The organism is Thioclava sp. F34-6 (genome assembly GCF_002213235.1).
In the GTDB taxonomy this organism is placed as follows: domain Bacteria; phylum Pseudomonadota; class Alphaproteobacteria; order Rhodobacterales; family Rhodobacteraceae; genus Thioclava; species Thioclava nitratireducens.
On the sequence record NZ_NBOA01000004.1, the window covers coordinates 332,575 to 388,145 of the forward strand.

55 protein-coding genes and 1 tRNA gene (2 of these 56 only partly in view) are annotated in these 55,571 nt (G+C 63.6%); 30 read left to right on the forward strand and 26 right to left on the reverse strand.

The window, feature by feature from the left end; all coding sequences use genetic code 11:
- Positions 1-769, reverse strand: the 5' portion of a protein-coding gene (gene tsaD / locus B6V72_RS10600) for a tRNA (adenosine(37)-N6)-threonylcarbamoyltransferase complex transferase subunit TsaD (RefSeq protein WP_088735513.1). The gene continues 326 nt to the left of window position 1, outside the view; 769 of the gene's 1,095 nt are visible here — the first part of the coding sequence; the start codon lies at positions 767-769; its stop codon lies off the left edge, out of view.
- A 73-nt stretch (positions 770-842) separates the two neighbouring features.
- Here tsaD and B6V72_RS10605 point away from each other — a divergent pair, with 73 nt between their 5' ends.
- Entirely contained in the window at positions 843-1,568 is a 726-nt protein-coding gene (locus B6V72_RS10605; RefSeq protein WP_088735514.1) for a uroporphyrinogen-III synthase, read from the forward strand.
- Positions 1,569-1,734: 166 nt separating this feature from the next.
- Here the strand turns inward: B6V72_RS10605 and B6V72_RS10610 are convergent, their stop codons facing one another.
- Positions 1,735-2,157, reverse strand: coding sequence for a hypothetical protein (locus B6V72_RS10610; protein WP_088735515.1), 423 nt, complete (start codon positions 2,155-2,157; stop codon positions 1,735-1,737).
- 94 nt (positions 2,158-2,251) lie between these two features.
- Between B6V72_RS10610 and B6V72_RS10615 the strand changes: the two genes are divergently transcribed.
- From B6V72_RS10615 to B6V72_RS10625, 3 genes are all read left to right on the forward strand, one after another.
- A complete protein-coding gene (locus B6V72_RS10615; protein ID WP_146696197.1) occupies positions 2,252-3,151 on the forward strand; it encodes a hypothetical protein in 900 nt (299 codons plus the stop codon).
- Between the two features lie 10 nt (positions 3,152-3,161).
- Complete coding sequence (locus tag B6V72_RS10620) at positions 3,162-4,679, forward strand: heme biosynthesis HemY N-terminal domain-containing protein (RefSeq protein ID WP_075776705.1); 1,518 nt, start codon at positions 3,162-3,164, stop codon at positions 4,677-4,679.
- Between the two features lie 52 nt (positions 4,680-4,731).
- Positions 4,732-4,807 (forward strand) — tRNA-Thr (locus tag B6V72_RS10625).
- A gap of 82 nt (positions 4,808-4,889) precedes the next feature.
- Here the strand turns inward: B6V72_RS10625 and B6V72_RS10630 are convergent.
- The 5 genes from B6V72_RS10630 to B6V72_RS10650 all read right to left on the reverse strand — a co-directional run bounded on the left by B6V72_RS10630 (position 4,890) and on the right by B6V72_RS10650 (position 10,776).
- Entirely contained in the window at positions 4,890-5,987 is a 1,098-nt protein-coding gene (locus B6V72_RS10630) for a flagellar basal body P-ring protein FlgI (RefSeq protein WP_088735517.1), read from the reverse strand.
- A complete protein-coding gene (locus B6V72_RS10635) occupies positions 5,987-6,988 on the reverse strand; it encodes a flagellin (RefSeq protein WP_088735518.1) in 1,002 nt (333 codons plus the stop codon). The genes B6V72_RS10630 and B6V72_RS10635 overlap by 1 nt, the downstream gene beginning before the upstream one ends.
- Position 6,989: 1 nt before the next feature.
- Positions 6,990-8,444, reverse strand: a complete 1,455-nt coding sequence (gene flgK, locus B6V72_RS10640) for a flagellar hook-associated protein FlgK (RefSeq protein ID WP_088735519.1) — start codon at positions 8,442-8,444, stop codon at positions 6,990-6,992.
- A gap of 30 nt (positions 8,445-8,474) precedes the next feature.
- Complete coding sequence (locus tag B6V72_RS10645) at positions 8,475-9,809, reverse strand: flagellar hook-basal body complex protein (protein ID WP_075776701.1); 1,335 nt, start codon at positions 9,807-9,809, stop codon at positions 8,475-8,477.
- 118 nt (positions 9,810-9,927) lie between these two features.
- Positions 9,928-10,776 (reverse strand): flagellar motor protein MotB, encoded by an 849-nt coding sequence (locus B6V72_RS10650; RefSeq protein ID WP_088735520.1) that lies wholly within the window; start codon positions 10,774-10,776, stop codon positions 9,928-9,930.
- Between the two features lie 144 nt (positions 10,777-10,920).
- Between B6V72_RS10650 and B6V72_RS10655 the strand changes: the two genes are divergently transcribed.
- The 4 genes from B6V72_RS10655 to B6V72_RS10670 are packed head-to-tail and all read left to right on the forward strand — an operon-like array spanning position 10,921 to position 14,743.
- Positions 10,921-11,535: a paraquat-inducible protein A gene (locus B6V72_RS10655; RefSeq protein WP_240496962.1), complete on the forward strand. Its 615-nt coding sequence runs from the start codon at positions 10,921-10,923 to the stop codon at positions 11,533-11,535.
- Positions 11,532-12,146 carry a paraquat-inducible protein A gene (locus B6V72_RS10660; protein ID WP_240497716.1) on the forward strand — a complete coding sequence of 205 codons (615 nt, stop codon included), beginning with the start codon at positions 11,532-11,534 and terminating at the stop codon, positions 12,144-12,146. Before B6V72_RS10655 ends, B6V72_RS10660 begins: the two co-directional genes overlap by 4 nt.
- A complete protein-coding gene (locus B6V72_RS10665) occupies positions 12,143-14,167 on the forward strand; it encodes an MlaD family protein (protein ID WP_088719970.1) in 2,025 nt (674 codons plus the stop codon). Before B6V72_RS10660 ends, B6V72_RS10665 begins: the two co-directional genes overlap by 4 nt.
- Before the next feature lie 12 nt (positions 14,168-14,179).
- On the forward strand, positions 14,180-14,743 hold the full coding sequence (locus B6V72_RS10670) for a PqiC family protein (RefSeq protein ID WP_075776698.1): 564 nt from the start codon (positions 14,180-14,182) through the stop codon (positions 14,741-14,743).
- On the opposite strand, the gene B6V72_RS10675 is transcribed toward B6V72_RS10670, so the two are convergent.
- The 5 genes from B6V72_RS10675 to B6V72_RS10695 form a co-directional block, all read right to left on the reverse strand.
- Entirely contained in the window at positions 14,731-15,264 is a 534-nt protein-coding gene (locus tag B6V72_RS10675) for a flavin reductase family protein (RefSeq protein WP_240496970.1), read from the reverse strand. The two genes, B6V72_RS10670 and B6V72_RS10675, sit on opposite strands and share 13 nt — an antisense overlap.
- An 80-nt stretch (positions 15,265-15,344) precedes the next feature.
- Positions 15,345-15,812: a DoxX family protein gene (locus tag B6V72_RS10680; RefSeq protein WP_206185785.1), complete on the reverse strand. Its 468-nt coding sequence runs from the start codon at positions 15,810-15,812 to the stop codon at positions 15,345-15,347.
- Positions 15,809-16,582, reverse strand: a complete 774-nt coding sequence (locus tag B6V72_RS10685) for a DNA-binding domain-containing protein (protein ID WP_088735522.1) — start codon at positions 16,580-16,582, stop codon at positions 15,809-15,811. Before B6V72_RS10685 ends, B6V72_RS10680 begins: the two co-directional genes overlap by 4 nt.
- Positions 16,566-17,408, reverse strand: a complete 843-nt coding sequence (locus B6V72_RS10690; RefSeq protein ID WP_088735523.1) for a DUF692 domain-containing protein — start codon at positions 17,406-17,408, stop codon at positions 16,566-16,568. Before B6V72_RS10690 ends, B6V72_RS10685 begins: the two co-directional genes overlap by 17 nt.
- A 57-nt stretch (positions 17,409-17,465) precedes the next feature.
- Positions 17,466-17,738, reverse strand: coding sequence for a DUF2282 domain-containing protein (locus tag B6V72_RS10695; RefSeq protein ID WP_075776694.1), 273 nt, complete (start codon positions 17,736-17,738; stop codon positions 17,466-17,468).
- A gap of 127 nt (positions 17,739-17,865) precedes the next feature.
- Between B6V72_RS10695 and B6V72_RS10700 the strand changes: the two genes are divergently transcribed.
- Both B6V72_RS10700 and B6V72_RS10705 read left to right on the forward strand, forming a co-directional pair.
- The gene (locus tag B6V72_RS10700) at positions 17,866-18,441 is read left to right on the forward strand and encodes a sigma-70 family RNA polymerase sigma factor (protein WP_233243067.1); all 576 of its coding nucleotides are present in this window, start codon (positions 17,866-17,868) and stop codon (positions 18,439-18,441) included.
- Positions 18,438-19,067: a DUF1109 domain-containing protein gene (locus B6V72_RS10705; protein ID WP_088735524.1), complete on the forward strand. Its 630-nt coding sequence runs from the start codon at positions 18,438-18,440 to the stop codon at positions 19,065-19,067. The genes B6V72_RS10700 and B6V72_RS10705 overlap by 4 nt, the downstream gene beginning before the upstream one ends.
- A gap of 3 nt (positions 19,068-19,070) precedes the next feature.
- On the opposite strand, the gene B6V72_RS10710 is transcribed toward B6V72_RS10705, so the two are convergent.
- The 3 genes from B6V72_RS10710 to B6V72_RS10720 form a co-directional block, all read right to left on the reverse strand.
- Positions 19,071-19,856, reverse strand: coding sequence for a 3'(2'),5'-bisphosphate nucleotidase CysQ (locus B6V72_RS10710; protein ID WP_088735525.1), 786 nt, complete (start codon positions 19,854-19,856; stop codon positions 19,071-19,073).
- Positions 19,843-21,192, reverse strand: coding sequence for a metallopeptidase TldD-related protein (locus B6V72_RS10715; RefSeq protein ID WP_088735526.1), 1,350 nt, complete (start codon positions 21,190-21,192; stop codon positions 19,843-19,845). The genes B6V72_RS10710 and B6V72_RS10715 overlap by 14 nt, the downstream gene beginning before the upstream one ends.
- Positions 21,193-21,261: 69 nt before the next feature.
- Complete coding sequence (locus B6V72_RS10720; protein ID WP_168173034.1) at positions 21,262-22,752, reverse strand: DUF2125 domain-containing protein; 1,491 nt, start codon at positions 22,750-22,752, stop codon at positions 21,262-21,264.
- A 118-nt stretch (positions 22,753-22,870) separates the two neighbouring features.
- Between B6V72_RS10720 and B6V72_RS10725 the strand changes: the two genes are divergently transcribed.
- On the forward strand, positions 22,871-23,488 hold the full coding sequence (locus B6V72_RS10725; protein WP_088735528.1) for an enoyl-CoA hydratase/isomerase family protein: 618 nt from the start codon (positions 22,871-22,873) through the stop codon (positions 23,486-23,488).
- A gap of 60 nt (positions 23,489-23,548) precedes the next feature.
- Here the strand turns inward: B6V72_RS10725 and B6V72_RS10730 are convergent, their stop codons facing one another.
- The 4 genes from B6V72_RS10730 to B6V72_RS10745 all read right to left on the reverse strand — a co-directional run bounded on the left by B6V72_RS10730 (position 23,549) and on the right by B6V72_RS10745 (position 26,409).
- Complete coding sequence (locus B6V72_RS10730; protein ID WP_075776688.1) at positions 23,549-23,890, reverse strand: DUF2853 family protein; 342 nt, start codon at positions 23,888-23,890, stop codon at positions 23,549-23,551.
- A gap of 100 nt (positions 23,891-23,990) precedes the next feature.
- Positions 23,991-24,335, reverse strand: coding sequence for a TraR/DksA family transcriptional regulator (locus tag B6V72_RS10735; protein ID WP_088735529.1), 345 nt, complete (start codon positions 24,333-24,335; stop codon positions 23,991-23,993).
- A gap of 99 nt (positions 24,336-24,434) precedes the next feature.
- On the reverse strand, positions 24,435-25,826 hold the full coding sequence (gene ahcY, locus B6V72_RS10740; protein ID WP_088735530.1) for an adenosylhomocysteinase: 1,392 nt from the start codon (positions 25,824-25,826) through the stop codon (positions 24,435-24,437).
- 73 nt (positions 25,827-25,899) lie between these two features.
- Complete coding sequence (locus B6V72_RS10745) at positions 25,900-26,409, reverse strand: hypothetical protein (RefSeq protein ID WP_075776685.1); 510 nt, start codon at positions 26,407-26,409, stop codon at positions 25,900-25,902.
- A 130-nt stretch (positions 26,410-26,539) separates the two neighbouring features.
- Here B6V72_RS10745 and B6V72_RS10750 point away from each other — a divergent pair, with 130 nt between their 5' ends.
- Together B6V72_RS10750 and B6V72_RS10755 are read left to right on the forward strand one after the other, a co-directional pair.
- Entirely contained in the window at positions 26,540-26,920 is a 381-nt protein-coding gene (locus B6V72_RS10750) for a hypothetical protein (protein WP_088735531.1), read from the forward strand.
- Between the two features lie 88 nt (positions 26,921-27,008).
- Positions 27,009-27,593 (forward strand): hypothetical protein, encoded by a 585-nt coding sequence (locus B6V72_RS10755; protein WP_088725322.1) that lies wholly within the window; start codon positions 27,009-27,011, stop codon positions 27,591-27,593.
- A 54-nt stretch (positions 27,594-27,647) separates the two neighbouring features.
- On the opposite strand, the gene B6V72_RS10760 is transcribed toward B6V72_RS10755, so the two are convergent.
- From B6V72_RS10760 to B6V72_RS10770, 3 genes are all read right to left on the reverse strand, one after another.
- On the reverse strand, positions 27,648-27,962 hold the full coding sequence (locus tag B6V72_RS10760; protein ID WP_075776682.1) for an H-NS histone family protein: 315 nt from the start codon (positions 27,960-27,962) through the stop codon (positions 27,648-27,650).
- A gap of 66 nt (positions 27,963-28,028) precedes the next feature.
- A complete protein-coding gene (locus B6V72_RS10765) occupies positions 28,029-28,583 on the reverse strand; it encodes an ActR/PrrA/RegA family redox response regulator transcription factor (RefSeq protein ID WP_075776681.1) in 555 nt (184 codons plus the stop codon).
- Positions 28,584-28,646: 63 nt separating this feature from the next.
- Positions 28,647-29,309: an SCO family protein gene (locus B6V72_RS10770; protein ID WP_088735532.1), complete on the reverse strand. Its 663-nt coding sequence runs from the start codon at positions 29,307-29,309 to the stop codon at positions 28,647-28,649.
- A 105-nt stretch (positions 29,310-29,414) separates the two neighbouring features.
- On the opposite strand from B6V72_RS10770, the gene B6V72_RS10775 reads away from it, so the two are divergent.
- The 8 genes from B6V72_RS10775 (at position 29,415) to trxA (ending at position 41,386) form a co-directional block, all read left to right on the forward strand.
- Positions 29,415-30,797 carry an ActS/PrrB/RegB family redox-sensitive histidine kinase gene (locus B6V72_RS10775; RefSeq protein WP_088719983.1) on the forward strand — a complete coding sequence of 461 codons (1,383 nt, stop codon included), beginning with the start codon at positions 29,415-29,417 and terminating at the stop codon, positions 30,795-30,797.
- A 96-nt stretch (positions 30,798-30,893) separates the two neighbouring features.
- Positions 30,894-32,498 (forward strand): PAS-domain containing protein, encoded by a 1,605-nt coding sequence (locus B6V72_RS10780; protein WP_088735533.1) that lies wholly within the window; start codon positions 30,894-30,896, stop codon positions 32,496-32,498.
- Positions 32,499-32,538: 40 nt separating this feature from the next.
- The gene (tsaE, locus tag B6V72_RS10785; RefSeq protein WP_077701059.1) at positions 32,539-33,033 is read left to right on the forward strand and encodes a tRNA (adenosine(37)-N6)-threonylcarbamoyltransferase complex ATPase subunit type 1 TsaE; all 495 of its coding nucleotides are present in this window, start codon (positions 32,539-32,541) and stop codon (positions 33,031-33,033) included.
- Positions 33,026-34,021, forward strand: a complete 996-nt coding sequence (locus B6V72_RS10790) for a phosphotransferase (protein WP_088735534.1) — start codon at positions 33,026-33,028, stop codon at positions 34,019-34,021. Before tsaE ends, B6V72_RS10790 begins: the two co-directional genes overlap by 8 nt.
- Positions 33,997-34,680 carry a nucleotidyltransferase family protein gene (locus tag B6V72_RS10795; RefSeq protein WP_088735535.1) on the forward strand — a complete coding sequence of 228 codons (684 nt, stop codon included), beginning with the start codon at positions 33,997-33,999 and terminating at the stop codon, positions 34,678-34,680. The genes B6V72_RS10790 and B6V72_RS10795 overlap by 25 nt, the downstream gene beginning before the upstream one ends.
- The gene (addB, locus tag B6V72_RS10800; RefSeq protein WP_088735536.1) at positions 34,673-37,624 is read left to right on the forward strand and encodes a double-strand break repair protein AddB; all 2,952 of its coding nucleotides are present in this window, start codon (positions 34,673-34,675) and stop codon (positions 37,622-37,624) included. Before B6V72_RS10795 ends, addB begins: the two co-directional genes overlap by 8 nt.
- Positions 37,621-41,010 carry a double-strand break repair helicase AddA gene (addA, locus tag B6V72_RS10805; protein WP_088735537.1) on the forward strand — a complete coding sequence of 1,130 codons (3,390 nt, stop codon included), beginning with the start codon at positions 37,621-37,623 and terminating at the stop codon, positions 41,008-41,010. The genes addB and addA overlap by 4 nt, the downstream gene beginning before the upstream one ends.
- Before the next feature lie 55 nt (positions 41,011-41,065).
- Positions 41,066-41,386, forward strand: coding sequence for a thioredoxin (gene trxA / locus B6V72_RS10810; protein WP_075776673.1), 321 nt, complete (start codon positions 41,066-41,068; stop codon positions 41,384-41,386).
- Between the two features lie 47 nt (positions 41,387-41,433).
- Here trxA and B6V72_RS10815 read toward each other — a convergent pair whose 3' ends face one another.
- Positions 41,434-42,339 carry a hypothetical protein gene (locus B6V72_RS10815; protein WP_088735538.1) on the reverse strand — a complete coding sequence of 302 codons (906 nt, stop codon included), beginning with the start codon at positions 42,337-42,339 and terminating at the stop codon, positions 41,434-41,436.
- A 93-nt stretch (positions 42,340-42,432) separates the two neighbouring features.
- Here B6V72_RS10815 and hslV point away from each other — a divergent pair, with 93 nt between their 5' ends.
- The 4 genes from hslV to B6V72_RS10835 are packed head-to-tail and all read left to right on the forward strand — an operon-like array spanning position 42,433 to position 46,507.
- Positions 42,433-42,990 carry an ATP-dependent protease subunit HslV gene (gene hslV, locus B6V72_RS10820; protein ID WP_075776671.1) on the forward strand — a complete coding sequence of 186 codons (558 nt, stop codon included), beginning with the start codon at positions 42,433-42,435 and terminating at the stop codon, positions 42,988-42,990.
- A complete protein-coding gene (locus tag B6V72_RS10825) occupies positions 42,983-44,044 on the forward strand; it encodes a hypothetical protein (RefSeq protein WP_088719989.1) in 1,062 nt (353 codons plus the stop codon). The genes hslV and B6V72_RS10825 overlap by 8 nt, the downstream gene beginning before the upstream one ends.
- Before the next feature lie 3 nt (positions 44,045-44,047).
- Positions 44,048-45,355: an ATP-dependent protease ATPase subunit HslU gene (gene hslU / locus B6V72_RS10830; RefSeq protein ID WP_075776669.1), complete on the forward strand. Its 1,308-nt coding sequence runs from the start codon at positions 44,048-44,050 to the stop codon at positions 45,353-45,355.
- Positions 45,356-45,415: 60 nt separating this feature from the next.
- A complete protein-coding gene (locus B6V72_RS10835) occupies positions 45,416-46,507 on the forward strand; it encodes an alpha/beta fold hydrolase (protein WP_088735539.1) in 1,092 nt (363 codons plus the stop codon).
- On the opposite strand, the gene B6V72_RS10840 is transcribed toward B6V72_RS10835, so the two are convergent.
- The 3 genes from B6V72_RS10840 to B6V72_RS10850 are packed head-to-tail and all read right to left on the reverse strand — an operon-like array spanning position 46,504 to position 48,643.
- Positions 46,504-47,097 carry a Smr/MutS family protein gene (locus B6V72_RS10840; RefSeq protein WP_088735540.1) on the reverse strand — a complete coding sequence of 198 codons (594 nt, stop codon included), beginning with the start codon at positions 47,095-47,097 and terminating at the stop codon, positions 46,504-46,506. The genes B6V72_RS10835 and B6V72_RS10840 overlap by 4 nt on opposite strands.
- On the reverse strand, positions 47,094-47,978 hold the full coding sequence (locus B6V72_RS10845; RefSeq protein WP_240497717.1) for an MltA domain-containing protein: 885 nt from the start codon (positions 47,976-47,978) through the stop codon (positions 47,094-47,096). The genes B6V72_RS10840 and B6V72_RS10845 overlap by 4 nt, the downstream gene beginning before the upstream one ends.
- 5 nt (positions 47,979-47,983) lie before the next feature.
- Entirely contained in the window at positions 47,984-48,643 is a 660-nt protein-coding gene (locus B6V72_RS10850) for a Tim44/TimA family putative adaptor protein (RefSeq protein WP_088719992.1), read from the reverse strand.
- A 118-nt stretch (positions 48,644-48,761) separates the two neighbouring features.
- Here B6V72_RS10850 and B6V72_RS10855 point away from each other — a divergent pair, with 118 nt between their 5' ends.
- The 5 genes from B6V72_RS10855 to B6V72_RS10875 form a co-directional block, all read left to right on the forward strand.
- Entirely contained in the window at positions 48,762-49,286 is a 525-nt protein-coding gene (locus B6V72_RS10855) for an FxsA family protein (protein ID WP_088735541.1), read from the forward strand.
- Positions 49,287-49,345: 59 nt separating this feature from the next.
- Complete coding sequence (secB, locus tag B6V72_RS10860; protein WP_075776663.1) at positions 49,346-49,858, forward strand: protein-export chaperone SecB; 513 nt, start codon at positions 49,346-49,348, stop codon at positions 49,856-49,858.
- A 138-nt stretch (positions 49,859-49,996) separates the two neighbouring features.
- Positions 49,997-50,521: an NUDIX domain-containing protein gene (locus tag B6V72_RS10865; RefSeq protein ID WP_075776662.1), complete on the forward strand. Its 525-nt coding sequence runs from the start codon at positions 49,997-49,999 to the stop codon at positions 50,519-50,521.
- Between the two features lie 113 nt (positions 50,522-50,634).
- Positions 50,635-52,428 carry an autotransporter assembly complex family protein gene (locus B6V72_RS10870; protein ID WP_088735542.1) on the forward strand — a complete coding sequence of 598 codons (1,794 nt, stop codon included), beginning with the start codon at positions 50,635-50,637 and terminating at the stop codon, positions 52,426-52,428.
- Positions 52,428-55,571 carry the 5' portion of a translocation/assembly module TamB domain-containing protein gene (locus B6V72_RS10875; protein WP_088735543.1) on the forward strand. It continues 471 nt past the right edge of the window, so the window shows 3,144 of its 3,615 coding nt (coding positions 1-3,144); the start codon lies at positions 52,428-52,430; the stop codon falls past the right edge of the window. The genes B6V72_RS10870 and B6V72_RS10875 overlap by 1 nt, the downstream gene beginning before the upstream one ends.

The window sequence follows — 55,571 nt, forward strand, 5'->3', positions numbered from 1 at the left end:
CATCCGCGATTGCCTGCTGAAAACCGGCGCAAAGATCGGCGCGGATCTGGCGCGGCAGCCCGCCATGCTCCGCGACCACCTGATCGCGGGCGCGCAGCAGTGCCGTCTTCAGCCCGGAGAAGGACATATCGCAGCCGGGCCGATCCAGAAGGGGCCGCGGGAAGGCGAAAGCCTTGGGATCGCCCTTGCGCGCCTCGGCCTCGACGGAGGGGCCGCCGGGTTGGGGCAGTGCCATCAGTTTCGCTGCCTTGTCGAAGGCCTCGCCTGGCGCGTCGTCGATCGTGCCGCCGAGCCGCGAAAAATCTTCCGGCCCCTTCGCGATCAGGAACTGGCAGTGCCCGCCGGAGACGAGCAGCATCAGATAGGGAAACTCCAACCCGTCGGTCAGGCGCGGGGTTAGCGCATGGCCCGCCAAATGGTTGACGCCAACCAACGGCAGACCTGCCCCAACTGCGAGCCCCTTGGCGCACATTACACCCGACATCACCCCGCCGATCAGCCCCGGACCCGCCGTCACGGCGATGCCATCCAATGCGCCGAGCCCAAGCCCGGCTTGCTCCAGCGCCTCTTCGACGCAGAGATCGAGCTTCTCCGCATGGGCGCGCGCGGCGATTTCGGGGACCACGCCACCGAAGGCCGCATGCAGATCGGTCTGCCCGGCGACGACGCTCGAGAGGATTTCCGGCTTGCCATTCGTGAGGCGCACGATCGCCGCCGCCGTATCGTCGCAGCTCGATTCAAGCCCGAGAAAGGTCAGCGTGTCGGTCATCCGGGTGCCTGTTGCGTGGGTTATCCAACGCAGGTAACACCGGGGAAGCGTTCGCACAATCCCGGGGCGGTGCATGGACAGCCAGTCTGAGAGACCGATTCTCCTCGTTACGCGACCCGCTGTTGCGGCAGAGGGATTCGTTCGGGCCTTTCGCGACAGGTTTGGCACCGATTGGCCGGCTGTAATCTCGCCACTGACCGAGATCGAGTTGCTGGACACGCCGATCCCCGAGTTCCAGACAGCGATCTTCACATCGCAACATGCGGTGGCCGCGTTTCATCGGATGGCGCAGGGAAGAGGCCGTCAAGCCTATTGCGTGGGGCTGCGCACGGCACAAGCAGCGCGCGAGGCCGGGTTCGACGCGATCGCCGGGCCGGGCGATGCCGAGGCTCTGAGCGAATTGATCGCCCGGCAGCAACTCGGCGGAAAACTGCTCTTTCTGAGAGGGGAGCAGATTGCCTACGACCTTGAGGAACGGCTGAATTCCGCCGGAATAGAGACTGAATCGATGATCCTCTACCGCCAGCTTCCGCGTCCGTTGAGCGACGAGGCGAAGGCGGTTCTGCGCGCATCGCGCCCTGTTTTGGCACCGATTTTCTCGCCGAATGCGGCGGACCGCTTCCTTGATGCGCTGCCGCAGGCGCCGCACCCGCCGCTCTTTGTCGCAGCCATGAGCGAGGCAGTGGCGTCTCGCCTCAAAAGCGCTAGCTTGTGCCATCTGGAAGTCGCTCGGCATCCTGACGCGCAAGGGATGCTCGATGCGCTTGCCGTCTTGCTGCAAAGGCAAAAGGCGGGTTGAGCAGGCGCGGGCGGACTTCTAAGTTGATATGAACGCGCAATTTGGTGCGGCAGCGGAGGGCTTAGACGATGGCGAAACGGACAACCGGAAAATCTTCCGAGACGAGTAAGCCGGAAGACGCGAAATCGACCGCCGAGTCCGAGGCCAAAACCGACGCCGCCACTTCTCAAACCTCGTCGAAGGACACCAAGGCGGCGGCGTCGCCCGAGGCGAAAGATAAGCCGAGTACGGCTGTCGCCAGTAAAACGGACACTGCTGCGAAATCGAGCTCGTCGGCGAAGCCGTCCTCCACCTCTACGTCTTCGTCCAAAACGGATACCTCCAAGACCGCGAATGAGGCCGCCAAGTCGACCTCCACTCCGACCTCAGCGCCAGCGACCAAATCCGACACCCCCGCAAAATCGGATGCGGCGTCGAAGTCCAGCTCTACACCTGCGAAGGCTGAGACGACTTCGACTCCGGCTACGAGCAGCGCCAAGGCGGAGATCGAGCCGAAGAAAAGCGAGACAGCGAGCGGCTCGGAGAATAAGTCGCAGACCACGAAGCCGGCGACTGCGACGAGCTCGACGAGCAGCTCGAACGCCGACAAGACCTCGCCGAAAAGCGATACGGCAACGTCCGGTGCGTCGTCTCAGCCTGTGATCGAAAAGCGGGGCGGGTTCGGCTCTGCTTTCCTCGGAGGCGTGATTGCTGCCGTGATTGGGGCCGGCGTCGCGATCTGGGCGATCCCGAACCTGCCGCCGCAGCTTTCGGGATGGCTTCCGAACGCGCCGGCCCCGGTCGATGGGGCCGCCATTCAAAGTCAGCTAGACGATCAATCGAAACAGATCAGCCAGCTCTCGGAAGAGCTCGCGACCCTGAAATCGTCGCAACCGCCGGCGCCGGATCTGTCCGGTGTGCAGAGCGCGCTCGATCAGGTCAACGCGGATATCCGGACGAATAAATCGGCGCTCGAGGACTTGAAATCGCAGATCGCGTCCCTGCAAAGCGACAATGGCGGCAGCGCGGCTCAGGCCGAAATCGAGGCGGCAGCGAAAGCCGCCGAGGCCCGGATCAAAGAGGCCGAAGCGCAGGCCCAGAGCCTGAAATCGCAAAGCGAGGCGGCGGCCAAGGCCGCGATGACGCAGGCCGCGGCGGCGCGCGTGAAAGCGGCGCTCGATGCGGGAACGTCGCTCGACGCGCCGCTGGCCGATCTGCGCGACGCGGGTGTCGACATTCCGGCGGCGCTCAACGGCGACATTCCGAGCCTTCAGTCGTTGCAATCGAGTTTCCCGGATGCCGCGCGAGCCGCGCTTCAGGCGGCGCGCCGGACCGAAACGGGTGGCTCGATCAGCGATCGAGTTGGCGCCTTCCTTCTGGCGCAGACCGGGGCCCGGTCGGTCGCGCCTAAAGAGGGCGACGGGGCGGATGCGGTGCTGTCGCGGGCGCAGGCCGATGTCGATCGCGGCGCGCTCTCCGATGCGCTCGACGAGATCGCGAAGCTGCCCGACCCGGCGCAGGAGGCGATGTCCGAATGGGTGAACCGGGCGAAAACGCGGATGGCGGCGATCGACGCGGCCAACCAGCTTGGCGCGACGCAATAAGGAGACAGACATGATCTGGTCATTCATCAAAATCGCGCTGTTTCTGATTGTCGTCGCCGCCGCGACGCTGGGCCTCGCGCATCTCGCCGAGATGACGGGCGGTCTGCGGATCACCACGCTCGGCATGGAATTCACCCTCGGCCCGCTTCAGGCGGTGATCGCGGCGATTGTCCTGTTCATCGCGATCTGGATCGTGATCCGTATCGTCGGTCTGGTGGTGGCGTTCTTGCGCTTCCTGGCGGGCGACGAAACCGCGATCACCCGCTACTTCGACCGCCATCGCGAACGCAAAGGCTATCAGGCGCTGTCCGAAGGGTTGCTCGCGGCGGCGTCCGGCGAGGGCAAGCTCGCGATGTCGAAAGCGGCGAAGGCCGAACGCTATCTGCAACGCCCGGAGCTGACCAACCTTCTCACCGCGCAGGCTGCCGAAGCCTCGGGCGACTCGAAGAAAGCGACCGAAGTCTACAAGCGGCTTCTGGCGGATGATCGCACGCGGTTCGTCGGGATTAGGGGGCTGCTGCGGCAGAAGCTCGAAGCGGGTGACACCGAAACCGCGCTGAAGCTCGCGCAGAAAGCCTATGCGATCAAACCGCGCCATCGCGAGGTTCAGGATACGCTTCTGAGCCTGCAGACCGAAACGGGCGACTGGAAAGGTGCGCGCGAGATCCTTCAGGCGAAGATGCGTCAGGGCGAATTGCCACGTGATGTGCATAAACGCCGCGACGCGGTGCTCGCGCTGCAAGAGGCGAAGGGTGTTTGGGAAGAAGGAGCGAGCGTCGAGGCGCGTGAGGCCGCGATTTCGGCCGCCAAGGCGTCGCCCGATCTGGTGCCGGCCGTGGTGATGGCGGCGCGCGCCTATATCGACAAGGGCAAGAAGGGCGCGGCGGAGCGGATCCTGCGCAAGGCCTGGGAAGTTCAGCCGCATCCAGATCTTGCCACCGCCTTCGCCGAGATCGCCCCGGACGAGTCGCCCGATGCACGGTTGAAGCGATTCTCGAAGTTGCTTTCGAGTCGTCCCGACCATGAGGAAACGCGGCTTCTGAAAGCCGAACTGAACATCGCGGCCGAGGACTTCCCGGCGGCGCGCCGGGCGCTGGGCGATCTCGTCGAGACGCATCCGACGGCGCGGTCGCTGACGATCATGGCCGCGGTCGAGCGTGGCGAAGGGGCGGAAGATGTCGTCGTGCGCGGCTGGTTGGCCCGCGCCCTGACCGCGCCGCGCGGTCCGCAATGGTGTTGCGACAAGTGTCAGAACATCCAATCCGAATGGACACCGATCTGTGATAACTGCAACGGTTTCGACACGCTCAGCTGGCGCGAGCCCCAACAGGCGCAATCGCCGCTGCCGCATGGGGCGGAGATGCTGCCCTTGATCGTCGGCAAACCGGCTGCGGAGCCCGCGTCGAAGGAGGAGGATCAGTCGGAGGACGCTGCCATTCAGGACGCTGAAATCGTCGACCCGCCGAAGGATGAGGGCGACGCTGCAGGCGCATCGAAGGAGGCACAAAGCCGAACTGCGACAGCTTGATCATTTTAGGGCTACACATCCCCGAAAGAGCATGGTAATCGCCCGCCAGAGTGCCGGTGTAGCTCAGCTGGTAGAGCACGTCATTCGTAATGATGGGGTCGTAGGTTCGAGTCCTATCACCGGCACCACTTCTTGAAAGTTCAGGCGCAAAGGCGGAACCGCAAGGTTCCGCCTCGCTTGTTTCCGCCTCGTTTTTCGAGTGTCTTTCGATCAATTTACCACAAACTCAGCATGCAATGCCCCCGCGGCATTGATGCTTTTGAGGATGTCGATCATATCGCGCGGACTGACGCCGAGCGCGTTCAGTCCCGCCACCACTTCCGATAGCGAGCTGCCCTGCGCGACCTCAGCCATACGAATGCCGGGCTCTTGCGTCAGCGTTGCCTGCGATCTGGGCACCACGACCGTATCACCTTGTGAAAATGGATTGGGCTGCACCACGAGGGGACTTTCTTCCACTTTGAGGGTCAGGTTCCCCTGGCTGACGGCGACCCGCGATATCCGCACGTCGCGGCCCATGACGATCGTGCCCGAACGCTGGTCGACTACCACCCGAGCGCGCTGCTCCGGTTCGACGCTGAGATTCTCCACTCGCCCGATTGCATGTGCGACCGAGCGCGCGCGCGTCTCGCGGATGTGCAATGCGACCGTGCCGCCATCGAGCATTTCCGCGACGCGCCGGCCGTATTCGCGGTTGATCGCGTTTTCTATCCGGGCTGCGGTGGTGAAGTCTGGCGTGCGTAGCGCGAGGCGCACCGTCTCCAGATCATTTATCTCAAACGCGATTTCACGTTCGACGCGCGCGCCGGAAGGAATATTTCCCGCGGTCGGCACCCCTTGAGTCACCGAAGCGCCGTTTCCTTGTGCTACCGCTCCGCCGGCAATGATGGCGCCCTGCGCCACCGCGTAAATCTCTCCATCCGCCGCCTTCAGGGGGGTCATGACGAGGGTGCCGCCGAGGAGACTCTTCGCATCGCCAATTGCTGAGACCGTGATGTCGATTTTATTTCCTGCGCGGGCGAAGGGCGGCAGGCTCGCCGTGATCATGACGGCAGCGACGTTTTTCGGCCGAAGCTGCTCCCCGGTAACGTTAACGCCCAGTCGTTCGAGCATGTTTGACATGATTTCTTCGGTAAAGGGAGCGTTGCGCAACCCATCGCCCGTTCCGTTCAGCCCAACGACGAGCCCATAGCCGACGAGGTCATTTCCGCGCACGCCATCGAACTCGACGAGATCCTTGATCCGGATCGGTGCGCTTAGGACGAGCTGCGGAATGATCAAAAGCGCAATAAGAAAATAGCGCCACATCACATGTAGTCCGTCATCGAGAGGTTAGAGAGCCGGCTGGTCAGTAGGTAGAGCGTCTCGATCTGAGACCGTACCGCTTCGAGCGCGGTCGCGGACTCGTAGGGGTCGGCCCCGATGAGTGTCGTTCGTGCGATTTCGAGACTGGCGCGTTCGGCATCGTTTCGCGTAGCGGCCGAGGCGATCTTGCCTTCGACAGAGCCGACTTTCGCTGCCAGTTCGACAGTTGAGAGAGATCCCGAATGAATTCTCTCGCCTGCCCCCTTTGCGAGCGCACTTCGCTGGACTAGATCTCCGTCAAACAACCCGCGGTCCAGAAGCGCGCCTATGGCGTAGCCTTTGATCGTATCTTTGATGCGTGGATCGTCCGCGGTGACGTCGATTGCCGCGGTCTCGCTTTCTGCGATGTGAAATTTACCTCGCGCTTCGCCGCCTTGATAGAAGGTTGCGCTAAATCCGGCGGGATCGTCGAACCAAACATCGAGCGTCATGAGCACGTCCGTCGCACTGGTCGCTCCCGCGATCTCCGTGGAAAGAGAGGCGAGAATCGTTTCTGAACCGGGTAGCGGAGGCGTGTCGCCGCTTTCGCCCGCGAATATGTATCGCCCGACTGAATTCGTGTTGAGAGTTGCGATCAAGGCGTCAAACTTTTCGGCAGCAGACGCTACGGTTGTGTCGATCATTGTCTTGCTGGAGGTTGTCGCCGCGGACATGAGTGCCATGCTGACGCCATCGTCGAGGTTGGCAACACGCTCGAGGCTGCTTTGCATCGCTTCGGTGTATTGGCGCGCCTCGCTGGTAGCGAGAGCGAATGCATCGAACAGTCTGAGGCTTCGATTGATCGCAGTGAGCGCGCTGAAATCGCCCGCAACGGCGGTGCCGAGGTCGGATTTTACGCCTGACGTCACTTCTCGGGTAAGGCTTGCCAGTCTCGTATCGAGCGCGGCGCTGTGGCGTCGCATCTGGAAATTCAGCGCCATGTCTCCGAACGAGAGATAATTCATCTCAAATCTCCAGAAGCTGTTTGATCAGCGCGTCCGCGGTTTGGATGACCCGCGCGTTGGCGCTATAAAGTTCTTCAATTTGCAGAAGTTTCTGCATTTCGTGATCTGTATCGACACCATCCGCGAGCGCCTGTTCTTTCAATGTATCGTAGCGGGTTTTTGCGTAGGTTTGTGTCGCTTCACTGCGTTGTCGGTCGCTCGTCACTTGGGAGAGAAAGCTCGCGAAAAGTTCCGCGCTCGAATGACGCGAGGAACCGAAATTGCCAGAGCTGGGCGCGGATGGGGTCGTGAAGGCGGAGGCGAGGGCAAAAAGATTTTCCGCGTTGCTCACAGGGCCGGGGGAGGCGGCACCGAGCCCGTCGCGCAGCAGGGAGAGCGCGCCGCCTTGTTCAGGGTCCGCAAGCGGGTTGATAGCGATCCGGCCGGCGAGGCCGGTTTCATCGAGCGGATCGAGCGGGCCTCCATCATCGGTGAAAAGCCCTGCTGTGCCGCCGCTGAGTGTCGGGTCGATCGCCGGATCGCTGACCCTCTCAATGAGGTCGCGAGAGAGTGCATCTATCTGGATTTGCTGGTCTGGGGCGAGCGTATCACGGATCGTGAAGAGAGCACCCAGTGATCCGCCGCCGAGGAAGCCGTCCTCGTCGATTGAGACGGCGTTTCCGTTGAGGGTCAAGCCGGAGAGGGTGCCTCCGACGTAGGTCATATCCGGTGTGATAATGCCGGTTGATATGAAACCGATTTCTACGGGGTTCCCTTCGAGAAGAACGGCGCCGCCCGTGGTAAAGAGTGCGATTTGGTCGTTTTCGCGGGTGGCTTGCCGGATGGGGACGATGCTGGAGATCTGGTCGACCAATGTTTGGCGTTGATCCTTGATCGCATTCGTGTCGTGGCCCGCTGCCTTTCCAGCCAGTATCGTAGCGTTGAGTTCGTCTACCTGCGAGAGGGCGGTATTCAGGGTGTCGACCTGTGCCGCGATTTGCCGGTCTGCAGTCATTCGGCTGTCCTGCAGATGTGCCGAAAGCGCATTCAAGTGATCCGTGACGGCCCGGGCGGAGTCCAGCACAGTGGCTAGGCGGGCTTCGCTTTCTGGGCGGCTGCCAGCTTCAACGAGCGAAGCTTCAAACTGCGCAAATTTGGACGACAGGGAACTCGCGTCCTCTGGTGTGCCGATACGGGCTTCGAAGGTCGACAGGAAATCGTAGCGGAGCGACGCGTTTTGTGTTGCGGCGTCGGAGAGGCGAAGATCACTTCGAAGAGTCTCGTTGACGATACGATCCACGCTCAGAACGCGGACTCCGGCGCCTTGCCGACCGACCATCTGGGCGCCAAGTGAAACCTCGCGCCTCGCGTAACCTTCGGTAAGCGCATTCGCGGTGTTGGAGGCGACGACCTCTACCATACGCGAAGCCGCGGTGAGCCCCGACAAGGCATTGGACAGCGTTTGCGAGATTCCCATTTTGACCTCCTTTAGCCGGTCCGATCAGGATCAGCGTTTGATATTGGTGGTTTCCTGCAGCATTTCGTCGACCGTCTGGATCACCTTGGCGTTGGAGGAATAGGCGCGCTGCGTCTGGATCAGATTGGTTAACTCCTCTGCGACGTCGACTGTCGATCCTTCGCGGGCGTATCCCTCGATCGAGCCTGTGGGACCGTCGCCAGCATTCCAGAGAAAGAAGGAGCCCGACTTCGACGACACTTCGAACGTCTGGTTGTCGAGCGCGATCAAGCCGTTCTGATTGGGCACGTCGACAAGCGGAATCTGGTAGACGGTGCGGATGAAGCCGGTGTCATAGGTCGCCTTGATATAGCCGTCCTTGTCGATCTCGACCGCAGTGAGATTACCGACTGGCGAGCCATCCTTCGTGATCGATGTGGGCGAGAAGCTGTCGGATAGCTGGGTCAGCCCGTTGGTATCACCGATCTTGCCGATCGTGACGCTGAGCGGTCCGCCTGCCACGGTGAGATCGAGCGTGCCGGTTGCGGAATCGTAGGAGCCACCATCGATGACATTGACGGAGGCGAGGGTGCCGCCGCTGCTGCGGCTGTCGTCGAAGGTCAGCACGTAGCGCCCGATGACGCTTTCATCGATTCCGGCGGTGCCGGGATCATCGACCGTCGCGCTGTCCCGAATGACCATCGCCCATTCGTTGGAGGAGCCAGTTGCGGGGACCGTCGGATGGAAGGTGATATCGAGCGTTTCGGAGGTTCCGAGATTGCCGAAATATTCGACCGAGAGCGGCAGCGTATCGCCGCTCGCCCCGGCCTCCGTGTCGGTGGCGGGAAGGTTGACGCCGAGATTGAGTGTCGTGGTCGGGTCGCCGGCGGTCTGGTTGGCATTGATCACGACGGGTTCCAGGCCCGACATCGTGTCGCGCGCGAAGGTCGGGATCGTCCCGTCCGCGCTGGCGGGCCAACCGAGGAGAACGAGCCCTGATTCCGTCATCAACGTCCCGTTCACATCGCTGCGGAAGGCGCCGGTCGTCGTCATCTTCAGCGGCTCGTCTCCCGTCGAATTGTCGAGCGCGACCGCAGTCATCACGGGGAGCATGCCGCGGCCCGACACTGCTATATCGAGCGCGTTCGATGTCGAGACGAGCGAGCCACGCTCCTCGATCAAGCGGCTCGTGGCTGCGCGGACGCCACCGGCGGAATAGGAGCCGGTCTTCGCGGCCTGATTGATGACGATACTCTCGAATTCGGTGACGGCGCGCTTGTAGCCGTAGGTGCCCGAATTGGCGATATTGTCCGAGATCGTTGCAAGGCGGGTGGCATTCGCGGCCAAGCCGGCCACGCCCGCATTGAGCGAGGAAGAAATGGACATGGATGCGCCTTTCTGCTGCTAAGTCCGAAATTCCCCTTACCTTTGCGCGCGGGTATTTAAGATCGCCCTAACGAGTCCGTCCTTTTACCTCTGTGGTTTCCTCTTCGCTAAGGGCGCCTTACCGGCCATTGCGCAGAACGATCACTTCGAGACGGTTGTTGCGCAGATCCATCGCGCGCGTGACCTTCGGTTTGCGATCGGCGAAGCCGCTTACGCGTTGCATGCGCTCGGGAGGGAACCCGGCCCCGTTCAGCAATTCACGCATCGCTTGCGCACGCGCGGCCGAAAGCTCCCAGACCGGGTCCTTGGCCAACATTTTCGGATAGGATTTCGTGTAGCCGTTTATCGCCACGTTATTCGCGACAATCGAGAAGACGCGCGTAAGGATCTTCGCCAGATCGGTGAGCACCGGCTGCGGCTTGGCCGTGTCGCCGACGAACAGCGGCGCGTCGGGTAGATCGGAAATCTCGATGATCAGCCCTTCGTCGGTCACCCGGGTCACGATGTGGCGGGCGAGCTGCTCGCTGACCATCGACTCTCCGCCGACGCCCATCAGCGCCTGTTCGATGGCCCGGGCCACCTCCTTGAAAGCGGCCTTGTCGCTGTTCTGCTTGTCCTCGGCGGATTTCTCGCCGCGGGCCTGACGCTCTTCGGTCGGGCGCTGCGAGATGGCGCCGGTACCGGTCTGCGCGATCTGATCCTCGGAGAAGACGGAATCGCCGCCGAAAGCCCCTTCGCCGCCACCAGAGATCCGGTTGATCGGGATCGTCGGATTGAAGTAATCCGCGATGCCCTTGCGTTGTTTCTCGGTCGTCGCGTTCAGCAACCACATCAGCATGAAAAACGCCATCATCGCAGTGACGAAATCAGCGTAGGCGACTTTCCAAGCCCCGCCATGATGTCCGTCGCCGCCGGTGACCTTCTTGCGCTTGATGATAATTGGCGCGGCGTTTTCGCGGTTGCTCATTCCACCACCTCTTTTCACCCGCGTCCGCTATAGTGGTCGCGTGTTAACAGGTGATTGATGGATAAAAAGTGCGCTATCGGCGTCTTCCCTTGTCGTGGCGCTGGCAGTCGCTAGATTTGGCGGATGGATGGGGACCCGAACACAATGAACGTTGACCCGGCCGATCTGATTGCCTGTCCGCAATGCGACGCGCTGTACCGCGCCACGCATCTGCCCGATGGCAAGCGGGCGACCTGTGCGCGCTGCGGAACCGTTTTGATCTCGCCGCGCGAGAGGTCCTTTCTGCACGTCGTCGCATTCTCCTTCACCGGGATGATCCTGATGATCGGGGCGATCTTCTTCCCCTTCCTCGAAATCTCCACCCGCGGGTTGAGTCACGAGAGCTCGATCTTCGGCGTCGCGATGGCGTTTTCCGACGGCTGGATCGCGCCTCTGGCTTTCTTCGTGCTGTCGATGATCGTGGCGCTGCCGATCTTCCGCTTCGTCGCGCTGATCTACACGCTCTGGCCGCTCGCCAATGGCAAGCCCGCATGGAAACACGCCGCGACCATGTTTCGCCTCGCCGAAGAGAGTCAGCCCTGGGCGATGGCGGAGATCTTCATCATCGGGACAGCGGTGGCGCTGGTGAAACTCGGGGGTCTCGCCAAGGTGTCGCTCGGGCCCGCCTTCTGGGCCTTCTGCGTGCTCATCATCGTGATCGCGCTCAAGAACTCCTTTGTCAGCAAATGGACGATATGGGACGCGATCGAGCGAAAATGAACGTGCTGACCGCCACCGATGCCGGATTGATCGGCTGCACCCGCTGCGGTCGGGTCTGGACGCCGGATCATGCGCATTGCGAGCGCTGCGGCGCGACGCTGCACAAGGTCGACAAGACCGGGCTGCAGCGGGTCTGGGCATGGTGGTTCGCGGGGCTGATCTTCTACCTCCCGGCCAACCTCTACCCGATGCTCGTTACGGCGACGCTCGGTCACGAGCAGCAAAACACCATCGTCGGCGGCGCGATCGAGCTATGGCGGCATCACAATTACGGCGTGGCGCTGATCGTCTTCGGGGCCTCTGTGATGATCCCGATCGGGAAATTCATCGCCATCGCCTATCTCGCCATCGCGGTCGGAAACGAGCGCCGCAAGGGTGGTCATCCTCATCTGCACCTCTACGAGGTGGTGGAGTTCATCGGTCGATGGTCGATGATCGACGTCTTCGTTGTGGCGATCCTCTCCGCGCTGGTGCAGCTTGGCTTCGTGGCCTCGATCCATCCCGGCCCTGCCGCCGCGTCTTTCGCCCTCTCGGTTGCATTCACCATGCTATCCGCACAAAGCTTCGACCCGCGCCTGATCTGGCGCGGCCCTGACAGAGTGAGTTCATGAACGACACCCCCGAGACCGGCCCGGCAGAACTGGAAACCTCCAACGCCCCGCGCCCGATCTGGACGCGGCTTTCCGTGGTCTGGATCGTACCGCTGATCGCATTGCTGATCACGCTTGGTGTCGCCTGGAAGACGGTCTCGGATCGCGGGGAGCTGATCCATATCGATTTCAAGGACGCGACCGGGGTCGAGGTGGGCACGCCTCTGAAGTTCCGCGAGGTCGAGGTCGGCAAGGTCGAGAGCGTCTCGTTCACCCACGATCTGGAGCAGGTGCGGCTGGGCGTGCGCCTCGACAACGAGGTCGCACCTTACGTCGATCAGGATGCGAAATTTTGGCTGGTCCGCCCTGAAGTGTCGGCGCGAGGTATTCAGAACCTCGGGACGGTGCTGTCGGGCACCTATATCGAGGGCTTCTGGAACAACAAGCCCAACGGTTCGCAGACCCTGTTTCAGGGACTGGACAAGCCGCCGGTCTCTCCCGATCCGAGCAAGGGCACCATCATCGAGTTGCGTGCGAAGGACGCGGGCGGGATCGTAGATGGGGCGCCGGTTCTCTATCACGGGCTGACCGTGGGCCATCTGCAGAACCTGCGGCTCGACGACGACGGCTCCGGCGTGATCGTGGACGCATTCATCGAAGCGCCGCACAACAAGCTGCTCACCACCCAGACCCGGTTCTGGGACACGTCGGGCTTCTCCGTGAAATTCGATACCTCGGGTCTCAGCCTCGACGTGCGCTCGCTTGCGACGCTGGTACAGGGCGGGGTGGAGTTCGACACCTTCACCAGCGGCGGCGGGATCGTCGAAGATCAACAAGCGTTCCGGCTCTATGACAGCAAGGACACTGCGGAAAACTCTGTCTTCCAGTCCGATGTGGTCGATCCGCCAAAATACACGCTGCTCTTCGACGACCCTGTGCAAGGGCTCGAAGTCGGCTCGAAAGTGCAGTTCCGTGGCGTCGAGGCGGGCGAGGTCACCGCGCTCGCGATCAAGATCCGCAAGGACAGCACCGGTCAGCGCTACGCGCAGCAACAGCTGACGATCGCCCTGTCGCCGGACCGGCTCGGGCTGTCGCGCGACGCCGGCGAAGAGGCCGTGACCCAGTTCCTGCAGGGCGAAATCCAGAACGGCCTGCGGGCGCGTATCGCGAATACCGGCCTTCTGGGCGGCACCATGGTGATCGAATTGACCGATGTGCCGGATCTACCGAATGCCGAGATGAATCTGGATGCCGATCCCTATCCGACGATCCCGACCGCGCCTGCGGCGGAGAACGATCTGGCGAAATCGGCGAAAGGGGTGTTCAAGCGCATCGAAGGCCTGCCGATCGAGGAAGTGATGAACTCCGCCATCCGCACACTTGACTCGATCTCCGCCGTGGCCGAGAGCGAAGACACCCGTAAGGTGCCGCGCGAATTGTCCGGCCTGCTGGAGCAGCTCAAGACCTTCGCGACCGATCTGAACAACAAGGATGCCGCAGACAAGACGGTATCCGCGCTCGACAGGGTGACAGAGGCTGCTTCGTCGGTGCTTGAAGAAATCTCGGGTCTCGACAAGACGCTCGCTTCCGCGGATCGCGCGGCTTCTGCGATCGCGGATATGCCGCTCAAGGACGTGGGCGACAAGCTCGACACGATCCTCGCCAGTATCGACGCGCTTCTGAACAAGCCCGGCACGCAGGACCTGCCGCAATCGCTCAACGATACGCTGACGCAGACGGCGGCGATCTTGAACCAGCTGAAGGAGGCCAATGCCGCCGACAAGCTGAACCAGACCCTCGATGCGGCGCAGAACGCGGCGAATTCGGTGTCGAAAGCTTCGGACCGCCTGCCGGAACTGACGCAGAAGCTGCAATCGCTGGTCGATCAGGCGCAGGCGCTCGTCGCGACCTATGGCCGTGGATCCAACTTCTCGAACGAAACCCTCAGCACACTACGTGAGCTGCGTCGGGCGATCTCGAACATCGGCTCGCTCGCGCGTATGATCGAACGAAATCCGCAGTCCTTCATTCTGGGCCGCTAACAGGAGATGACGATGAAAGCTCTGAGCCTGATCCCGCTATGCCTCCTGGGCCTCGCGGCCTGTTCCGATCCCGAGAAGATCGCACGCTATCCGATCGACCCGCCCACCGCTGAAAAGGCGCTGCCGAACCGGCTTGGCCGGGCCGAACTGCGCGAGGTGTCGCTGCCGGACTACGCGGGCGGACAGGAGATCGCCTTCCAGACCCCGGACGGGGCGCTGCGCTCGAACCCGGACAACCTCTGGGCGGATGATCCGGCGCGGTCAGTGACGCTGGCGCTGGCGCGGCAGATTTCGTCTCTCTCCGGCGCGACGGTGATCTCCGAGCCGTGGCCGCTCGCCGATCCGCCCACGCGCAAGATCGAGGTCCGGATCGAGCAGATGCTGCCGGGCGCCGATGGTCTGCTGCATGTCTCGGGCGTCTATTTCGTCTCGGCGAACGGCTATGAGCGCAGCGGCGAAACGGTGCGTCGGTTCGATTTCACGGTGCCGGTCGGCTCTCAGGAACCGCAGGCCATCGCAAAAGCGAACAGCGCGGCGGTGACGCAGCTTGCGCGGCAGATCGCTCAGCTACGCTGATCGGGAAGGAACCGCCCGAACTGGCCGCCCGCAAAGAGCAGCGGATCAGTCCCTGCGCCTTTAACGAAGCGGGTGACGCGGCCGATGATGATCGTGTGATCGCCGCCGTCGTGGCGCGCCTCGGTGATGCATTCGAACCGGGCGAGCGTGTCGTCGATCAGCGGTACACCCGCCGCGTTCAGCCTGTAGGATAGCCCCTCGAACCCCTCGCCGCGCTTCGTGAACCGCTTTGCCAGCGCTTCCTGATCGTAGCGCAACACATGCACCGCGAAGGCATCGGTTGCAGTGAAATGCGCATGCCTGAACGAGGAGCGCGCAGCCGACCAAAGGATCAGCGCCGGATCGAGCGAAACCGAGGCGAAGCTGTTCACCGTCATCCCGACTGGCTCCGGCGCATCGTCATGCGCGCAGGCGGTGACGACGGTCACACCGGTCGCGAACTGCGCGAGCGCATCGCGCAACAACCGCGTATTCGCCGGATCGGGCTGGTGGCCGCGACCGTCGCTTTCGGCATGGTTCATGGCCGCTTCGATATCGTCGCTCTCGCGCATCCGCTCTCCTTTGCGCTCACACATAATCGTGCAGGCGGGGAGAGCAAGGCTCAGCGTTCCAATCCAAGGAGCTTGTCGAAAGAAAGCCGCCCGGGGCCCTTCATCAGAACCGTCAGAAGCGCGATTGCCCAAAGCCCATGCGTCACCCATGCGCTGGGATAGACGAAGATCTGGATCACCAGCGTCATTGCCAGAAGCGCGAGCGCTGCAAGTCGGCTGCCAAGGCCGAGGATCAGCAGAAGTGGGAAGAAATGCTCCGAGAATGTCGCGAGCACCGCCGCCCATTGATGCGGAATGAGGGGCAGGTCGTATTCGTATTGAAAGAGGGTGAAGGTGGAATCCTTGATCATGAACCCTTCCACCTTCGTCCGACCGGACATCCAGAACACCATCGCTGGAAAAAGCCGCGCTCCGATCAGAACAATCTCCTCCGGTAGGCGCTGGGCTAGATCGGAAAATCGATGATACAGCCTGAATAGACCCTGTTTTGACGTTTTCATCTCGATCGCATCGGTCATAAGTCGTGTTCTCTTTCGATGCCCGCGCCGACGATCAGCGCATTCTCCAGCAGCAGCAGAAGCGCTGCGTTGAGTTCAAAATCCGCTCCCGCCCGGTCTTGTGCGCGGGCGACGGTTTCGCCTGCACACAGGGTCGAGATGAAGTGACCGGTCGAGCTACGAACGACGGACGTGATTACATGAGCGATCCCGCGCCGCGCAATCAGCAGTGTCTCCGGCCTCCATTCGGTCGCCCGCGGTGGAGCGGGGCCACCTGGTTGTTGCGAGGCCCAGATCGAACCCGCAGGCGTCAGGAGCTGAAGAACCTGCACCGACGGATGCAGATCGAGACACAGATGAGTGCCCGCGCGTTTGGCTGTCTCTTGCAGGCGTTCCCGCGCAATAGGCTCTGAATCGGCTGCGTGATAGGCCCGGCTGCGCGCCCATTCGATGCAGGCGACGTCGGGCAGATAGCTTAGCGATTGCAGCGAAGGTTCATCTGCCAGATAGGCCGGAAACGCGCCGCCCCATTCGGTCAGAACGGGCGTGTGCGGCGGGTGCTCGGCAATATAGGCCCGGGCGAGCCCCCTGAAGCAATCCGCGCCAAGAAGCCGCTCGATCGCCGGGAAATGCCGCGCGAGGGCCTGTGTCAGCCCATGCGCCACGTTGTTGCGGTAAACGTCGAAGCGGCGCTCGATCTCGGCTGGATCTTGGGCGGTAGCGTTTTGCGGCGCGGGCCCTCCGGCCAGGCCCTCGCGGAAACCGCGGGCGAAGTCACGATGCGAGGGCATGGTGGTCACCCGACAGGATCATCGACGCGCGCTTAGCCTCTGCCGTCAAGGTGGCGAAGTCCGGCACGTCGTTGTCCCACTCGATAAGGCTCGGTAGCGGTCCGGTTTTAGAGACTGTTTCAGCGTAAAGTGACCAAACCGGCTCCGCGACTTCGCGCCCGTGGCTGTCGATGAGCAGGGGCCCGGAGGGCAGCTCTTCCTCTTCATGACCTGCCAGATGGACCTCGCCGACACGGTTCAGCGGGAACGCCTCGAGATAGGCGCGAGGATCCTGTCGGTGGTTCACGCAGGACACGAAGACATTGTTCACATCCAACAGCAATCCGCAGCCGGTCCGCTGGCTGATCTCGGTCAGAAACTCGGTCTCGGGGATCTCGGAATTGTCGAAGAGTACATAGGTCGCCGGATTTTCGAGCAGCATCCGGCGGCCGAGATGCTCCTGCACCTCATCGACGTGATCGCAGATCAGCGCCAGCGTTTCCGCAGTGTAGGGCAGGGGCAGCAGATCGTGCATCCAGACGCCACCATGGCTTGCCCAGGCGAGGTGTTCCGAGAAGCTCTCGGGGTCGTATCGGTCGCAGAGCGCCTTGAGCCGCGCGAGGTGGTCGCGATCCAGCGGATCGGGCCCGCCGATCGAGAGGCCCACGCCATGCACCGAAAGCGCGTAGTCCGCGCGCAGCCGCTCCAGCATCGCATGCGGCATCCCGCCCGCGCCCATATAGTTTTCCGCGTGGATTTCGAAGAACCCGAGGTCCGGTTTCGTCTCTGATATGGCGGGAAAGTGCTCTGGCTTGAAGCCGAGGCCCGCTTTGCGTGGCAGTGTCATGGCAGCCTCCATTGATGAGAAAGCAGGGCGTACGCCGACCGCACGCCCCGCTTGGGGTCACATCTCTTTCGGTTCGAGCGAGCCCATGCCGTGCGGCGTCTCGATCGAGGTGCAGGTGCCTGCCGGGACGAGTTTCCAGGCGTTGCCCTGATAATCCATAGTCGCGGTGCCGGCGCAGGTGGTGCCGGGGCCGGCGGCGCAATCGTTCTGCCCGGCCATCGCGACGCCGTAGCATTTCTCCATCGCCTGATCTTCGGCATGGGCGGCGCTGGCCAGCCCCATCGCGCATGTCAGAGCAGCGGCAAAGCCAAGGGTAGTTTCGGTCTTCATGGTAGTCTCCCTGATTGGTTGGGGCCTCTTGCGGCCCTGATCACCGTTCGCGAGAGGTCACGGCGTCGTTACGATGCTCACGCCAGCGTGAACGAAAAAAGTTTTTCGCTCCGGCTGTAACGAAGGCATGATCGCGAACGAAGGGACGGCGATGATGCATGATCGGCGGGCAGATTGGTCGCAGCTCCTGCGGGCTGCGAATGCGGGCGACAAGCGCGCCTATGGCTTGTTCCTGCAAGCCGTGACCCCCGTGCTTCGCTCGGTGGTGCGGTCGCGTGGCGGAGGGTTGTCAGAGGCTGATTGCGAGGACGTTGTGCAGGAGGTTTTGCTCGCCATCCATCTGAAGCGTCACACTTGGCGCGAAGACGAGCCTGCTGCGCCGTGGTGCTACGCAATCGCCCGACACAAGGTGGTCGACGCCTTTCGCAAACGCGGGCGACGTATCCATCTTCCGGTCGAGGACTTCGCCGAGGTGCTGCCCGCCGCGCCTGAGGCGGATCCTACAGAAAAGGCCGATATAGAGACGTTTTTGACCCATCTGGAGCCCCGCGCAGCGCAACTGGTGCGCGCCATCGGGCTCGAAGGGAAAAGCATCGCGGAAACTGGCGATGCGTTAGATATGAGTGAGGGAGCGGTGCGGGTCATGCTGCATCGTTCGTTGAAAAAACTGGCCGCGCTTCGCGAGAGGCTGATCGAGATATGAAGACCGAAGACCTGATATTCGTATTGCAACAGGACACGTTGCACGAACCCCGCCCGAAACAGGTGCTGGGCCGCTGGCTTGTGCCGGCGCTTTTCCTGTCAGCGCTGTTCGTGATTTCGGTCTATGGTTTGCGGTTTCCGCTGCAACAGACCCTTATGACGCCGGAAATCGCCCCGAAATTTTACCTGCCGCTGGTCTTGGCCGTGCTCGTGACGCCGATGGCAGTGCGCTTGGGACGGCCCACGACGAAGGTGTCGACCGGGTGGCTCTGGATCTTCCCGGCACTCGGGGCCGCGCTTCTGGTCTATGCCTACCTGACCACGCCCGACGGGCAGCGGATGGCGGATTTCAAGGGGGAGACGATCCTGCCCTGTCTGATCTCCGTTCCGATGCTGTCCTTCCCGGCCTTGGGCGCGCTTCTCGTGAGCCTGCGTAAAGGGGCGGTGACGCGCCCGGCGCGGGCCGGGGCGCTCGCGGGCCTCGCCGCCGGAGGAATGGGTACCGCGATCTACGCCTTGCACTGCACCGAGGACAGCCCGCTTTTCTACGTCACGTGGTATGGCGCGGGGATCGTCGTCGTGATGCTTGTGGGTGCTTTGCTCGGGAAGCGCGTTCTGCGCTGGTAGACCCTAATCAGGCCAAAACGCCAGATTCTCGATGAATTTCTCATGGAGGACCGGGTTGGCGACGACAAGCCCGCTCGATTGCGGCGGGGAGCGGTTGAACCGCAGCGCGCGTCCATTGCGATCCGTTGCCAGAAGCCCGGCGCGTTGGGCGATCAGGCTCGCGGCGGCGATGTCCCACTCCCACGCCGGACGCAGCGAGATCGTCGCGTCGAACCTCCCTTCGGCCACCAGACACAGCCGCCACGCCAGTGACGAGCGGAAATGGCGCTGATAATCCGGCTGACCGTGCCGCCAGAAGCTTGGATTGTCGGAGAGTTTCGAGGTCAGAACCGTCGCGCCGGACAGCACTTCTTGTGCACCGGGCCGCAGCGGCTCCCCGTTCAGGCAAGCCGGACCGTCGATCGATGCGGAATATGTGAGATCGTGCACCGGCAGATGCACCACGCCCGCCACGACCGCGCCATCGCGCACCACGGCCAGCGCATGTGCGAAGCCGCCATCATGGGCGAGGAAGGCGCGCGTGCCGTCGATCGGATCGACGATGAAGGTCGAGCGCGCCTTAAGACGGGCCGGATCGTCGGTGCTTTCCTCGGACAGCCAGCCGTAATCGGGCCGGGCGCAGCGCAGCCGCTCTTCCAGCAGCGCGTTCACCGCTAGATCGGCCTCGGACACCGGACCGGCCCCGTCGCCTTTGTCCCAGGCTTCGGGCGCTTTTTTCCAGTATGTGAGCGCGAGCGCACCGGCCTCTTTGGCGGTCTCGATGAGCAGGGGAAGATCAGTCTCCGGCAAGCGTCATCCCTTCGAGGAGAAGCGAGGGCACGATATGGCTCAGATGTATCCGCGCGTCATTCGCGGGCCGGATGCTGCGGAGCATGTCGCGCAGGTTGCCCGCGATCGTGCACTCGTTGACGGGATAGACCGGCTCGCCGTTTTCGACCCAGAAGCCCGATGCTCCGCGCGAGTAATCACCGGTATTGGGGTTGATCGTCGCCCCGATGAAGGAGGTTACCAGAAGTCCGGTGCCCATTTCGGCCATCAGTTCCTCGCGGGTCTCGTCGCCTTGGGTCAGGGTCACGTTACCGATGCCGGGCGAGGGCGGCGAAGAGGTGCCGCGGCTGGCATTTGCCGTCGATTGCAGCCCCAGCTTGCGCGCGCAGGCGAGGTCGAGCGTCCAGCTTTTCAGCACGCCGTTCTCGACGATGGCGCGGCGCGCGGTAGCGAGCCCTTCCGCGTCGAAGGGGCGCGACCCGGAGACCCGTTTGCGATGCGGCTCCTCAATCAGCGACAGGCCGTCGGGCAGCACTTGGTCGTCCAGAGCGTCGCGCAGCCACGAGGCCCCGCGGCAGATTGCCTGCCCGTTCACCGCGGACAGCAGATGCCCGATCAGGCTGCCCGAGACGCGCTCGTCGATCAGCACCGGATAGGCGCCGGTTTTCGGGCGGCGCGGATTGGCGCGGGCGGCAGCGCGTTCACCGGCCAGTCGCCCGATCTCCTGCGCAGTTGGCAGGTCGGACTGGAAAACACGGCTCTCGGCGGCCCAGTCGCGCTCCATCCCAAGCCCCTCGCCCGAAATCGCGACGGCGGAGACAACGCGCGAACTGCGGTCGTAGCCGCCCGCGAAACCGTTGGAGGCGGCGACATGGACACGCCGATAGGAATAGGCGGCGGAGGCGGATTGAACCTGCGTGACGCCTTCGACACCGAGCGCGGCTGCTTCGGCTTCGAGCGCGTCGCTTTGCAGTGCCTCGGCGGAGGGTTCGGCGCTCGGATCGGCCAGTTCCATTCCGTCGGCATCGCGACGGTCGGTCAGCTGAGAGGGATCGGCGAGGCCGATGAACGGATCTTCCGGCGCTTCGCGGGCCATCGCAATCGCGCGCTGGGCCATTTCCTCGAAGGTGCGCGCGGAAATATCGGAGGCGGAAACGCAGGCTTGCTTGCCACCGAGGAGGACACGCAGCCCCATCTCGACGCCCTCGGACCGCTCGGCCTGTTCGAGACGGCCTTCGCGGACATCGATCGCAACCGAGCGCCCATCGACAGCAATGGCATCCGCGGCGGGGGCGCCTGCGCGCTTCGCGGCCTCGAGCAGCGATTGGGTCAGATCGGAGAGGGAGGGCTTGGTCATTTCCACCTCGTGAGAAAAACGCGAAGCCGCCCGGAGATCCGGACGGCTTCGCGCCGTGGGTTTCAGTGTTTACTGGACGCGTTGGCCGTTGACGAGGATTTCCCCGCCATCCTTGAACTCGACCTGCGACGCGTAGGCGTCGTCGCCCGTGGGCTTGGCGTAGAGGCCCAGCATCATCCGCCCGAACATGATCTGATCCTGCGGCACGAGGCCCATCGAGACCAGCTTGTCCATCAGCGCGTTCGCCCCGGTCAGCGTCAGGTCGATCTTGCCCGTGGGCATCGGCATCGGCCCGCCATTCTTCAGCTCCAGCGCGCCCTTGCCGTTCAGATCGGCGCCGACCATCGACAGCTTGATGTTGTTGATGTCGACGGTCTGGACCTCCATCGGGGGCGAGTCCATCGCGGCGGCGGCGGGGCTGAACAGATCCTCGGTGAGCTTCATCTTGCCCGAGAGATCCACCTGCAGCGTCGCCGGGTCATGCGGCAGATCGCCGTTAGGATCGAACATCGCCCAGATGTTGTCGGAGACCGAGACGCCGTTGAAGCCGAGCTTCGCCTTGTAGTCCTGCGCCGTATCCGCTTTTGCGACCGGCATCGCGAATGTCATGTCCGCCGACTGGATATCCGCGGTGATCGGGAAAGGCAGGTCGGGCGTGGCGATCTCGATGTGGCCGTTGTTGCTCTGACCGCCGAAGGACAGACCGTCCTTCGACATCGTGACGTCGAATTTCCCGCCCTCGTCGGTGGTCTTCTGATCGACCTTGCCGTTGGGTCCGTCGGCGGTGGTCGCCCAGTTCGAGCTGGCATAGGTCATCGACAGATCGAGGTTTGCACCGGAATTGAGCGCTTCGTCGAGCTTTTCGGAGGAGACGTCCTTGGGCATCGCGAAACTCCCCTCGTAGGAGAGATCGTTCATCTGGCCGTTCATGTTGAACGTGCCGCTGCCCTCGGGATCGGCCCCGGAGGCGGTAAGGTCGAGCGTGCCGATCGCCATCTTCGAGTCGACCGAATGCATATCGCCGTCGACGACGTGGTAATTGCCCTTGGTGTCCTTCAGCGCAAGATACATCTTGATCGGAACATCCTGCCCCTCGGCGGAGACGGTCTGGTCGAGATCCACGGTCAGTTTCGGCGCGTCGATATCGTAGGTCAGATCGCCCGGCGACCCGGAAACGATGATCTTGCTGTCGGTCTGGGTCATCGTCATCTTCATGGCGACGTCCGAGGTGTCGGTGCCAGGCTTTCCGGTCATGTCACCGGTCATCTTCTCGGGGAAAATGGTCTCCACCGTGCCGTCGCCGCGGTCGCGCAGCTTCAGTTCGGGAACGTCGAGCGTGAGGCTCATATTGTCGACATTGCGCACCATCTTCACGTCGGAGACGATGAGCGTGTCGCCCTCTCGGTTCTGACCGCCGACCATCACCTCGTAGCCGTAGGTCTGGTATTCGGATTGCCACGCCTGCCAGACCTGCTCCGCGGTTACATCCGCGAAAGAGGCCGTGGTGGACAGCAGCGAAACCACGACGGCGCCGGAACCGACGGTTTTGAGCCATGCCATAAGAGGGTACCTTTCCACTGAGAACCAAGTCGCGGCCATCCTCCTTTGGGTCAGGCCGATGGTCAAGCCTTCGCGGGGCTGCTAGAGGGGTTTCACGGGAGTTGTGAGGAGGCTGGGAATGATCCGCCACGAGATCGAGAACGGGCTGTGGCGCGTGACCATCGACCGGCCTGAAAAAGCCAACTCGCTGACCGGCGCGATGTTGGGCGAGATCGCCGATCTGGCCGAGCGTGCGGGGCGCGAGGAGGCGCGGGCTTTCGTGCTGACCGGGACCGGCAAGGTGTTCTCCGCCGGGGCCGATCTGGCAGAGGCGAAGACGGGAACGCTCGCGACCGACCCGGTTTGGGAGCGGCTTTCCGGCGCGATCGCTTCGCTGCCCTGCCTGACGATCGCGGCGCTGAACGGCACTTTGGCCGGGGGCGCGATGGGCATGGCGCTCGCTTGCGATCTGCGCATCGCTGTCCCGGGCGCGAAATTCTTCTACCCGGTGATGAAGCTCGGCTTCCTGCCGCAGCCCTCGGACCCGGCGCGCATGGTCGCTTTGGTCGGGCCCGCGCGGGCCAAGATGATCCTGATGGCGGGGCAGAAGATCGAGGCCGAAGAGGCCTTGAGCTGGGGGTTGATCGACCGGATCGTGCCGCGCGAGACGCTGGACGAAACGGTCGCGACGCTCGCTGCCGATGCGCTGGGTGCGCGGGCTGCGCATGTCGCGGGGATCAAGGCGCTGATCTGCTAAAGCGAACGGCCCGGACAGGCCGGGCCGCGGGGCGTCACATTCTACGCGAGGCTGTCGCGATCAGGCGTACACGCTCTCTTTGCCGAAATGCTTGGTGAGCATGTAATAGATCACGGCGCGATACTTGTTGCGCTCGGACCGGCCGTAGGTCTCGATCACGCTGTCGATCGCATCCATCAGTTCGGGGCCGTCGGAGAGGCCGAGTTTCTTGACGAGGAAGTTGTCCTTCACGGTTTCCAGCTCCCCCTTGTCCGTGGCCGCGACGGTCGATGCATCCGCATCGTAGATCGAGGGGCCGCAGCCGATCGTCACCTTGGTCAGAAGCTCCATGTCAGGGGCCATGCCGCATTTGGATTTCAGATCCTCGGCGTATTTCTCAATCAGCTCGTCTCTTTTACCCATCTGTCCCACCTATCAGGTTGCTTTGCCCAGAAATGAAGGCAGGCGCAGGTTAAGCCCAGATAGGGAAATTACAAAGTGTAAATCCCGGACCTGTCGCGCCTCAGCCTCCGCCGCGACAGGAAACGCATTGTGTGAAGGTCGGGTCGAGTTCGAGGCGCTTCTCGGGGATCGGCTCGCCGCAGCTGTCGCAATAGCCGAATTCGTCCTCTTCGATACGCTGGAGCGCGGCCTCTATCGCTGTGATCCGATGCTTGCGGCGACCGTCGACCGCATTGGCCATCGCCTGATTCTGCAACGCGTCCATGCGCGACAGCCGACCGACGCTTTGCTGGTCCAGCTCGACGGGTTTGCGGGTCTGCGCGGTTTCCTGCGAGGCGGTGCGCAGCTCTGCCAGCTCCGCTTCCAACCGCGGTTTGAATCGCGCGGCAAGGTCTTCGGGTGTCATCGCTCTCCTCCTGTCCCAAGGAAAACCGATCATCGCCCGCGTTGCACGTAAAAAGGCCGCGCCTTGCCGCGCGGCCTTCGAAATCGCGATGTGATCCGGTCAGTAGCGGTAATGCTCGGGCTTGAAGGGGCCTTCGACCGTGACGCCGATATATTCCGCCTGATCGGGCTTGAGCTGGGTCAGCTTCACGCCGATCCGGTCCAGATGCAGGCGGGCGACCTTTTCATCGAGGTGCTTGGGCAGGATGTAGACGCCCGGCGCGTAGTCATCGCCCTTGGTCCACAGCTCGATCTGCGCCAGCACCTGATTGGTGAACGACGCCGACATCACGAAGCTCGGGTGGCCGGTGGCGTTGCCCAGGTTCAGCAGGCGGCCTTCCGACAGCAGGATGATGCGCGAGCCCGAGGGCATCTCGATCATGTCCACTTGCTCTTTGACGTTCGTCCATTTGTGGTTCTTCAGGTTCGCGACCTGAATTTCATTGTCGAAATGGCCGATATTGCCGACGATCGCCATGTCCTTCATCTCGCGCATATGCTCGATCCGAATGACGTCCTTGTTGCCGGTGGTGGTGATGAAGATGTCGGCGCTGTCGACCACGTCTTCCAGCACGACGACCTCGAACCCGTCCATCGCAGCTTGCAGCGCGCAGATCGGATCGACTTCGGTGACCTTCACACGAGCACCTGCACCGCGCAGCGAAGCGGCGGAGCCTTTGCCCACATCGCCGTAACCGCAGACGACGGCGACCTTGCCGGCCATCATCACGTCGGTCGCGCGGCGGATGCCGTCCACGAGGCTCTCTTTGCAGCCGTATTTGTTGTCGAACTTCGACTTGGTGACCGAGTCGTTCACGTTGATTGCCGGGAAGGGCAGCAGTCCCTTCTTGTGCAGATCATAAAGGCGATGCACGCCGGTCGTGGTCTCTTCCGAGACGCCCTTGATCGCGTCGCGCTGCTTGGTGAACCAGCCGGGGCTTTCCTTCATGCGCTTCTTGATCTGAGCGAACAGCGCCTCTTCCTCTTCCGAGGTGGGCACTTCGATCAGGTCGGTCTCACCGTTCTCGACCCGCGCGCCGAGCAGGATGTAGAGCGTCGCATCCCCGCCGTCGTCGAGGATCATGTTGCAGGTGCCTTCCTCGAACTGGAAAATCTGGTCGGTATAGGACCAGTATTCCGCGAGCGTCTCGCCCTTGATCGCGAAGACAGGCGTGCCGCCCGCAGCAATAGCCGCGGCCGCGTGATCCTGCGTCGAGAAGATGTTGCACGAGGCCCAACGCACATCGGCGCCAAGCGCCCTCAGTGTTTCGATCAGCACCGCGGTCTGCACCGTCATGTGCAGCGACCCCGCGATGCGCGCGCCTTTCAGCGGTTTGCTCTCGCCGAATTCTGCGCGGCAGGCCATCAGGCCCGGCATTTCGGTTTCGGCGATGTCGAGCTCCTTGCGGCCATATTCGGCCAGAGCGATATCCTTGATTACGTAATCGGCCATGCGCGGCTCCCAATCTGAATTTGGGAGCTATGTAGCACCGGGACCGTAAAGCGGCAATGAAGGCCGATCACGATCAGGTGGCGGGAAGAATCCCTTCGCGATGCAGAAGCGCCACCGGGTTCTTGCCACGCTTCCAGTCGGTGCCCGAGGATACGATGCAGGAGACGTTGTCGGCGCGGGTATAGACCGCAGTCCAGGTGCCCATGAGGCTCGACGCGTAAAGCTCGACCTTGCGGTGATCGCCGAGCTGTTTCGTCATCGCGGGCTTCTCCGCGAAATCGTGATTGAGGGAATCCACCAGCTTCGCGCGCTTGTCGCAATATGGTTGGTTGGGGCTTTGTGCCTCGCCGATCGCGGTGACGTCGTCGAAGGCGGACAGATCGCCATAGGGAATTTCGGAGGGGATATCCTCCATCGGGCGCCCGTTGCCCTCGTAGCCGTCGAGCATGACCTGCCGCGCCGCTTGGGGATGCTGGGCAGGCGTCACAGCCTCGTCGCTGCGCACGGCGGCGATGGCGATGGTCGCGGGGATCGAAATGATGGCGATCCCGGCGGTAAGAAACGTGGTTTTCGAGGTTTGCATTTTCGCGTCCCCTTTTTCTCTCCGTGTCAACCCGAGAACTCGCCATGCGCGGAAATGTTCCTCTTTCTGTGACGTTTACAGCCGGATTGGCTTTGGCTAGTCACAGATACCCGCTGCATGAGAGGAGCGAATGGAGATCGATCTGGCCTGCTCGAAACCGGCGCAGCACCGCAATGCGATCGCGTTTTGCTGCGACGGCGCTTACCCGCCTTATGCGGCGCATGCGGCCGCCCAGATTGCCGCACTCCATCCGGATCGGGATTTCGACATCTGCATCGTGAGCGCCGAGCCGGTCACACTTCCGGATTCGCTCGAGGCGTTGGGTCTGCGGCTGTGCAGTTTCGATCCGAAGCCGATATTCGCGGGCTTTTCGACGGATCGCGGACGCGGTTCGGGCAAGTATGTGCGGCAGATGCTCCCGCAGATTTTTGCGGATGACATCGGCCCGACGAAGCCGTGTAAAGCGCGACCCGAGACGCCGCAGCCACGCTTTGGCCGGGCAGCAAGCTGATGAAGAAAATGCTCGTTCGGCGTCTCATCAACAGAAACAAGATGGCGCGCTATCTCGCGCGTTCTCCCGACGACTATACGGTGATCACATGAAACGCGCTTGGCAAAGGATGCTCTCGGGACGCCGGCTCGACCTGCTGGACCCGACGCCCGTCGATATCGAGATCGAGGATATCGCGCATGGTCTGGCTTTCGTGGCCCGCTGGAACGGGCAGACCTTCGGCGACTGGCCTTATTCGGTGGCCGAGCATTCGCTGCTGGTGGAGCAGATTTTCTGCCACCAGAATCCTAAGATCGCGGCGAAATGGAAATTGGCGGCGCTTTTGCACGACGCGCCGGAATATGTACTGGGCGATATGATCAGCCCGGTGAAAGCGGCGATCGGCGAAGGCTACGGCGCGCTCGATAATCGTCTGATTGCGGCGGTGCATATACGGTTTGGTCTACCCGCAGCGCTTCCCGTGCGAATCAAACGCGCTATCAAAAAGGCGGATATCGTTTCGGCGCGGTTGGAGGCCGAACAGATCGCCGGATTTTCCAAGGCGGAATCCGACAAGGTTTTCGGCAAACTCGCGCCCGAATATGCCGAGACCTTTAAAATACACCTGCGGCCACCGTCGGAAGTGCGCGCGGATTATACCGCACGCCACGAAGCGCTTCTGGCAGAGCTGTAATGCGAAAAGCCTGCCATTTCGGCAGGCCTTGCATAAAGGTATCCAACTCGAGACTCAGATCTTCAGATCGTCGAGCGATTTTCCATTATCGAGAGCGGCTTGCACCCAACGCGGCTTGCGGCCACGGCCGGTCCAGGTTTCGCTGGGATTGTCGGGATTGGCGTATTTCGGCGGCACGGTGCGGCGCGGCTTGGCCGAGCCCGAACCGGTCAATTCCGCCAACGAATAGCCCATATCGCGTGCCGCGCGCTCAAGCTGATCGATCGCTTCTTTCTTCTTGCGATCCTCGTAGCTGGAGATCGCCTTGTCGACTTGCTTGCGAAGAGCCTTGAGCTCGTCGAGGGACATATCATCTAGATTCATTTTAATGCTCCGAATTGCATATTCCGAAGCATTAAATAGAAACGTAAATTAATTAACAACCTGACCAAAACGTCAGCGGGGGCTCCGTTTGGCCAAAATCCGCTGAAGGGTCCGGCGGTGCATATTCAAACGGCGCGCGGTTTCCGAGACATTCCGGTCGCAAAGTTCGTACACACGTTGAATATGTTCCCAACGCACGCGATCCGCGCTCATCGGGTTTTCCGGCGGCGGCGGGGCGACTTCGCCTTTCGCCAATAGCGCATTCGTGACGTCAGTGGCATCGGCAGGCTTCGCGATATAATCGGTGGCCCCCATTTTCACGGCGGCCACAGCGGTCGCAATCGCCCCGTATCCGGTCAGAACCACGATTCGGGCATCGGCACGCTTTTCACGAAGCGCCTCGACCACATCGAGCCCATTTCCGTCCTCGAGCCGCAGGTCGATCACCGCATAGGCGGGCGGGTTCGATTGCACGATGGCGCGGCCTGCAGCCACGGTTTCGGCCGTCTGGGTCTCGAAGCCGCGCTTCTCCATCGCGCGCGCCAGCCGCGTGAGAAACGGCACATCATCATCGACGATCAGAAGCGATTTGTCCGGACCGATATCCGCGCTGATGTCTTCAGCCATTATCGTAACTCCCTGTCGTCGAGTTTAACGTTTGATTGGTTTTAGACGCGCGCGCCTACTCGGTCAATTTCCGGCTGCGCCGTCGGGATTGGCCTTTTTCCATGCGTCGACGAAACAGGCGACGCTGTCGGCCATCTGCTCCGGCGTCGTGTCGCGGTTGTAGTATTCCGCGAAACCGGAATCGGGGAAGACCAGGTAGCTCTGTGTCGAGTGGTCGATCAGCGTGTAGGGGTCGTTCGGATCCTGCACTTTGAAATAGGTACGATATTCCTGCGAGACCTTCTTGATCTGCTCCGGCGTGCCGGTCAGTCCGATCATTTTCGGATGCATGAAATCGGTGAATTCCTTGATAAGCTCCGGCGTGTCGCGCGCGGAATCGACCGAGATGAAGACCGGCGTCACCGAATATCCGCGCTTTTCGAGGAGGCTCACGGCCTCGGCGTTGCGTGCGCTGTCGAGCGGGCAGACATCGGGGCAGTAGGTATAGCCAAAATAGAGAATGCTCGGCTCGGTGATGACATCCGCATCGGTCACCTCCTTACCGTTCTCGTCGGTCAGCGTGAAAGGACCTCCAATCTCGCCCGCGCCGCCTGCGACGACACTCTGGCGGCATTGCGCGAAAATATCGTCGTCCTGGCTGCGGGTCGCTGCGAACCAGGTAACGCCAAGGCCGATGACCACGACCGCCGAAGCGCCGATGGCGGAAATTTTCGCAATACGGTTCATATTGTCACTCCTCTCACGGCTGCATTGATCGCGCGGCGGGCGGCGATTATCAATGCTTTCATGCCGCCAATTCCGGCGATGTGCGCTTTGGACGCGGGAGACGACATGGCTCAACGCCTCGAGGCCCAACCCGGCCCGGCCGAGATTCACCACGACTGGGTGCGCCTCCGGACGCTGATCTTCCTGCGCTGGACCGCGATCGTGGGACAGCTTGGCGCGATTTTCGTGGCCTATTTCGTTTATGATATCGCGTTGGATCTGGCGCTGTGCCTCGCCACGGTGGCGGCAGCGATCGCGGCCAATCTCGTGGCGATTTTCCTGTTTCCCGACACCAAGCGCCTCACCCAGCCCGAAGCGGCGGCGACGCTCATGTTCGACATGGCGCAGCTCGCGCTGCTGCTGTCGATTACTGGCGGGATGAACAACCCCTTCGCGTTGCTCATTCTGGTGCCCGTCACCATAGCGGCGACCGCACTGGAGAGATCGGCCACGATCCTTCTCGGCCTTGCGACAATGGTGATGATCTCGATCGTCGCCGTGGTCTACCTACCTTTGGTCAGCAAGACCGGCGAGGTGATCGCGGTGCCGGACGTGTTCGAATTCGGCTACTGGCTTTCGATCATCATCGGCGTCGCCTTCCTCGGGGCCTATGCCCATAAGGTGGCGAGCGAAGTGCGCTCCATGGGCGATGCGCTCCGCGCGACGCAGCTCGCCTTGGCGCGCGAGCAGAAGCTGACCGATCTCGGCGGCGTCGTCGCGGCCGCCGCGCATGAGTTGGGCACGCCGCTTGCGACGATCAAGCTGGTCAGTTCGGAGCTGGCAGACGAGCTCGAAGACAGCCCCGATTTGCGCGACGACGCGCTCCTGATCCGCGAGCAGGCCAATCGGTGCCGCGACATCCTCCATTCCATGGGTCGGATCGGCAAGGACGATCTGCATATGCGCAGTGCGCCGATCGTCGCCGTTCTGCGCGAAGCGGCGGACCCGCATATGGAGCGCGGGATCGAAATTCATTTCGACGCCCATCCGATTGTCGAGGGGCTGGAGCGTCAGCCGACGATCTACCGCTATCCCGAACTGATCCATGCGCTGCGCAATTTCATCCAGAACGCCGTCGATTTTGCCCAATCCACCGTCTGGGTCGAGGCGGAATGGGATGACGAAGAGATCACCGTGCGGATCAGTGACGACGGCAAAGGCTATCCAGCGAGCGTGCTCAACCGGATCGGCGATCCCTTCCTGCAACCGCGGGCAAACGCGGCGGAACGCAAAGGTTACGAGGGGATGGGGCTTGGCGTGTTCATCGCGAAGACCCTGATCGAGAGGACCGGCGGGCGGCTCACCTTTTCCAACGGGGACGTACCCTTTGCGCCCCGCGCCGCAGCGCCTGTGCGCTCCGGCGCGGTTGTGGAGGTCGTCTGGCCCGCTACCCGCCTTCTGGCACGGGACGAGGCAGGGCTTGGCTTGAACCAACCGATCGCGGTCTGATCCCCATCGACGCCTGCATGCTCGACGTGAGTTAACGTCGGCTTAACGATTCTCCCGCACCTTCGACCTCGCGACAGGTTTGAAAGGCCGAAGGATATGAGGACTGCGTGGCTCGAGGCGGCGATGATCGCGCTTACCTCGGTGGGCGCGGCTTTGGTCGGATTGCTGCTGACATGGATTGCCGTGGGGCGCGGGCCGAGGCGCAAGCTCACCCCCGCCGCGCGGGAGGACGTCGAGGAGGTGGCCTTGCTGTTCGATGATGAGGCGCTTGTGGATGCGACACCGCCGGCGCGGCGCTTGCTGGAAACGATGCCCGTCGGGGTGACCGATTGGGCCCGTTTCACCGCCTTCGCCGCGCCGCGGTTTCCGGAGTTTCAGTCCCGGATCGCGCGGCTCTCCGAGTTCGCGCGGCTCGAGATGACAGAAACCGCGACCCGCGGCGACAAACCGCGACTGCGCCTGACTGCCGAAAACCTGCGCGGCCTGGCGCGGATCACCCTCATCGATCCGGAGGGCGAAGGGCAGGGCCAGCGCGTCGACAACCTCTCGCTCCGGGCGATGGAGGACGAGTTGGAGATGATGCGCGCCACGCTCGACCGTTCCCCCGTTCTGATCTGGCGGATCGAGAAAAATGGCGAGCTGACCTGGGCGAACAGAGCCTACCTCCTGCGCGCAGGCGCCTTCGACGCGGATGAAGAGGGGTTCGGCTGGCCGCTGCCGAAGCTGTTCACGCTGCCGCCGGACGCGTTCAGCGGCGGCGGGCCCCACCGGCTCGAGCTGACCTCGCCCGCGCCAGGCGCTTCGGATGTCGCGACCTGGTTCGACTGTCATTCCGTCGTGCTCGAAGGTGGTACGCTACATTTCGCGCTCCCCGCCGAGGCTGCTGTCCGGGCCGAGCAGGCGCTGCGTGATTTCGTCCAGACTCTGACCAAGACTTTTGCCGATCTCCCGACCGGGCTCGCCATTTTCGACCGGGACCGCCAGCTGAGGCTGTTCAATCCCGCACTGAGCGACCTGCTTCAGCTTGGCCCGGAATTCCTCGCCACGCGCCCTACGCTCTACGCATTTCTCGACAGGCTGCGCGAGACCAAAATGGTGCCCGAGCCGAAGGACTACCGAAGCTGGCGGCAGGAAATGACCGAGCTGGAGCGGGCGGCCGCCTCGGGGTTCCACGCCGAAACATGGAACCTGCCGGGCGGGCAGACCTATCGCGTCACCGGACGCCCGCATCCGGACGGGGCGGTGGCGTTCCTGTTCGAAGACATCTCCTCGGAAGCGTCCCTAACCCGGCAGTTTCGCGGTGAAATCGAAATGTCTCAGGAGATCTTGGACAGGATCGGGGACGCGATCGCGGTGTTCCGTCCTTCCGGCGAATTGGCGATATCGAATGCTGCCTATGGCGCGCTCTGGAGCGTTGATCCCGATGCGACGTTGGGCCGGGTGACGTTACTCGATGCTGTAAAGCAATGGCAGGCCTGCGCCGAACCCAGCGCTTTCTGGTCGTGGCTGCAAAACCTCGCGCGCGAAATCGGCGCACGCGAGAACCTGACCGAAGAGATTACGTTGCTCGACGGTCGGCGGGTAACCTGCCGACTCGAGACGCTCTCGGGCGGGGCGTTCCTGCTGCGTTTCGCTGTTGTTGAGACTTCCGACACGCCGCCGCCACGTAAGGCCGAGGCCATCATCGCTCAGCAAGGCTAGCCGCTTGGCAAAAGGGCGATGCGCGCGCTAGAAGCAACCCATGCCCGCGCCGACGCACGCCCCCGTTTCAACCGAAATGCCCTGTCTCGATCTCCCTGATCCCGAGGCGACAGAGCGGCTTGGCGCGCTGTTTGCCGAATTCGCCGTGCCGGGCGATGTGCTGCTCCTCGATGGCCAGATCGGCGCCGGCAAAACCCATTTCGCGCGGGCTTTGATCCAGACGCGGCTCGGCGTGGCCGAAGACGTGCCCTCGCCGACCTTCACGCTGGTGCAGACCTACGAGGCCGATTGCGAAATCTGGCATGCTGACCTCTATCGGCTCACCGACCCCGACGAAGTTCTCGAACTCGGGCTGGATGCGGCGTTCGACAGCGCGATCTGCCTGATCGAATGGCCCGACCGGCTGGGCTCGGCGGCTCCGAAAGGGGCGCTTCGGCTGCGCTTCGAGCAAACCGAAGACGGCGCGGCGCGAAGGGTCTGTTTCGAGACTGTTACGCCTCTCGCGCAGGAAGTTCTGGAGGCATGGAATGGCTGACGAAGCCAAGGTTCATAGCTTCCTCGCCGCCGCGGGATGGCAGGACGCCGCCCGCAGCCCGCTCGCCGGAGATGCCTCCGCCCGCAGCTACGAACGCCTGACCCGCGGCGCAGATCGCGCCGTCTTGATGAAGGCCCCTGACGGCTCCGAGATCGCGCGCTTCACCCGGATCGGTGATTGGCTTGCGGAGGCGGGGTTTTCGACTCCGCGGGTGCTCGCGCGCGACGATGCGGCGGGTCTGCTGTTGCTCGAAGATTTCGGCGACGCGCTCGCGACCCGTCACCTTGATGCGACACCCGAGGATGAGGCTGCACTCTATGCCCTGATCACAGAATTCCTCGCCGAATTGCGCCACCACGCGCCGCCCGCAGAGCTGTCGCTGCTGGACGGGTCGGCACTGGCCGAACTGCTGGATCTGGTGCCGGAGTTCTATCCCTGCATCGACCGCGCCGCCGCGGATAGGTTGCAACAGGCGATCACTCGGAAATTCGACACTATTCCAGCGTGGAAGCCGGTTTTGTGCCTGCGAGATTTCCATGCGGAGAATATCATTCTGCTGGATCGTCCGGGCCTGCGTCGCCTCGGTCTTCTCGACTATCAGGACGCGCTGCGCGCCCATCCCGCCTACGATCTGGTCTCCGCGTTGCAGGACGCGCGCCGCGATGTGAGCCCGCAGGTCGAGGAAGCCGAGATTGCCCACTACTGCGCGCTGACCGAGGCCGACACTGGCGCGTTCCACCTCGCCTACCGGCTGCTCGGTCTGCAACGTGCCATGCGCATTCTTGGAATTTTCGCGCGGCTTTGTGTCCGGGATGGAAAGCCGCAATATCTTGAGTTTATGCCGCGCGTCTACGACTATATCTCGCGTAACCTCTCCAGTCCGGCTCTTGCGGATCTGGCAGAGCTCTTCCACGCCGCCTATCCTGCGCCCGACCCGAATTTGATTGCTGATTTGAGACGAAAATGCCCCACCAGCCAGACGCCTTGATGCTCTTCGCCGCCGGTTTCGGCACGCGCATGGGTGCGCTGACGCAAAACCGGCCGAAACCGATGATCGAAGTCGCGGGGCGGCCCTTGATCGATCACGCGCTCGACCTTGCGCGGGCAGGCGGGGCGCGGCGGCTCGTGGCCAATGTCCATTACCTTGCTGATCAGGTGATCGCGCATCTGGCCGGTCAGGACGTCGCGATCTCGGATGAGCGCGACGAGATTCTGGAAACCGGCGGCGGGCTGCGCAAGGCGCTGCCGCTGCTGGGCGAAGGGCCGGTGATGACGTTAAATACAGATGCGATCTGGACCGGCGAGAACCCCGTGGCACGGCTGCGCGAAGCTTGGCAACCAGAGGACATGTCGGCGCTTCTGATGCTGGTGCGGCCAGTTAATGCCCGCGGCCATGCGGGTGCGGGCGATTTCGCAATGGATGAAACCGGCCGGCTGAGACGCGGGCCGGGCTATGTCTATACCGGCGCGCAGATGCTGAATCCTGCTGGAATAGGGTCTATCTCCGAGCAGAAATTCTCGCTGAACCTCCTTTGGGATGAGATGATCGCGGCGGGCCGTGTCTTCGGGCTCGTGCATGACGGGGGGTGGTGCGATGTCGGACGACCCGAGTCTATTCCGCTGGCCGAGGCGATGCTCGATGAGTGACGGCGCTGCCTCCGTCTACGCTCTCCCGCCCGGCGTCGATTTCCCCCGTGCGCTGGTAGCGGGCCTACGAGCGCGCTTCGCCGACAAGCCGCCCGAGGCACTGGCGCGTGTCACGCTCTATCTGAACTCCGGACGGATGCGCCGCCGTGTGCGGGAGGTCTTCCTCGAAAGCGGCGCGCTCTATCTGCCGCGGCTGCTATTGGTGAGCGATCTCGGGGCAGATCCGCTCGCGGGTCTGCCGCTGCCCGTGCCCCCGCTGCGCCGCAAGTTGGAACTGGCCCAGTTCGTCGAGCAACTCACCCGCGCCATGCCTGAATTCGAAGCCGGCGCGAGCCAGTTCGCGCTGGCCGAGAGCCTCTATTCTCTCCTCGCAGAGATGAAGAGCGAGGGCGTCCATATCGACGATCTCGATCAGCTCGAACTGACCGAGACCCATGCCCGGCACTGGCAGGAGAGCCTGCGCTTCATCCGGATCATTGCGCGCTATTTCGACAACGAAGTCGAACTGGACCGCGAGAGCCGTCAGCGGATGGTCGTCGAGGCAGTAATCGAGCGCTGGCGCGAAAGCCCGCCTGCCGATCCCGTGATCGTCGCGGGCTCGACCGGTTCGCACGGGGCGACCTCGCTCTTCATGCAGGCGGTAGCGCGGTTGGAAAACGGGTCGATCGTGCTCCCCGGCTTCGACCGCGACATGACGCAGGCGGCGTGGGATAGTCTCTACTCCGGCCCATTTCCGCTCGAGGACCACCCGCAGTTCCGCTATCGCAGCTTGCTCGATAAGCTCGGGCTCTCGGCGGAGGACGTCGTCGATTGGGACGAGATCTCCGCGCCGGACCCGGACCGCAATCGCCTCCTTTCGCTGGCGCTGCGACCGGCGCCGGTTACCGACCAATGGCGGCGCGAAGGCGCTGGGCTGGGTCCGCTCGTTCCAGCCTGCAAGGGCCTGTCCCTGATCGAAGCGCGCGATCCGCGCCATGAGGCGCTGGCGATCGCGCTGGCCTTGCGAGATGCGGTCGAGCGTGGTGTCAGTTCGGCCCTGATCACGCCGGACCGTCTTCTGGCGCGCCGCGTGGCGGCGGCGCTCGACAGATGGGGCCTGGTGCCCGACGACAGTGCGGGTCAGCCACTGCAGCAGACAGCGGCGGGGCGCTTCCTGCGTCAGGTCGCGGAGATGCGGGCGCGTCCCGTCGGGATCGCCGATCTGATCGCGCTGCTGAAACATCCGTTGACCGCGACCGGTGATGCGGAACGCGGGCCGCACTTGCGCAACACGCGCGAACTGGAGCTTCGCCTGCGCCGCTACGGGCCCGCTTTCCCGGATCGGGACAGTCTCACGAAATGGGCAGTAAAAGACCCCAACTCACGGGAATCCTGGGCGCATTGGCTCTGCGATATTCTCGAGGATTTCGCCGCACCTTCTGCGGCCGCGCTGTCCGATCATGTGGAGCAGCACTTCCGGCTCGCCGAACGGGTCGCCGCCGGACCGAGTGCCGCGACCGAGACCAGCGAGCTGTGGCGCGAGGCCGCAGGGCGCGAGGCGCGCCGCCTGATGGAAGACCTGCGTAGCCAGTCCGGCTTCGGCGGGCATCTCGGCGCGCTCGATTACGCCGATCTTGTCAACCGGCACCTCCAGAGCGGGCTCGTGCGCCAGACGCTCGCCGCGCACCCGCTGATCGCGATCTGGGGGACGCTGGAAGCGCGCGCGCAGGGGGCCGAACTGGTGATCTGTGGCGGGCTGAACGAGGGAAGCTGGCCGGAGGCGCCAGCTCCCGATCCATGGTTCAGCCGGAAAATGCGGCTGGAATCGGGTCTATTGCTGCCCGAAAGGCAGGTCGGCCTGTCCGCGCACGACTTCCAGCAAGCGGTCGCCGGGCCGCAAGTAATCCTGTCGAGATGCGCGCGGGATGCGGAGGCGCAGACGATCCCGTCGCGCTGGCTCAACCGGCTTTTGAACCTAGTCGACGGCCTGCCCGATCAAGGCGGCACCGAGGCGCTGGCCGAGATGCGCGGGCGCGGCAAGCGCTGGCTCGACCTGGCGGACGCGCTCGAGACGCCGCGGATCACGCTGCAGCCTGCCAAACGCCCGTCGCCCCGTCCGCCGGTCGACGTGCGCCCGCGCGAATTGCCTGTCACCGCGATCGAGACCCTGATCCGCGACCCCTACGACATTTACGCGAAGCGCATCCTGAAGCTGCGAGTGCTCGATCCGCTGCGCCCCGAGCCCGATGCCTTGCTGCGGGGACAGGTGCTGCACCAGATCGTCGAAACCTTCGTGAAGACCTATGACGAGGCGGCCACGATCGAGGCGGCGCAGGCGCGTCTGATGGAGATCGCCGAGGAGGTGATGACCCGAGACATTCCGTGGCCCAGTGCGCAGCGCATCTGGCTCGCAAGGGTCCGGGGAATCGCAGAGACATTTTGCCGGGCCGAGGCCGAGCGGCGCGCGCAAGGCGCGCCCATGGTGATAGAGAAAAAAGGCTCTGTTTCACTGCAAAAGCCGATTTTCACTCTGACCGCGAAGCCCGACCGGATCGACATTCTCGAGGACGGGCGCGCGTGGATCTACGACTACAAAACCGGCACGCCACCTTCCGAGCGAGAGGTGATGGCTTTCAACAAACAGATGCTTCTGGAGGCGGCGATGGTCGGGCGCGGGGCCTTCGAGGCGATCGGACCGCGCGAGGTCGCGGGCATGTCCTATGTGCGGCTGGGCGGCGACGGCGCCACCACGCAGATCAAGGGCAAATCCGGGGATCGCAGCGAGACGCCCGAGGAGAGCTGGGAGAAATTCCGCAAGCTGATCGCGCGCTATTTCGAGCCGACGCAGGGCTTCACCGCGCGGCGCGCCCCGCAGAAGGCCCGCGCGCGGTCGGATTACGATCAGGTCTCGCGCTTCGGGGAGTGGGATGTCACCGATGAGGCCGAGGGGGAGGACGTATCATGACCCATCCGGCCAGCCTCAGACAGCATCAGGCGTCGCAACCGGACAGCTCGGTCTGGCTTGCCGCGAATGCGGGCTCGGGCAAGACCAAGGTGCTCACCGACCGCGTTGCGCGCATGCTTTTGGCGGGAACAGAGCCTCAGCGCATCCTGTGCCTGACCTACACCAAGGCCGCCGCGGCGGAGATGCAGAACCGTCTGCTCGGTTTGCTGGGCGGCTGGGCGATGATGGACGAGGCGAAGCTGCGCGAGAAGCTGCGGGCGCTGGGTGCCGACGAGGCGCTGTCGGCCGAGGATCTGGCGAAAGCGCGACGGCTGTTCGCCAAGGCGATCGAGACGCCGGGCGGCCTGAAGATCCAGACCATCCACGCCTTCTGCGCCGGGCTTCTGCGTCGCTTCCCGCTCGAGGCGAAAGTCTCGCCCGGATTCTCGGAGATGGACGACCGCGCCGGCGAATTGATGCGTGAGGATATCCTCGAGGAGATCGCGACCGGCCCGGATTGCGACCGGCTCGATGCGTTGCTGGGCGTCTATTCCGGTGAGGACCTGACCACCCTCGCAGCCGAAATAAGCCGGAATAGGGTCGGTTTTGCAGGCGATCTGGGCTTGCCCGATCTGCTGGAAGCCTACGATCTGCCGCGGGATATGACCGAAGAGGCGCTGCTCTCTGAGGTCTTCGACGACGGCGATCTGAAGATGATCCGCGACGTCGCGCCTGCGTTCCTTGCAAGCTCCAAGAACGATCAGCGCGTCGGCGCAGGTCTGGCGGCGGCGCGTACCCGCGACCTGGACGCTGTGCAGGCGCTGGAAGACGTGCTGTGCGTCAAGAAACCGAAGGAGGGCCCGCCCTATCAGCCCAAGCTCGACAAGGTCGCCACCAAGGCGCTCGCCAAGGCGCTGGGCGACGGCACGATGGCGGCGCTGTCCGATCTTTCCGAGCGCGTCTCCGAGAACCGTCCCCGCCGCCTCGCCTTCGTCGCGGCGAAACGCGCTCATGCGTTGCACCGGTTCTCGCAGGTCTTCCTGCCGCGGCTCGACGCCTATAAGGCCGCGCGCGGCTGGCTCGATTTCGACGATCTGATCGACCGCGCGGCGTCGCTCCTGGATGAGCCGTCGGTGGCGCAATGGGTGCTGTTCCGCCTTGACGGTGGGATTGACCATATCCTCGTCGACGAGGCGCAGGATACCAGCCCCCGGCAATGGCGGGTGATCGAGAGGATCGCCGAGGAATTCACCTCCGGCGAAGGCGCGCATAAGGGCGAGCGCACGCTGTTTGTGGTGGGCGACCGCAAGCAGTCGATCTATTCCTTCCAAGGGGCCGATCTTCAGCAATTCGAGGAAATGCGCGCCCATTTCGCCCGAAAATTCGCGGATATCGGTCGCGCGCTCGCGCCGCTGGAGCTGGAGCATTCCTTCCGATCATCCGCCGCTGTGCTGCGTTCCGTGGACCTCGCTTTCGCGCGTGGGGCCGAGCAGGGCCTGGGCGGGGCGCCCTCGCATATCGCCTTCCACGAGGCGCTTCCGGGCCGCGTCGATCTGTGGCCCGCGATCGAGTCGGTAAAGACCGATGACGAGGACGATTGGGAGAGTCCGGTCGATCTGACCAGCGCGGAATCTGCGATTTCGCAGCTATCGCGCATGATCGCCGCCGAGATTTCCGCGATGATCGCGCAAGGTGTGCAAATCCCGGATCACGAGGCGTCCGGCGGCGCCCGCCCGGTGCATGAGGGCGATTTTCTGATCCTCGTGCGGCGCCGCTCGGAACTGTTTTCCGAGATCATTCGCGCCTGCAAGTCGATCGGGCTCGCGGTCGCGGGGGCGGATCGCCTGAAGCTCGGTGCGGAGCTTGCGGTGCGTGACATCCGCTCGCTACTGAGCTTCCTCGCGACGCCGGAGGACGATCTGTCGCTGGCGGAGGCGTTGCGCTCGCCGCTGCTGAACTGGTCCGAGCAGGAGCTTTACCAACTCGCGCAGCCCCGGAAGGGCTATCTCTGGGAGGCGCTCCGCCGTGGCGAGATGCGCCCTGATACGCAGGAGATGCTGAAAGATCTGCGCGATCACTCGGATTTCCTGCGGCCATTCGAGCTGATCGAACGCCTGCTGACCCGGCATGGCGGGCGCGAGCGGCTTCTGGCGCGGCTTGGCCCCGAGGCGGAGGACGGGATCGACGAGCTGATCTCGCAGGCGCTGGCGTTCGAGCGCAATGAAGTGCCGAGCCTGACCGGCTTCCTCGGCTGGCTCGATGCGGATGACGTGCAGGTGAAGAGGCAGCTAGACGGGGCAGGGCGCGCGATCCGGGTGATGACGGTCCACGGCTCGAAAGGGCTCGAGGCGCCGATCGTGATATTGCCCGATACGGCGAAGAAAAAAGAGCCTAATCCGCCTAAAATCCTGCGTCTGGACAATGGTGTCGCGGGGCTGCGGCAGCCAGCGCCGGACGCGCCAGAGGCCCAGCTTTCCGCCGCAGGAAAAGAGACGACCGCCCGCGCGGAAGAGGCGCAGCGACTTCTCTACGTCGCGATGACGCGGGCGGAGAAATGGCTGATCGTGGCCGCAGCGGGCGAGGTCGGCGAGGGCGACGAGACTTGGTATAGCCGGATGAAATCGGGCCTCGAAGCTGCCGGGACAGAGGACGTCACGGGCCTTTCCAAACCGCTGCAAGAACTGGGCGAGTTCCCTCGCCACGCGACCGGCACATGGCCCGAAAACGCTGCGGCGCCAGCAGCCGCGGAGGAGGTCACGCGACTGGATCTACCCGCATGGAGCCTCAAGCCGGCAGCTGCCATCGAGCCCCCGCCGCGCCCGCTTTCGCCCTCCGATCTGGGCGGAGCCAAGGCTCTGTTCGGTGATGGCGAGACGATGGACGAAGACGAGGCGCTGCGTCACGGGCGCAACCTGCACCGGCTTCTCGAACATCTGCCGGAACGGCCGCGCGACCAGTGGGAAGACCTTGCCGAACTCTTGCTGTCCGAGGGCGAGGATGCGCTGCTTCCGGGTGAAATAGAGCCTGTTTTGGCCGAAGCGACCCGCGTTCTCGAAGCGCCGGGCATGGCGGCCTGGCTGGGGCCGGACTGTCTGGCGGAGGTCGAGATCACCGCCGCGCTGGAGGAATTCGGCGGCCAGCGGATTCATGGCTTCATCGACCGTCTGCGGATTGATGCCGAAGGGGTTCACATTCTCGATTACAAATCCAACCGCATCGTCCCCCCGTCGCCCGATCAGGTGCCCGACGGGATCGTGCGACAGATGGCCGCCTATCGCGCGGCACTGCGCCAGATTCACCCCGGACGAGCCATCACCTGTGCGATCCTGTGGACACAGGACGGAACGATCATGCCGCTCGCAGATGCACAGCTAGACGGGAGCTTGCGCACGCCCACTGTATCTTGACGCCGCCGGGGGCGGAACTTACCTTCCTTGCCGACCCAATATTCAGGAGGCTGACATGGCTACCGTTGCTGTTACCGACGCCACTTTCGATCAGGAAGTGCGTAAGTCCGACGTTCCCGTCGTGGTGGATTTCTGGGCTGAATGGTGCGGCCCCTGCCGCATGATCGGCCCGTCGCTCGAAGAGATTGCCGAGGAAATGTCCGGCAAGATCAAGGTCGTGAAAGTGAACGTCGACGAGAACCCCGACAGCCCGGCGACGCTGGGTGTTCGCGGCATCCCCGCCCTGTTCCTGTTCAAGGATGGCGAGGTCGTCTCGAACAAGATCGGCGCAGCCCCGAAAGCGGCGCTGCAAAGCTGGATCAACGAATCGATCTGATCTGCGGATCAGGTTTGACGGAAAAGGGCGCCCTCGGGCGCCTTTTTTCATATCGGCCAGCCGAAATGGCGCAGCCTTGCGCGAAGGCGGTCCTCGAATTCGGGGCGGCCTGCGTTGAGCGATTGGAGTTGCAGGAACCAGTAGAGGTATCGCGCCACCGGCGGCGTCTCGCGCAGTTTCTCGAAAGCGGTCTCGATCCCGTCGCGCGGCACCGATCCGGCGATGTGGTGGAAATCCGACAGGCCGAACAGGATCGCCGGTTTGCGCAGGAAGAACCCCTCCAGCGCGAGCGCGCTATTCTGGGTGGCGACGAAGCGGCAGCGGCGGAGCAGTTCGCGGGAACCGCCGGACTGGAAGCGAAAGCGTGGGTGACGGGCCGCGATCGCCTCCAGCGCCTCGATTTCGCGCGCTGTGTAATCCTCGTTCGGGTGCAGCGTGGCCACGACCGGGCCGGAATGACGGGCCAGCACCTCCTCGATCATCTGCACCGGGCTCACCGACTGGAACGAGCGGTGGTCCAGCAGTCGCCCTTGCAGCGGAATGAAGGCCAGATCCTCCTCATCGGACGGTTTTACACCGGGATAGAGCTTGTTTCGCGTGGAAAAGAAGAATTGCGCGGCGGCGTCTCCATCCACCTCATCGGCATCGAACGCCGCCTGAGCGACCGGCCAATCCCACCGCTCCGCCTCCCCCTCGACATGCCAGAACGCCCCCACATAGGTCCGTCTGCAGGTCAGCGCCCGCGCATGGGTCGGCGGCTCCATCCGGTAAAGCGCATAGCCTTCGCGGGCAGGGGCCGCCGCGCGCGCCTCGGGGCCGGTCCGATGCAGGCTAACGGTCCAATCCGCCGCCTCCACCGCCCCGATCAGCCGCTTGAAGAAATTGTGTTCGCCAGCCCGGACCTGCTCCAGAATCCAGTCATCGAGATAGATCGAAAGGTGCTGCGCGCTCATGCGGTGACGCTAGCCGCAGACTCCCGCACCGGCAAGCGGGGTTGCAGCCCCGGCCTGCGGGTTACATATCTTTGGCGCAAACGGAGGACTATTATGGCCGAAGAGAAATTCCCGGGCTGGCACGGCACGACGATCATCGGCATCCGCAAGGGTGGTAAAGTGGTGGTCGCGGGCGACGGGCAGGTCAGCCTTGGCCAGACCGTCATCAAGGGCTCGGCGCGCAAGGTGCGCCGCCTGAGCCCCGGCGGTCACGACATCGTCGCGGGCTTCGCAGGCTCGACCGCAGATGCGTTCACCCTGCTGGAGCGGCTCGAGAAGAAGCTCGAGGCTTCGCCCGGTCAGCTGATGCGCGGCTGCGTTGAACTCGCGAAGGATTGGCGCACGGACAAATATCTGCGCAATCTCGAAGCGATGCTGATCGTGACCGATGGCAAGGATCTTTACGTCCTGACCGGCGCGGGTGACGTGCTGGAGCCGGAACACGGCATCGCCGCGATCGGCTCGGGCGGCAACTTCGCCCTCGCCGCGGCCCGTGGGCTGATGGAAACCGATCTCGACGCCGAGGCGGTGGCCCGCAAGGCGATGGAGATCGCCTCCGATATCTGCGTCTACACCAATGGCAACCTGACGGTGGAGAGCATCGGTGGCTGAGCTGACGCGCGACGATCTGCGTGCGGCGGTCGCGGCTGGCCATATCAGCGAGGCGCAGGCCGCCTCGGTGATGGCGCTGGCGAGCAACCGCCTCGCCGGTCGCGCGGCCCTTCCCGCCGAGGACGAACCCTTCGAGCTGTTCAAAGGCTTTGCCGAAATCTTCGTGACCGTCGGCCTCGGCATCCTGATCTTCGGGTCGTTCGGCTTCCTCCTCTTCGCGGGCGGCAAGCTGGGTTACGCGATGCTGATCCCGTTGATTGCGTTGCTGGGGGAATATTTCACCCGCAAGCGCCGGATGGTGCTTCCCTCGATCCTGCTGACGCTCACGCTGGGAGGGGCAGTTCTGGCGAGCTTCCTCGGGATTCCAATCCTCGGGATGCGCTTTGTCACCCAAGACCCGAACTTCGATCTCGCACTGGTCGCGACCGCCGTGGCGCTGATCGCGTGGTTCCTGCGCTACCGGGTGCCGTTCTCGATGTTTCTTGTGGGGCTTTGCGGGCTGGGCCTGCTGCTGTCCTTCGCGAAGGGCTTCGATCCCGAGGCGCCGATCTCAAAAACGGTCGACCTGTTCGATCTGTCCAACGGCTCGGCGCTGTCGCTGGCGATGCTGGTCTTTGGGCTCTTGGCGCTCGCAGGTGGCATCTGGTTCGACATGCGCGACCCGCATCGGCTGGGTCGGCAATCGGCCTCGGGCTTCTGGCTGCACGTTCTGGCAGCCCCCGCGCTGGTCAACACGCTCGCGCTGACCTTCTACAAGATGGGGCCGGGGACGGGCTATGTGCTGCTGCTCGCCACGCTGGCTGTGTTCGCCGCGTTGGCGCTGATCATCGACCGGCGCTCCTTCTTCACGGCCGGGATCGGCTACATGATCTTTCTCAGCTTCTATGCCTTCGGCAATGCCACCGATCCGCGCAGCTGGTGGATCACGCTGATCCTGATCGGCCTCTTTCTCACCGCGCTCGGCTCGTTCTGGACCGAGCTGCGCACGCGCCTGATGCGCGCGCTTCCCAATTTCCCCGGCAAGCATCGCCTGCCGCCCTATGCCACGGAGTAATCCATGACCGATCTGACCCCCCGCGAAATCGTCTCGGAACTCGACCGTTTCATCATCGGCCAGAAAGACGCCAAGCGCGCCGTCGCCGTTGCGCTGCGCAACCGTTGGCGCCGTCAGCAACTGCCCGACGATCTGCGCGAAGAGGTCTATCCGAAGAACATCCTGATGATCGGCCCGACCGGCGTCGGCAAGACCGAGATCTCGCGCCGTCTGGCGAAACTGGCCCGCGCGCCGTTCCTGAAGGTCGAAGCGACGAAGTTCACCGAAGTGGGCTATGTCGGCCGTGACGTGGAGCAGATCATCCGCGACCTGGCCGATGTCGCGATGGTCCAGACCCGCGAGTATATGCGCGAAGAGGTGAAGGCGAAGGCGCATCAGGCCGCCGAGGATCGCGTGATCGCCGCGCTCGCCGGCACCGATGCGCGCGAAAGCACCCGCGAGATGTTCCGCAAGAAGCTGCGCGATGGCGAGCTCGACGACAAGATCATCGAGCTCGATGTGGCAGATCAGTCCGGCGGCATGCCGCTCGGGATGATGGGCGGTCAGCCGGGCATGGAGCAGCAGATGCAGGGGCTTCAGGACCTGTTCAAAGCCTTCGGCGGCAATCGCACCACGCGGCGCAAGATGACCGTCTCGGAAAGTTACGAGGTGCTGATCTCGGAAGAGGCCGACAAGCTTCTGGACGACGAGACGGTGAAGACCGCGGCACTCGAAGCCGTTCAGCATTCCGGCATGGTCTTCATCGACGAGATCGACAAGGTCACGGCGCGCTCGGATGCGCGCGGGGCCGACGTCTCGCGCGAAGGCGTGCAGCGCGACCTGCTGCCGCTGATCGAAGGGACGACCGTTTCGACCAAGCTCGGCCCGGTGAAGACCGACCATATCCTGTTCATCGCCTCGGGCGCGTTCCATATCGCAAAGCCGTCCGACCTGCTGCCTGAATTGCAGGGTCGTCTGCCGATCCGCGTGGAGTTGCAGGCGCTGACCGAGCAGGACTTCACCCGCATCCTGTCGGAGACCGACAACGCGCTGACCCGGCAGTATCAGGCGCTGATGAAGACCGAAGAGGTCGAGGTCGCCTTCACGGAGGATGGTATCGCGGCGCTCGCCCGGATCGCGGCAGAGGTCAATCGCTCGGTCGAGAATATCGGCGCCAGAAGGCTCTATACCGTCATGGAACGCGTGTTCGAGGAGCTGTCCTTCACCGCGCCCGACCGTGGCGGACAAAGCGTCACCGTCGACGCGGGTTTCGTCGAGAAAGAGCTCGGCGATCTGACCCGCGACACCGATCTGAGCCGCTACGTCCTCTAGGGCACTGGCACCCCGCGCGCGCTCTGGTATCCTCCTGCGGGATGATGCAAGGCACGGGCGATGGCGCGGTTTCTGATCGTAATCTTGATGCTGAGCTTGGCCGCCTGCGCACCGCGCGGGCGGCTTGCCTATCTCGATCACCCGGTCGCCGATGCGCGGTCTATTTTCGTGGGCTCGACACGGGCGCCCGATCCACAGACCGGCCAGCCCTTCGGCACCGCGCGCAGTCAGCAGCTGCGGCTCGCGCGCTTCGACGTCGCCACGCCGCCGGATCGCAAGGTGGCCGAGATCGCCTATCCGATGACCGACACCTCGCCGGTCGACCCGGACAAGCAGTTCCTCGTCTCGCAATCCGAGATCGACATGCCTCGATCCGCCTTCCAGTCGGAGCTGCGCACGGCGCTGCGCAAACATGACGGACAGGCGGTGTTGTTCGTCCACGGTTTCAACAACTCCTTCGCCGAAGGCCTGTACCGGATGGCGCAGATGGGCGCGGATTTCGATCTGCCCGGCGTGATGGTGCATTACTCCTGGCCGTCGCGGGCGAATGTGCTGGGCTATGCCTACGACCGGGACTCGGTGCTCTTCGCACGCGACGGGCTGGAGGAATTGATCGACGATCTGAACGCGGCGGGGGCGAAACGCATCCTGATCGTGGCGCATTCTCTGGGCTCGGAATTGGTGATGGAGGTGCTGCGTCAGGAGGCGATTGCGCATAAACAGGGTCGATTTTCGACGATTTCCGGGGTGGTCCTGATCTCGCCCGACATTGCGGTGGATGTGTTCAAGACGCAGGCCGACGCGATCGGCACGTTGCCGACGCCGTTCATAATCTTCACCTCCTCGAAGGACAGAGCGCTGCAGCTGTCGGCGCGGCTGACGGGCAAGCGTGACCGGCTCGGCAATCTAGAAGATGTCTCCCGCATCGCACGCTACAGGGTGACGGTGATCAACGTCTCGGCCTTCAATACCGGGGACGGCCATTTCAACGTCGTCACGTCGCCCGCGCTGATCCGGCTGCTCGACAGCGCGCAGCAGGTGGCGCAGGTGCTCGAGGTGGAACAGCTGGGACGCACGGGGCTGGGCGATGCGGTGGTGCTGACGGTCGAGAACACGACGCAGATCATCCTCGCGCCGATTTCGGGCGGTTAGCGCATTCGCCGCAGATAGACGTAATAGGCACCCGCGCCGCCATGTTTCAGATGCGCCTCGTTGATCTGCATGACGGCGGGCGCGAGCGGCATCATCCGCAACCAGTGCGGCACCTGGTGGCGCAAAACGCCGACGCGCCGTGGGATCGGGCCGTCATCGTCGCCCCGCTTGCCCTTGCCCGTGATCACAAGCACCAGCCGCTTGCCGTGGCTTTGCGAATTCAGGATGAAGCGGATCAGTTCGGGATGCGCTTCGGCCAGAGTCAGCCCGTGCAGGTCGAGCACCCCTTCGGGTTTCAGCTTGCCGCGGGTCATCGCCTTATGCGCCTTGCGGTCCATCGTGACCGGTTGGCGCGCAAGATGCTCGCCCGGCTCCGGGGCTAGATCGTGACGGCTGGACGAAGGCTTTGCGTGCTGACCCAGCTCGAAGCTGCGTAGACCTTCGGCCTTCGGTTTCGGCTTGGGTTTGGGCGCAAGAAAAGACTCTAATTCGGCTCGATCGGCCTTTTTGGGGCGGTAATTCTCGGTGGTCGCCGCCACGCGATCCCAAAGCGCGCGCTCCTCGGGGCTGAGTTTGCGTTTGCGGCTCATGCGCGCCTCCGCAAGCCGATCATCCGGCCCTTGGTGTTGATCGCGCCTGCGATGCGCCCGGCATCCGCGCCGGTGCCGATGAAGAGATCACCGCGTCCCGCGCCCTTGATCGCAGAGCCCACATCCTGCGCCACCATCAACCGCTGCCCGAAGCCGGGGCAGTCGATCCAGACCGGGCTGCCCAGCGGTACGATCTCGGGGTCCACCGCGAGGCTGCGTCCTGCGCTCACCGGACGCCCCATCGCGCCCAGGGGGCCGGTATCGCCCGGGACATCCAGCACCCGGAAGAACACGAAAGACGGATTGTGGTTCAGCAGCTCCTGCAACTGATCGGGGTTCTCGGCGGCCCAGCGTCGGATGAACTCGGGCGTCATCTCCTGGGCCGGGGCCGCGCCGCGCGCGATCAGCTCCTTGCCGATGGAGCGGTAGGGATGCCCGTTCTTGCCGTCGAAGCCCAGCCGCAGGCTCTCGCCATCCGCAAACCGCACCCGTAGCGAGCCTTGCACCTGCGCGAGATAGGCCTCGATCGGGCTCTCGAGCCAGACCAGCTCGCGCCCCGCCAGCAGATCGCCCGCGGCGATCTCGGCGCGGGTGTACCAAGGCGAATTAGACCCTATTTCAGCCGGTTTCGCATAAAGCGGCCAGGCGAAGCGGTCGGATTTCTCGCGCGCGCCGGGCAGTTCGGGTTCGTAATACCCAGTGAAATGGGCAGCGCCCTCTGGCGCGATTTCATAGGGGGCGAAATAGGTCTCGAAAGCGGCTCGGGCGTCGTCCAGCCCGGCGGTGTCCATCCCGTAGAGATCGGCCGTAACGCAAAACGCCGCCCAAGCGGCGGCGTGATCGTCCCGGGCCCAGCCGGGAATATCTTCGAAGGACAGCACTGGCCTCAGCCGCCCGTGGCGACGAGCTGCCAGTTCGGGTCTTTCGCACCCATCTTGCGTGCGAAGGTCCAGATGTCGCGCTGTTTGCGCGGCGTCTTGGGATCGCCCTCGACGACCTCACCCGAGGCATCGCGCGCCACCGAAATGATTTCTGCCCCGAAGCGCACGGTCACCTCTGCCTCGTTCGTGGAATGGTCGAAATCGGCATTGCTCAGCACCAGTTCGCGCAGGCCGAGGAATTCCGCCTGAACGTCGAGGCCCTTCTCCTTGCGCGCTTCCACGGCACCTTCGAACGCCTCGTAGACTTCGGGCGACAGGAAGGGGCGCACCTTTTCCAGATCGCCGGTCTCGAAGGCCATCAGGATCATCTCATAGGCGCCACGTGCGCCTTGCAGGAACTGCGACACCGAGAAGCTGGGCTCGACGCGCTTCATCGCGGCCAGCGCCACGGCGGAGGTCGAGCCTTCGGGAACATGATCGATGATGTCGTGATCAGGCCCGCCCTCGATCACGTCGAAGTCACGCTTCGGTGCGGGCGTCGCGGGCGTTTCCGGCGCGATCGGCTTTTCATAGCCTTCACGGGTCCCGAGCACGCTTTTCAGCTTGAAAATCAGGAAGATCGCAATCGCCGCGAGGACGATAAGCTGAATGACGGCACCGGACATCGAGACCCCTGTGTTTGGCTTCGTGTTTGTTTCTAGGTCAATCGCTACTTATGTAAGGCGTCAACCAGTTCAAGTCCACCGGCGCAGCTTGCCGGAAGACGCGATAAAAGAGGATGCCATGTGGATCTTTCTGGCCTTTGTGGCCGTGCCGCTGATCGAGATCGGTCTGTTCATTCAAGTGGGCGGGCTGATCGGCCTTTGGCCGACGCTGGGGATCGTGTTGCTGACCGCGATCGTCGGTACGTCGCTGGTGCGTCGGGAAGGCGCGCGGGCGCTCGACGATCTGCGCAGCTCGCTCAATGAATTGCGCGATCCTTCGCGGCCGCTGGCGCATGGTGCGATGATTCTCGTTGCCGGGGTGCTGCTGCTGACGCCGGGCTTCTTCACCGATACGGTCGGTATCCTGCTGCTGATCCCTGGCATTCGCGACGCGCTGATGAAGGCCGTGGGCAGCCGGGTGAAGGTGCAGCGCTTCGAGATGGGCGGCGCCTACCGGTCCAACCAGTACGACCCCCGCCGCGATGCGCCGCGCCGTTCGCGCGATCCGGAGATCCTCGACGCTGACGAGGTCGAGGAAATGACCCATCGCGACCACCCGAACGGCAAGCCCTCCGACGGGCCGTCCGGCTGGACGCGTCATTGAGAATTGAGGCTTCTCCCAGCCGGTGCTAAACCTCGCACAATTAATTTTGGGAGAGGTCGATGACTGACGAAGCAAATGGCGAGACCAACGGCGCCGCGGATCCGCAGCAAGAGCAACAAGGGCTCCGCATGAACATCCTCGCGCAATTTACGCGCGACCTGTCATTCGAGAACAATGTCGCCACCAAGGGCGTGCAAACCAGCGACATCCAGCCCGAGATGCAGGTGCAGGTTTCGCTCGACGCCAAGAAGCGCAGCGTCGAGAACCAGTACGAGGTGATCACCAAGTTCAAGATCACGGCGAACAACAAATCCGACGGGGCGACGCTTTACCTGCTCGAGCTTGATTACGGCGGCATTTTCCACGTCGAGGGCGTGCCGGAAGATCAGTTGCATCCCTTCCTGCTGATCGAATGCCCGCGCCAGCTGTTCCCCTTCGTGCGCCGGATCGTCTCGGACGTGACGCGCGATGGTGGCTTCCCGCCCTTCAATCTCGAGATCGTCGATTTCGTCGCGCTTTATCGCAACGAACTGGCGCGCCGTCAGCAGACCGAGGCGCCGACGACGGCCTGATCCGTCAAGCAGGCCTGGGGCGCGTCATCGTGCCTCAGGGACAAGCTGACGCCGTGACTCTGTCCGGTCACGGCTCTATTTTGCACTGCGTGACCCGCCTGCAAGCCGGGCGGGATCACCGGATGCAAAAGAGGACTCATGGGCCAGATTCAGGCATGGATCGGGGGCGCGCTCGCCCCCGTCGACGCGATGGACGCACATCGCGAGGGGCTCCGCCACCGGGCGGTCTCCATTTTTGTCATGGATGGCGAAAAGCTTCTTCTGCAGAAGCGCTCGACGCATTGCCTGCAAGCCCCCGGCCTCTGGTCGAATACCTGCTGCAGCCATCCCGATTGGGGGGAGCGCCCCGAAACCTGCGCGCGGCGGCGGCTGCGCGAGGAATTGGGCATCGATGGGCTCTATCCCGCTCATGCAGATCGTATCGAATACCGCATGGATATCGGCGACGGCCTGATCGAGCACGAGGTGACCGACATCTACATCGCCTATGCGCAGCGTGGCCTTACCGTGACCCCCGATCCAGAGCTTGTCTCGGAGACTCGCTGGCTAAGCCTTTACGATCTCGGTGCGGAGGTGAAACGCTATCCCGAGCGGTTCTCGCGCTGGCTGCGGTTCTACATGCAAGAACATGTCTCCCGCATTCTGCCCGCACTGATCTGCTGAGCGGCGGGGATTTCTGCCGATCACCTTCAGATGCTACGCGGAATTCCGCGCTTGCCCTAGCTTTCACTTCGCTTACCTGTAACTCTGCTTCCGATTGGGCGGGGGCATGAGTAATGGGACCGAAGACCATCCGAGTATTTCATCTGAGCGTGGCGGCGCTTGCGATCCTCGCGACCCCGGCACTCGCATATTCATTGAAGTTCAATACTCCCGGCGCATCCGACGATCTGCGCAACACGATCAAGGGCGCGTCGCTTCTGGCGCAATCCGCAGACGACAAGAGCAAGGACGCGCAGGACGTGCTTGCCGAGGCGCGGGCCGACTACAACCGTATCGTTTCGGCGCTGTTCGGCGAGGGGCACTATTCCGGCACCGTGTCGATCAAGCTTGACGGGCGCGAGGCGGCCTCGATCCCGCCGCTCGATGCGCCTTCGACGGTGAACAACGTCGTCGTAACCGTGACGCCCGGCCCCGAATTCACCTTCTCGCGCGCCGATATCGCGCCGGTCGCGCCGAAAACCGATCTGCCCGAGGGCTACAAGGTCGGCAAGGTCGCGAAATCGGGCGTGATCGTCGATGCCGCGAGCGCCGCCACGACCGGCTGGCGCGATGCGGGTCACGCGAAGGCCGAAGTCTCCTATCAGAACATCGTCGCGGATCACCGTGCCAATCAGTTGGCCTCCGATGTGCGCCTGGCTCCGGGGCCGCTGGTAACCTTCGGCCGGCTCGAGACCTCCGGCAACAAGCGCCTGCGCACGAAACGCCTGCGCGAGATAGCGGGCTTCCCCAAGGGCGAGGTCTATGATCCGAAGAAGCTCGATCAGGTCCAGTCGCGGCTGCAGCGCACCGGGATTTTCTCCTCTGTCGCGATTACCGAGGCGAAGACGCTCAACCCCGATGACAGTCTCGACGTGAATCTCGCCGTGGTCGAGCAGAAGAAACGCAAGATCGGCCTCGGCGCGGAACTCAGCTCCAGCGACGGGCTCGGCCTCAACGGCTACTGGCTGCATCGAAACCTCTTCGGCGGCGGCGAGCGCTTTCGCGTGGATGCGGGCATTTCGGGCATCGGCGGCGCGACGGGCGGCACGGATTACTCGATCGGCGCGCGGATCGACCGCCCGGCCACCTTCAACCCGGAAACCAGCGCCTACATCACCACCGAGATCAGCCAGAAGAACGAAGAGGATTACACCGAGAACGCCTTCGATATCGGCTTCGGTCTGACACGGATATTCAACGACAAGCTGACTGGCGACGTCTCGATCAATTACGGCTGGTCCAAGGTGACCGACGATTCCGGCGAGACCTATTTCCGGCAGGTCTATCTGCCGACAAAACTCACCTGGGATGATCGCGACAACGCGCTCGACCCGACCAAAGGTTATTACATTCAGGCCGGGCTGACGCCTTTCGTGGGGATCGGCGGCGATACCGGCACCGGGGCACAGGTCATGGGCGATCTGCGCGCCTATAAGGGCTTCGGGCAGAACGATCGCTTCGTGTTGGCGGGCCGCGTGCAACTGGGCGGCGTCTACGGCTCGAACCTCGAGAACACCCCGCGCGACTACCTTTTCTACTCGGGCGGCGGCGGCACCGTGCGCGGCCAGCCCTACCAGTCGCTCGGCGTTGAAGTGCTCGAAGGCGGTACGCTGAAAATCGGCGGCACCGAATTCGTGGGTTTCCAGGGTGAAGCGCGCATCGGCATCACCGACAAGATTGGCGCGGTCGCCTTCTATGACTACGGCTATGTCGCAGGCGGCGGGCAATCGGGCTCGCAGGCAGGCGCAGGTCTCGGCCTGCGCTACAAGACGGGCATCGGCCCGATCCGTCTCGACGTCGGCTTCCCGGTCTCGGGCGGCACCGGATCGGGGGCGCAACTCTATATCGGTATTGGGCAGGCCTTCTGATGAAACGTTTCGCCATCCTTCTCGCTTTCTGCCTGACGCCTCTGATGGCTGCGGCGCAGGACAACTCGCCGCAAGCTGCGGACGGGGCAGGGGCCGCGACAGAACAGCAGACGCAGCGCGACCGCTCTTACCTGACGGGGCTGATCGAGGATAACCTCTCGGGCGCCGGGCGCACCGTGCGGCTCGACGGGTTTTCGGGCGCGCTGAGTTCGCGCGCGACCTTCGATCAGTTGACGATCTCCGACAAGGATGGCGCATGGATCACGATCAAGGATGGCGCGATCCAATGGAACCGCTCGGCGCTGCTGACCGGCAAGATCGAGATCGATGAGCTCTCCGCCGCCGAGATCGACCTGCCACGCCTGCCGACATCCCAGAGCAGTTCGACAGCCCCCAGCCCGGAGGCCAAGCCCTTCCAGCTTCCCGACCTCCCGGTCTCGGTGAAGATCGGCAAGATCGACGCGCAGAAGGTGATCCTCGGCGAGCCGATCCTCGGCCAGGAGGCGACGGTGAAGGTCACCGGGTCGATGTCGCTCGCAGGCGGCGAAGGCAAGGCGAAGCTCGATATCACCCGGATCGACACCAAGAAGGGCAAATTCTCCCTCACCGCGTCTTACGACAACGGCACCCGCGATCTAGGCCTCGATCTGCTGGTTGATGAGGGCAAGAACGGCATCATCGTCCAGAAGATCGGCCTGCCGGGCAATCCGGCGATGACGCTTGCAGTGTCCGGAAGCGGGCCGCTCGACGATTTCACCTCCGACATCGTGCTGAGCACCGATGGCCAGCAGCGTCTGGCGGGGCAGGTCTCCATAGGCAGCAAAACGCCCGACGGCGCTCCGGCGGGCAGTCCGCCGGTCACGACATTCTCCGTCGCGCTGGGCGGCGATATCCGCCCGCTTCTGCCACCCGATTACCACGAGTTCTTCGGCAACGAGGTTGCGCTGGTCGCGGATGGCACCCGCACGGCTTCGGGGCAGACTACGCTCAACACGCTCGATCTTAAATCGCGCGCGCTGCAGCTGAACGGCTCGGCGCAGATCGGCGCGACCAACATGCCGGTGAAATTCGACCTGAAGGCTGACCTCGGACTGGGCAACGGGCAGGAAGTGCTGCTTCCGATCTCGGGGCCGAAAACCTACGTGCAATCGGGCAAGCTGGACCTCGGCTATGACAAGGCAGAGGGCGACGGCTGGAAACTCTCGGGCCGCCTGAACCAGCTGCGCCGCGAAGATGGCACAAAGATGCTGACCGCGAATCTCTCGGGCTCGGGCCGTATCCGGCAGGCCTCGCCACCCTCGGTCGGTGGCACGGTTCTGCTGGGAATCAACGGGCTGGAGCTTTCCGACCCGAAGCTGAGCGCGGCGGCCGGCAGCGCCGTAACCCTGCGCACCGTGTTCTCGTGGCAGCAGGACAAGCCTCTGCGCTTGTCGCAACTGGCGCTGAAAGGCACCGGTTACAGCCTGAATTCGAACCTGACGATCGACAATATCAGCGAAGGTATCACCGTCGAGGGCGCGGCGCAGATCGACCATTCCGACCTCGCGATGCTGTCCGATCTGGCGGGGCGCAAGCTCGGCGGTTCGGCGCGGATGACGGTCGCGGGGAAATACACCGTCCTCAGCGGCGCCTTCGACGCCAATCTCAACCTCGTCGGTCAGGACGTCTCGATCGACCAGCCGCAGGCGGATCGTGCGCTGGCGGGTCGGTCGGAGATCGCGATCTCGGCCAAGCGCGACGAGACCGGGGTGACGCTGGATTCGCTTAACGTGCAGACGCGGGCGGGCACGCTTCAGGCGCAGGGCACGCTGGCCAGTCAGGATGGCAAGTTGACTGCCACGCTCGACACCAACGATCTTTCGGTGCTGGGCGGCGGCTATCGCGGCGCGCTGGCGGCCGATGCGACGGTGACGCTGAACGGAGAGCGCTACGGGGTGACGCTGAAGGGCACCGGCAAATCCCTCGCGATCGGGCAGCCCGAGGCCGACAAGCTTCTGGCCGGCACAACCAATCTCGACCTTCAGGCGAGCTACGCCAACGGCGCGGTCGAGGTGCAAAGCCTCAAACTGAGCAACCCGCAGCTCGACGTCTCGGCGAAAGGGACGGCGGGCGAGAGGTCGCGCAAGATCGACCTGAACGCACGTCTGGCGAATGCGGCCCTGTTCGCGCCGGGCTTTCCGGGGCCGGTGACGGTGTCGGGCACGGTGGTCGATGACGGCAGCGGCTATCAGCTGAACCTTTCGGGCACCGGCCCGGGTGGCACCGATGCGAAAGTCTCCGGCCGCGTGGCGTCGAATTTCGGCGATGCCGATCTTTCGATAACCGGACAGGCACAGACCGCGCTCGCCAACAGCTTCATCGAGCCGCGCTCGGTGCAGGGCCCGCTCAGCTTCGATCTGCGGCTGAACGGCAAGCCGGGGCTGTCGGCGCTGTCGGGCACGGTCTCGGCGAATGGCACGAAGGTCGTTGCTCCGAACCTCGGGATGGTGCTGGAGGATGTGAATACCCAGGTGCAGCTGTCGAACGGCGCCGCGCAGCTCGGTTTGACCGGGCGGCTCGGCACGGGCGGGCAGATCACGGTCAACGGGCCGATCAACCTGTCGGCGCCCTACAACGGCAACCTGACGATCCGTTTCGACCGCGCGCGGTTGAAGGATCCGGAGCTTTACGACACGCGCGCGTCGGGCACGATCACGATGGACGGGCCGCTTGCGGGCGGTGCGAAGATCGCCGGGCGCATCACGCTGAGCGATACCGAATTGCGGGTGCCGTCTTCGGGCGTCGGCGGCGGCGCCTCGGTCCCCGCCGGGATCGAGCATGTCGGCGAAAGCGGCGCGGTGCGCCAGACGCTCAAGCGCGCCAACCTGCTGAACAACGGCCAGAGCGATGCGAGCGGCGGCGCCAAGGCTTCGGGCCCGTCCTATCCGCTCGACGTCACCATCGCCTCGGAGCGCGGCATCTTCGTGCGCGGCCGCGGTCTGGATGCGGAACTTGGCGGCTCGCTGCGGGTCTCGGGCACCACGTCGAACGTGATCCCGATCGGGCAGTTCTCGCTCGTGCGCGGACGGCTCGACATTCTCGGGCAACGCTTCACGCTCGATCAGGGCCGGATCGCGCTGCAGGGCGCGCTGGTGCCCTATATC

Coding starts and splice junctions, on each gene's coding strand:
- B6V72_RS10605 (WP_088735514.1), top strand. CDS start 843: ATGGACAGCCAGTCTGAGAGACCGATTCTCCTCGTTACGCGACCCGCT.
- B6V72_RS10620 (WP_075776705.1), top strand. CDS start 3,162: ATGATCTGGTCATTCATCAAAATCGCGCTGTTTCTGATTGTCGTCGCC.
- B6V72_RS10630 (WP_088735517.1), bottom strand. CDS start 5,987: ATGTGGCGCTATTTTCTTATTGCGCTTTTGATCATTCCGCAGCTCGTC.
- B6V72_RS10635 (WP_088735518.1), bottom strand. CDS start 6,988: ATGAATTATCTCTCGTTCGGAGACATGGCGCTGAATTTCCAGATGCGA.
- flgK (WP_088735519.1), bottom strand. CDS start 8,444: ATGGGAATCTCGCAAACGCTGTCCAATGCCTTGTCGGGGCTCACCGCG.
- B6V72_RS10645 (WP_075776701.1), bottom strand. CDS start 9,809: ATGTCCATTTCTTCCTCGCTCAATGCGGGCGTGGCCGGCTTGGCCGCG.
- B6V72_RS10650 (WP_088735520.1), bottom strand. CDS start 10,776: ATGAGCAACCGCGAAAACGCCGCGCCAATTATCATCAAGCGCAAGAAG.
- B6V72_RS10655 (WP_240496962.1), top strand. CDS start 10,921: ATGAACGTTGACCCGGCCGATCTGATTGCCTGTCCGCAATGCGACGCG.
- B6V72_RS10660 (WP_240497716.1), top strand. CDS start 11,532: ATGAACGTGCTGACCGCCACCGATGCCGGATTGATCGGCTGCACCCGC.
- B6V72_RS10665 (WP_088719970.1), top strand. CDS start 12,143: ATGAACGACACCCCCGAGACCGGCCCGGCAGAACTGGAAACCTCCAAC.
- B6V72_RS10670 (WP_075776698.1), top strand. CDS start 14,180: ATGAAAGCTCTGAGCCTGATCCCGCTATGCCTCCTGGGCCTCGCGGCC.
- B6V72_RS10675 (WP_240496970.1), bottom strand. CDS start 15,264: ATGAACCATGCCGAAAGCGACGGTCGCGGCCACCAGCCCGATCCGGCG.
- B6V72_RS10680 (WP_206185785.1), bottom strand. CDS start 15,812: ATGACCGATGCGATCGAGATGAAAACGTCAAAACAGGGTCTATTCAGG.
- B6V72_RS10685 (WP_088735522.1), bottom strand. CDS start 16,582: ATGCCCTCGCATCGTGACTTCGCCCGCGGTTTCCGCGAGGGCCTGGCC.
- B6V72_RS10690 (WP_088735523.1), bottom strand. CDS start 17,408: ATGACACTGCCACGCAAAGCGGGCCTCGGCTTCAAGCCAGAGCACTTT.
- B6V72_RS10695 (WP_075776694.1), bottom strand. CDS start 17,738: ATGAAGACCGAAACTACCCTTGGCTTTGCCGCTGCTCTGACATGCGCG.
- B6V72_RS10700 (WP_233243067.1), top strand. CDS start 17,866: ATGATCGCGAACGAAGGGACGGCGATGATGCATGATCGGCGGGCAGAT.
- B6V72_RS10705 (WP_088735524.1), top strand. CDS start 18,438: ATGAAGACCGAAGACCTGATATTCGTATTGCAACAGGACACGTTGCAC.
- B6V72_RS10715 (WP_088735526.1), bottom strand. CDS start 21,192: ATGACCAAGCCCTCCCTCTCCGATCTGACCCAATCGCTGCTCGAGGCC.
- B6V72_RS10720 (WP_168173034.1), bottom strand. CDS start 22,752: ATGGCATGGCTCAAAACCGTCGGTTCCGGCGCCGTCGTGGTTTCGCTG.
- B6V72_RS10725 (WP_088735528.1), top strand. CDS start 22,871: ATGATCCGCCACGAGATCGAGAACGGGCTGTGGCGCGTGACCATCGAC.
- B6V72_RS10730 (WP_075776688.1), bottom strand. CDS start 23,890: ATGGGTAAAAGAGACGAGCTGATTGAGAAATACGCCGAGGATCTGAAA.
- B6V72_RS10735 (WP_088735529.1), bottom strand. CDS start 24,335: ATGACACCCGAAGACCTTGCCGCGCGATTCAAACCGCGGTTGGAAGCG.
- ahcY (WP_088735530.1), bottom strand. CDS start 25,826: ATGGCCGATTACGTAATCAAGGATATCGCTCTGGCCGAATATGGCCGC.
- B6V72_RS10745 (WP_075776685.1), bottom strand. CDS start 26,409: ATGCAAACCTCGAAAACCACGTTTCTTACCGCCGGGATCGCCATCATT.
- B6V72_RS10750 (WP_088735531.1), top strand. CDS start 26,540: ATGGAGATCGATCTGGCCTGCTCGAAACCGGCGCAGCACCGCAATGCG.
- B6V72_RS10755 (WP_088725322.1), top strand. CDS start 27,009: ATGAAACGCGCTTGGCAAAGGATGCTCTCGGGACGCCGGCTCGACCTG.
- B6V72_RS10765 (WP_075776681.1), bottom strand. CDS start 28,583: ATGGCTGAAGACATCAGCGCGGATATCGGTCCGGACAAATCGCTTCTG.
- B6V72_RS10770 (WP_088735532.1), bottom strand. CDS start 29,309: ATGAACCGTATTGCGAAAATTTCCGCCATCGGCGCTTCGGCGGTCGTG.
- B6V72_RS10775 (WP_088719983.1), top strand. CDS start 29,415: ATGGCTCAACGCCTCGAGGCCCAACCCGGCCCGGCCGAGATTCACCAC.
- B6V72_RS10780 (WP_088735533.1), top strand. CDS start 30,894: ATGAGGACTGCGTGGCTCGAGGCGGCGATGATCGCGCTTACCTCGGTG.
- tsaE (WP_077701059.1), top strand. CDS start 32,539: ATGCCCGCGCCGACGCACGCCCCCGTTTCAACCGAAATGCCCTGTCTC.
- B6V72_RS10790 (WP_088735534.1), top strand. CDS start 33,026: ATGGCTGACGAAGCCAAGGTTCATAGCTTCCTCGCCGCCGCGGGATGG.
- B6V72_RS10795 (WP_088735535.1), top strand. CDS start 33,997: ATGCCCCACCAGCCAGACGCCTTGATGCTCTTCGCCGCCGGTTTCGGC.
- addB (WP_088735536.1), top strand. CDS start 34,673: ATGAGTGACGGCGCTGCCTCCGTCTACGCTCTCCCGCCCGGCGTCGAT.
- addA (WP_088735537.1), top strand. CDS start 37,621: ATGACCCATCCGGCCAGCCTCAGACAGCATCAGGCGTCGCAACCGGAC.
- trxA (WP_075776673.1), top strand. CDS start 41,066: ATGGCTACCGTTGCTGTTACCGACGCCACTTTCGATCAGGAAGTGCGT.
- B6V72_RS10815 (WP_088735538.1), bottom strand. CDS start 42,339: ATGAGCGCGCAGCACCTTTCGATCTATCTCGATGACTGGATTCTGGAG.
- hslV (WP_075776671.1), top strand. CDS start 42,433: ATGGCCGAAGAGAAATTCCCGGGCTGGCACGGCACGACGATCATCGGC.
- hslU (WP_075776669.1), top strand. CDS start 44,048: ATGACCGATCTGACCCCCCGCGAAATCGTCTCGGAACTCGACCGTTTC.
- B6V72_RS10835 (WP_088735539.1), top strand. CDS start 45,416: ATGGCGCGGTTTCTGATCGTAATCTTGATGCTGAGCTTGGCCGCCTGC.
- B6V72_RS10840 (WP_088735540.1), bottom strand. CDS start 47,097: ATGAGCCGCAAACGCAAACTCAGCCCCGAGGAGCGCGCGCTTTGGGAT.
- B6V72_RS10850 (WP_088719992.1), bottom strand. CDS start 48,643: ATGTCCGGTGCCGTCATTCAGCTTATCGTCCTCGCGGCGATTGCGATC.
- B6V72_RS10855 (WP_088735541.1), top strand. CDS start 48,762: ATGTGGATCTTTCTGGCCTTTGTGGCCGTGCCGCTGATCGAGATCGGT.
- secB (WP_075776663.1), top strand. CDS start 49,346: ATGACTGACGAAGCAAATGGCGAGACCAACGGCGCCGCGGATCCGCAG.
- B6V72_RS10865 (WP_075776662.1), top strand. CDS start 49,997: ATGGGCCAGATTCAGGCATGGATCGGGGGCGCGCTCGCCCCCGTCGAC.
- B6V72_RS10870 (WP_088735542.1), top strand. CDS start 50,635: ATGGGACCGAAGACCATCCGAGTATTTCATCTGAGCGTGGCGGCGCTT.